The 55465-nt window shown below is 73.0% G+C and carries 56 protein-coding genes and 1 pseudogene (2 of these 57 only partly in view); 31 read left to right on the top strand and 26 right to left on the bottom strand.

What is annotated here, in order from left to right; translation table 11 throughout:
• The 5 genes from AB0H75_RS23130 to AB0H75_RS23110 all read right to left on the bottom strand — a co-directional run.
• Nucleotides 1-463, bottom strand: the 5' end (the start) of a protein-coding gene (locus tag AB0H75_RS23130; RefSeq protein WP_367799235.1) for a GNAT family N-acetyltransferase. It extends 671 nt beyond the left edge of the window; only the first 463 of its 1134 coding nucleotides appear in the window; its start codon is at nucleotides 461-463; the stop codon falls past the left edge of the window.
• Nucleotides 460-831: a hypothetical protein gene (locus AB0H75_RS23125; RefSeq protein ID WP_367799233.1), complete on the bottom strand. Its 372-nt coding sequence runs from the start codon at nucleotides 829-831 to the stop codon at nucleotides 460-462. The genes AB0H75_RS23130 and AB0H75_RS23125 overlap by 4 nt, the downstream gene beginning before the upstream one ends.
• A gap of 291 nt (nucleotides 832-1122) precedes the next feature.
• Entirely contained in the window at nucleotides 1123-2985 is a 1863-nt protein-coding gene (locus AB0H75_RS23120) for an RNA polymerase sigma factor (protein WP_367799231.1), read from the bottom strand.
• Nucleotides 2986-3118: 133 nt separating this feature from the next.
• The gene (locus AB0H75_RS23115; RefSeq protein WP_367799229.1) at nucleotides 3119-4894 is read right to left on the bottom strand and encodes a substrate-binding domain-containing protein; all 1776 of its coding nucleotides are present in this window, start codon (nucleotides 4892-4894) and stop codon (nucleotides 3119-3121) included.
• Between the two features lie 195 nt (nucleotides 4895-5089).
• The gene (locus AB0H75_RS23110) at nucleotides 5090-5692 is read right to left on the bottom strand and encodes a hypothetical protein (RefSeq protein ID WP_367799227.1); all 603 of its coding nucleotides are present in this window, start codon (nucleotides 5690-5692) and stop codon (nucleotides 5090-5092) included.
• A gap of 174 nt (nucleotides 5693-5866) precedes the next feature.
• On the opposite strand from AB0H75_RS23110, the gene AB0H75_RS23105 reads away from it, so the two are divergent.
• The 3 genes from AB0H75_RS23105 (at nucleotide 5867) to AB0H75_RS23095 (ending at nucleotide 8051) form a co-directional block, all read left to right on the top strand.
• The gene (locus AB0H75_RS23105; RefSeq protein WP_367799225.1) at nucleotides 5867-6640 is read left to right on the top strand and encodes a DUF4184 family protein; all 774 of its coding nucleotides are present in this window, start codon (nucleotides 5867-5869) and stop codon (nucleotides 6638-6640) included.
• 36 nt (nucleotides 6641-6676) lie between these two features.
• Entirely contained in the window at nucleotides 6677-7504 is an 828-nt protein-coding gene (locus AB0H75_RS23100; RefSeq protein WP_367799223.1) for a TrmH family RNA methyltransferase, read from the top strand.
• 283 nt (nucleotides 7505-7787) lie between these two features.
• Entirely contained in the window at nucleotides 7788-8051 is a 264-nt protein-coding gene (locus AB0H75_RS23095; protein ID WP_367799221.1) for a DUF4235 domain-containing protein, read from the top strand.
• Between the two features lie 70 nt (nucleotides 8052-8121).
• Here the strand turns inward: AB0H75_RS23095 and AB0H75_RS23090 are convergent, their stop codons facing one another.
• Both AB0H75_RS23090 and AB0H75_RS23085 read right to left on the bottom strand, forming a co-directional pair.
• Nucleotides 8122-8415, bottom strand: a complete 294-nt coding sequence (locus AB0H75_RS23090) for a hypothetical protein (RefSeq protein WP_367799219.1) — start codon at nucleotides 8413-8415, stop codon at nucleotides 8122-8124.
• A gap of 148 nt (nucleotides 8416-8563) precedes the next feature.
• Complete coding sequence (locus AB0H75_RS23085; RefSeq protein WP_367799217.1) at nucleotides 8564-9400, bottom strand: D-alanyl-D-alanine carboxypeptidase family protein; 837 nt, start codon at nucleotides 9398-9400, stop codon at nucleotides 8564-8566.
• 101 nt (nucleotides 9401-9501) lie between these two features.
• Between AB0H75_RS23085 and AB0H75_RS23080 the strand changes: the two genes are divergently transcribed.
• Entirely contained in the window at nucleotides 9502-9699 is a 198-nt protein-coding gene (locus AB0H75_RS23080) for a YegP family protein (RefSeq protein WP_367799215.1), read from the top strand.
• Here AB0H75_RS23080 and AB0H75_RS23075 read toward each other — a convergent pair.
• Complete coding sequence (locus AB0H75_RS23075) at nucleotides 9696-10241, bottom strand: DedA family protein (RefSeq protein WP_367799213.1); 546 nt, start codon at nucleotides 10239-10241, stop codon at nucleotides 9696-9698. The genes AB0H75_RS23080 and AB0H75_RS23075 overlap by 4 nt on opposite strands.
• Nucleotides 10242-10402: 161 nt before the next feature.
• Here AB0H75_RS23075 and AB0H75_RS23070 point away from each other — a divergent pair, with 161 nt between their 5' ends.
• The gene (locus tag AB0H75_RS23070; RefSeq protein ID WP_367799211.1) at nucleotides 10403-10939 is read left to right on the top strand and encodes a hypothetical protein; all 537 of its coding nucleotides are present in this window, start codon (nucleotides 10403-10405) and stop codon (nucleotides 10937-10939) included.
• On the opposite strand, the gene AB0H75_RS23065 is transcribed toward AB0H75_RS23070, so the two are convergent.
• The 3 genes from AB0H75_RS23065 to AB0H75_RS23055 form a co-directional block, all read right to left on the bottom strand.
• On the bottom strand, nucleotides 10908-14303 hold the full coding sequence (locus AB0H75_RS23065; RefSeq protein WP_367799209.1) for a BTAD domain-containing putative transcriptional regulator: 3396 nt from the start codon (nucleotides 14301-14303) through the stop codon (nucleotides 10908-10910). The genes AB0H75_RS23070 and AB0H75_RS23065 overlap by 32 nt on opposite strands.
• Nucleotides 14304-14366: 63 nt before the next feature.
• Nucleotides 14367-15428: a lysylphosphatidylglycerol synthase domain-containing protein gene (locus AB0H75_RS23060; protein WP_367799207.1), complete on the bottom strand. Its 1062-nt coding sequence runs from the start codon at nucleotides 15426-15428 to the stop codon at nucleotides 14367-14369.
• A gap of 50 nt (nucleotides 15429-15478) precedes the next feature.
• Nucleotides 15479-16297, bottom strand: a complete 819-nt coding sequence (locus AB0H75_RS23055; RefSeq protein ID WP_367799205.1) for a PIG-L deacetylase family protein — start codon at nucleotides 16295-16297, stop codon at nucleotides 15479-15481.
• A 23-nt stretch (nucleotides 16298-16320) separates the two neighbouring features.
• On the opposite strand from AB0H75_RS23055, the gene AB0H75_RS23050 reads away from it, so the two are divergent.
• Nucleotides 16321-17433 carry a glycosyltransferase gene (locus AB0H75_RS23050; RefSeq protein ID WP_367799203.1) on the top strand — a complete coding sequence of 371 codons (1113 nt, stop codon included), beginning with the start codon at nucleotides 16321-16323 and terminating at the stop codon, nucleotides 17431-17433.
• On the opposite strand, the gene AB0H75_RS23045 is transcribed toward AB0H75_RS23050, so the two are convergent.
• The 3 genes and pseudogenes from AB0H75_RS23045 to AB0H75_RS23035 form a co-directional block, all read right to left on the bottom strand.
• Entirely contained in the window at nucleotides 17412-18881 is a 1470-nt protein-coding gene (locus tag AB0H75_RS23045; RefSeq protein WP_367799201.1) for a DUF2079 domain-containing protein, read from the bottom strand. The two genes, AB0H75_RS23050 and AB0H75_RS23045, sit on opposite strands and share 22 nt — an antisense overlap.
• A 94-nt stretch (nucleotides 18882-18975) precedes the next feature.
• On the bottom strand, nucleotides 18976-19350 hold the full coding sequence (locus AB0H75_RS23040; RefSeq protein ID WP_367799199.1) for a hypothetical protein: 375 nt from the start codon (nucleotides 19348-19350) through the stop codon (nucleotides 18976-18978).
• Nucleotides 19351-19406: 56 nt separating this feature from the next.
• Nucleotides 19407-19628, bottom strand: a pseudogene (locus tag AB0H75_RS23035) (helix-turn-helix domain-containing protein); the annotation flags it as partial.
• 49 nt (nucleotides 19629-19677) lie between these two features.
• Between AB0H75_RS23035 and AB0H75_RS23030 the strand changes: the two are divergent.
• Nucleotides 19678-20781: an FAD-dependent oxidoreductase gene (locus AB0H75_RS23030; protein WP_367799197.1), complete on the top strand. Its 1104-nt coding sequence runs from the start codon at nucleotides 19678-19680 to the stop codon at nucleotides 20779-20781.
• Nucleotides 20782-20856: 75 nt separating this feature from the next.
• Entirely contained in the window at nucleotides 20857-21969 is a 1113-nt protein-coding gene (locus AB0H75_RS23025) for an aromatic ring-hydroxylating dioxygenase subunit alpha (protein WP_367799196.1), read from the top strand.
• On the opposite strand, the gene AB0H75_RS23020 is transcribed toward AB0H75_RS23025, so the two are convergent.
• Complete coding sequence (locus AB0H75_RS23020) at nucleotides 21939-22493, bottom strand: DUF1707 domain-containing protein (protein WP_367799195.1); 555 nt, start codon at nucleotides 22491-22493, stop codon at nucleotides 21939-21941. The genes AB0H75_RS23025 and AB0H75_RS23020 overlap by 31 nt on opposite strands.
• Before the next feature lie 182 nt (nucleotides 22494-22675).
• On the opposite strand from AB0H75_RS23020, the gene AB0H75_RS23015 reads away from it, so the two are divergent.
• Nucleotides 22676-23608 (top strand): anti-sigma factor RsbA family regulatory protein, encoded by a 933-nt coding sequence (locus AB0H75_RS23015; RefSeq protein ID WP_367799193.1) that lies wholly within the window; start codon nucleotides 22676-22678, stop codon nucleotides 23606-23608.
• Here the strand turns inward: AB0H75_RS23015 and AB0H75_RS23010 are convergent.
• A complete protein-coding gene (locus AB0H75_RS23010) occupies nucleotides 23605-24579 on the bottom strand; it encodes an aldo/keto reductase (protein WP_367799191.1) in 975 nt (324 codons plus the stop codon). The genes AB0H75_RS23015 and AB0H75_RS23010 overlap by 4 nt on opposite strands.
• A gap of 276 nt (nucleotides 24580-24855) precedes the next feature.
• Between AB0H75_RS23010 and AB0H75_RS23005 the strand changes: the two genes are divergently transcribed.
• From AB0H75_RS23005 to AB0H75_RS22970, 8 genes are all read left to right on the top strand, one after another.
• On the top strand, nucleotides 24856-25491 hold the full coding sequence (locus AB0H75_RS23005) for a DUF998 domain-containing protein (RefSeq protein WP_367799189.1): 636 nt from the start codon (nucleotides 24856-24858) through the stop codon (nucleotides 25489-25491).
• 28 nt (nucleotides 25492-25519) lie between these two features.
• A complete protein-coding gene (locus tag AB0H75_RS23000; protein ID WP_367799187.1) occupies nucleotides 25520-25978 on the top strand; it encodes a universal stress protein in 459 nt (152 codons plus the stop codon).
• Between the two features lie 206 nt (nucleotides 25979-26184).
• Entirely contained in the window at nucleotides 26185-27633 is a 1449-nt protein-coding gene (locus tag AB0H75_RS22995; RefSeq protein ID WP_367799186.1) for a methionine--tRNA ligase, read from the top strand.
• A gap of 52 nt (nucleotides 27634-27685) precedes the next feature.
• Nucleotides 27686-28663 carry a phosphotriesterase gene (locus tag AB0H75_RS22990; protein WP_367799184.1) on the top strand — a complete coding sequence of 326 codons (978 nt, stop codon included), beginning with the start codon at nucleotides 27686-27688 and terminating at the stop codon, nucleotides 28661-28663.
• 115 nt (nucleotides 28664-28778) lie between these two features.
• Nucleotides 28779-28961 (top strand): hypothetical protein, encoded by a 183-nt coding sequence (locus AB0H75_RS22985; RefSeq protein WP_367799182.1) that lies wholly within the window; start codon nucleotides 28779-28781, stop codon nucleotides 28959-28961.
• Between the two features lie 115 nt (nucleotides 28962-29076).
• Nucleotides 29077-29463, top strand: coding sequence for an STAS domain-containing protein (locus AB0H75_RS22980; protein ID WP_367799180.1), 387 nt, complete (start codon nucleotides 29077-29079; stop codon nucleotides 29461-29463).
• 39 nt (nucleotides 29464-29502) lie between these two features.
• Nucleotides 29503-30366: an RNA polymerase sigma factor RpoD/SigA gene (locus AB0H75_RS22975; protein WP_367799178.1), complete on the top strand. Its 864-nt coding sequence runs from the start codon at nucleotides 29503-29505 to the stop codon at nucleotides 30364-30366.
• Between the two features lie 167 nt (nucleotides 30367-30533).
• Entirely contained in the window at nucleotides 30534-30929 is a 396-nt protein-coding gene (locus AB0H75_RS22970) for a hypothetical protein (RefSeq protein ID WP_367799176.1), read from the top strand.
• 235 nt (nucleotides 30930-31164) lie between these two features.
• Here AB0H75_RS22970 and ilvD read toward each other — a convergent pair whose 3' ends face one another.
• A complete protein-coding gene (gene ilvD, locus AB0H75_RS22965; RefSeq protein ID WP_367799174.1) occupies nucleotides 31165-32814 on the bottom strand; it encodes a dihydroxy-acid dehydratase in 1650 nt (549 codons plus the stop codon).
• A gap of 53 nt (nucleotides 32815-32867) precedes the next feature.
• On the bottom strand, nucleotides 32868-34091 hold the full coding sequence (locus AB0H75_RS22960; protein ID WP_367799173.1) for a saccharopine dehydrogenase family protein: 1224 nt from the start codon (nucleotides 34089-34091) through the stop codon (nucleotides 32868-32870).
• Nucleotides 34092-34191: 100 nt separating this feature from the next.
• On the opposite strand from AB0H75_RS22960, the gene AB0H75_RS22955 reads away from it, so the two are divergent.
• The 5 genes from AB0H75_RS22955 (at nucleotide 34192) to AB0H75_RS22935 (ending at nucleotide 36944) form a co-directional block, all read left to right on the top strand.
• Nucleotides 34192-34890: a TetR/AcrR family transcriptional regulator gene (locus tag AB0H75_RS22955; RefSeq protein ID WP_367799171.1), complete on the top strand. Its 699-nt coding sequence runs from the start codon at nucleotides 34192-34194 to the stop codon at nucleotides 34888-34890.
• Nucleotides 34891-34899: 9 nt separating this feature from the next.
• Nucleotides 34900-35649 (top strand): DNA-formamidopyrimidine glycosylase family protein, encoded by a 750-nt coding sequence (locus tag AB0H75_RS22950; RefSeq protein ID WP_367799169.1) that lies wholly within the window; start codon nucleotides 34900-34902, stop codon nucleotides 35647-35649.
• Nucleotides 35597-36040 (top strand): hypothetical protein, encoded by a 444-nt coding sequence (locus tag AB0H75_RS22945; RefSeq protein WP_367799167.1) that lies wholly within the window; start codon nucleotides 35597-35599, stop codon nucleotides 36038-36040. Before AB0H75_RS22950 ends, AB0H75_RS22945 begins: the two co-directional genes overlap by 53 nt.
• Before the next feature lie 180 nt (nucleotides 36041-36220).
• Nucleotides 36221-36589 (top strand): hypothetical protein, encoded by a 369-nt coding sequence (locus AB0H75_RS22940; RefSeq protein WP_367799726.1) that lies wholly within the window; start codon nucleotides 36221-36223, stop codon nucleotides 36587-36589.
• Nucleotides 36570-36944: a VOC family protein gene (locus tag AB0H75_RS22935; protein WP_367799165.1), complete on the top strand. Its 375-nt coding sequence runs from the start codon at nucleotides 36570-36572 to the stop codon at nucleotides 36942-36944. Before AB0H75_RS22940 ends, AB0H75_RS22935 begins: the two co-directional genes overlap by 20 nt.
• A gap of 113 nt (nucleotides 36945-37057) precedes the next feature.
• Here the strand turns inward: AB0H75_RS22935 and AB0H75_RS22930 are convergent, their stop codons facing one another.
• From AB0H75_RS22930 to AB0H75_RS22910, 5 genes are all read right to left on the bottom strand, one after another.
• Complete coding sequence (locus AB0H75_RS22930) at nucleotides 37058-38152, bottom strand: hypothetical protein (RefSeq protein ID WP_367799163.1); 1095 nt, start codon at nucleotides 38150-38152, stop codon at nucleotides 37058-37060.
• A gap of 58 nt (nucleotides 38153-38210) precedes the next feature.
• Complete coding sequence (locus AB0H75_RS22925) at nucleotides 38211-38669, bottom strand: hypothetical protein (RefSeq protein ID WP_367799161.1); 459 nt, start codon at nucleotides 38667-38669, stop codon at nucleotides 38211-38213.
• Between the two features lie 228 nt (nucleotides 38670-38897).
• Complete coding sequence (locus AB0H75_RS22920) at nucleotides 38898-41444, bottom strand: Tex family protein (protein ID WP_367799159.1); 2547 nt, start codon at nucleotides 41442-41444, stop codon at nucleotides 38898-38900.
• A 27-nt stretch (nucleotides 41445-41471) separates the two neighbouring features.
• A complete protein-coding gene (locus AB0H75_RS22915; RefSeq protein ID WP_367799157.1) occupies nucleotides 41472-42635 on the bottom strand; it encodes an amidohydrolase in 1164 nt (387 codons plus the stop codon).
• 62 nt (nucleotides 42636-42697) lie between these two features.
• Nucleotides 42698-43132 carry an RpiB/LacA/LacB family sugar-phosphate isomerase gene (locus AB0H75_RS22910; RefSeq protein ID WP_367799155.1) on the bottom strand — a complete coding sequence of 145 codons (435 nt, stop codon included), beginning with the start codon at nucleotides 43130-43132 and terminating at the stop codon, nucleotides 42698-42700.
• Nucleotides 43133-43220: 88 nt separating this feature from the next.
• Here AB0H75_RS22910 and AB0H75_RS22905 point away from each other — a divergent pair, with 88 nt between their 5' ends.
• Genes AB0H75_RS22905 through AB0H75_RS22875 form a run of 7 tightly spaced genes read left to right on the top strand, consistent with a single transcriptional unit; the run spans nucleotide 43221 to nucleotide 51016 of the window.
• Nucleotides 43221-44303, top strand: coding sequence for a DUF917 domain-containing protein (locus tag AB0H75_RS22905; RefSeq protein WP_367799153.1), 1083 nt, complete (start codon nucleotides 43221-43223; stop codon nucleotides 44301-44303).
• The gene (locus tag AB0H75_RS22900) at nucleotides 44296-45840 is read left to right on the top strand and encodes a hydantoinase/oxoprolinase N-terminal domain-containing protein (protein ID WP_367799151.1); all 1545 of its coding nucleotides are present in this window, start codon (nucleotides 44296-44298) and stop codon (nucleotides 45838-45840) included. The genes AB0H75_RS22905 and AB0H75_RS22900 overlap by 8 nt, the downstream gene beginning before the upstream one ends.
• Before the next feature lie 22 nt (nucleotides 45841-45862).
• Nucleotides 45863-47482, top strand: coding sequence for an ABC transporter substrate-binding protein (locus tag AB0H75_RS22895; RefSeq protein WP_367799149.1), 1620 nt, complete (start codon nucleotides 45863-45865; stop codon nucleotides 47480-47482).
• Nucleotides 47483-47485: 3 nt separating this feature from the next.
• Nucleotides 47486-48502, top strand: coding sequence for an ABC transporter permease (locus AB0H75_RS22890; RefSeq protein ID WP_367799147.1), 1017 nt, complete (start codon nucleotides 47486-47488; stop codon nucleotides 48500-48502).
• Nucleotides 48499-49392: an ABC transporter permease gene (locus tag AB0H75_RS22885; protein ID WP_367799145.1), complete on the top strand. Its 894-nt coding sequence runs from the start codon at nucleotides 48499-48501 to the stop codon at nucleotides 49390-49392. Before AB0H75_RS22890 ends, AB0H75_RS22885 begins: the two co-directional genes overlap by 4 nt.
• Nucleotides 49393-49397: 5 nt before the next feature.
• Nucleotides 49398-50126, top strand: coding sequence for an ATP-binding cassette domain-containing protein (locus AB0H75_RS22880; protein ID WP_367799143.1), 729 nt, complete (start codon nucleotides 49398-49400; stop codon nucleotides 50124-50126).
• A complete protein-coding gene (locus AB0H75_RS22875; protein WP_367799141.1) occupies nucleotides 50123-51016 on the top strand; it encodes an ABC transporter ATP-binding protein in 894 nt (297 codons plus the stop codon). Before AB0H75_RS22880 ends, AB0H75_RS22875 begins: the two co-directional genes overlap by 4 nt.
• Here the strand turns inward: AB0H75_RS22875 and AB0H75_RS22870 are convergent.
• Nucleotides 50994-51350, bottom strand: coding sequence for a DUF742 domain-containing protein (locus tag AB0H75_RS22870; RefSeq protein WP_367799139.1), 357 nt, complete (start codon nucleotides 51348-51350; stop codon nucleotides 50994-50996). The genes AB0H75_RS22875 and AB0H75_RS22870 overlap by 23 nt on opposite strands.
• Nucleotides 51343-53205, bottom strand: coding sequence for a nitrate- and nitrite sensing domain-containing protein (locus tag AB0H75_RS22865; protein WP_367799137.1), 1863 nt, complete (start codon nucleotides 53203-53205; stop codon nucleotides 51343-51345). Before AB0H75_RS22865 ends, AB0H75_RS22870 begins: the two co-directional genes overlap by 8 nt.
• A 197-nt stretch (nucleotides 53206-53402) precedes the next feature.
• Here AB0H75_RS22865 and AB0H75_RS22860 point away from each other — a divergent pair, with 197 nt between their 5' ends.
• Nucleotides 53403-54962: an ABC transporter substrate-binding protein gene (locus AB0H75_RS22860; RefSeq protein ID WP_367799135.1), complete on the top strand. Its 1560-nt coding sequence runs from the start codon at nucleotides 53403-53405 to the stop codon at nucleotides 54960-54962.
• A 63-nt stretch (nucleotides 54963-55025) separates the two neighbouring features.
• Here the strand turns inward: AB0H75_RS22860 and AB0H75_RS22855 are convergent, their stop codons facing one another.
• Complete coding sequence (locus AB0H75_RS22855; protein WP_367799736.1) at nucleotides 55026-55199, bottom strand: hypothetical protein; 174 nt, start codon at nucleotides 55197-55199, stop codon at nucleotides 55026-55028.
• 20 nt (nucleotides 55200-55219) lie between these two features.
• Between AB0H75_RS22855 and AB0H75_RS22850 the strand changes: the two genes are divergently transcribed.
• Nucleotides 55220-55465 carry the start of a hypothetical protein gene (locus AB0H75_RS22850; protein WP_367799725.1) on the top strand. Its footprint extends 372 nt past the window's final position, so only the first 246 of its 618 coding nucleotides appear in the window; its start codon is at nucleotides 55220-55222; the stop codon falls past the right edge of the window.

Raw genomic sequence — 55465 nt, 5'->3', positions numbered from 1 at the left:
GGTTCTTGGGGGAGTTGGCCTTCACCTGCTCCAGCCAGGCGTCGAAGCCCGCGGTGAAGTCCATGACCGGGGCCGGGCGCACGTCCTGCTCGTACGGGGCGAACGTCGGCTGGCCGGCCACCAGGTGGTCGAAGTCGAAGACGCTGAGCTTGCAGGCCCGCAGCAGGGCCTTGGCGTCGAGCCGCAGGTCCGGGCCCGCGATCAGGCCGTGGCACGTGGTCAGGAAGCCGCCGAGCGGCTTGCCGATGCCGAAGCTGTGCCGCTCGTAGGGAAAGAAGCCGGCGATCCGGCCGCCGTCGGTGATGACCGCCACCCTCACGTAGTCGCGCAAGCGGTCCATCGCGACGGCGAACTCGACCGACAGGAACGGGTTGTCCAAGCTGGGGTCGGCCTTCTGGAGCTCGCGCCATCGGGCCCGCTCGGACTCGCCGAGCTCTCCCGGCCGGACTACCTGGATGTTCACCTTGCCCTGGCCCCCTGTTCGGTCTGCATGTTCTTCCCCCGGTACAAGACGCGGAGCACGTACATGAATCCACCCAGCACGGCGACGGTCGCCACGCCGGCCCTCGGGGACCACGCGCCGAAGAGCAACATGGCCTCGGCGAGCAGGACGTTCATGACGAGACTTGCCGCGGCTCCGACGGACAGCGCCGCCAGCGGGTCACGATCACGCAACAGTCCCACCACGGCCGCTCCCGGTACCACCAGCAGGAACAGGGAGATCAGGAAGGGCCGCAGCGGCGTCTGGATGTCGAGCAGGGCCACCACCGCTCCCGCGACACAGGCCAGCCCCACCACCCAGGCGAGGGCCCTGCGGTGTTGCTTGAGCATCTTCCTTCGTCTCTCTTCTGCACTCGACTGGCTACAGCGCGATTGATCGCCAGTTCATGGGACCAATCCGCGCCCGGACACGTCAATGCCGACGCTTGGCGACGCGCTCCGGTTTACCGGCAGGCCGAGATTTATTGTGTGACCTTCAACACACGGTCAAGCGTTCTCCTGCCCCGGCGCGGTCTCCAAGCACACCAGAATGCCCTACCTAGTGCCGGATTCACGAGCCGGGGGTCCGCTTTATCACCATATGTCGCTTAAATGTGAGTCTCCTGTGAGTTGGTGCCCGCTTTACTCCTCTTTCCCTCCCACCATCGCGGAAGTGGACATGCCGGTCGGGGAGGGCGGGGGCTCGGAGGGCGTGGGATCGGGATCGCGGTCGTCGCCGGGCGGGCCGGAGGGATCGGGCCGGTGGCCGTCCCAGGTCAGGGTGCAGCTCGCGGTGCCGCCGTTCGAGGTGAACGCCACCCGGCCGGTGCCCGCGCCGGTGAGATCGGTCACCGTCACCAGGATCCGCGCCGAGCGTCCGGCCTTGATCGATCCGCTCGCGGGGGAGACCTCCAGCCCCCGCGAGGCGGTCGCCACCCAGGACACGGCGGCGCCGCGGGCGCTGAGCGCGATCCTGGCCGCCTCCTCGACGTCCCCGGGGCAGGAGACGCCGAGCCGGGCGGCGGGGAGCGGGCGGCGCGAGGCGCGGGCCGGCGCCCGGGTGGGCCGGGCGGCAGGCCGGGTGGCGGGCCGGGCGGCCGGGGGCGTGGCCTCGGAGCGGTCACCGGACGTGGGCCGGGGGGAGGGCGAGGGGGTCCCCGGCGTCGCTGGGGGCGTCAGGCCGTGCCGGTCCGGCACCGGGCCGGAGGCCGGGCGGTCCTCGTCCGCGGGCGGCGCCGGTGAGGTGGGCGCGAGCCGCGGCGCCGTCGTGCCGGCCGCCCCGCGGCCGTCCACCCCGCCGTCCAGCACGCCCTTCGGTACGCCGCCGTTCAGCATGATCACCGTGCTCGTCGCCACCAGCACGCCCGCGCCGGCCAGCACCACCGGCGCGAGACGCCGCCCGCCGCGCCGCCCGCGCCGTCCGCCCGCCCTGCCCGCTTCGTCCGGCCCGCCCGCCCTGCCCGCTCCGCCTGCTCCGCCCGCCCTGCCCGCTTCGCCGGGCCCGCCCGCCCTGCCCGCTCCGCCTGCTCCGCCTGCCCTGCCCGCTTCGCCGGGCCCGCCCGCCCTGCCCGCGCCGCCTGCGCCGCCTGCTCCGCCTGCCCTGCCGGGCCCGTCGGGCCCGTGGCGGCGCGAGCGGCGGCCGCTCGCCGCCGGAAGGCCGGCCTTGCCCGCCGTCGGGAAGCCGGCCCGGTCGAAGCCGTCCCCGCGCTCCATGATCAGCGTGCGGGCCTGCTCGTGCTCGGGGCCGAGGCAGGTCTCGACCACCCGGCGGCGCAGGGAGAGCGGCGGGTACGCGACCGGCACCAGGTCGAGCAGCCGCCCGGCGTCCACCTGGAGGCGCCGCCGCTCGGTGCACACCTCGCAGCCGCCGATGTGCCCGGACAACCGCCGCCGCAGCAGCGGGGTGAGCGGCCCCTCCCAGGAGTCCACCATCGCCGACAGGTCCGGGCAGTGCGCCCGGCCGGTCCTGGCCAGCACCACGGCCGCGGCCGCCAGCTCCAGGCGCTCGCGGGCCCTGCCCAGCCGGGCCGCGGCCTGCCGCGAGGTCAGCGCCAGCACCGCGCCCACCTCGGACGCGGTGAGGCCGTGGCGCAGCGACAGCTCCAGCACCTCGCGGTCCACGCCCCCCAGGTCGCCCAGCGTCTCGTGCACCAGGTCGGCCAGCTCGGGGTCCGGCTCCCGGTCCCGGTCGGGCAGCGGCGGGTCCTGCGGCGGCGTGCCGCGGTGCGCCAGCCGGGCGCCGACCTGGGAGCGGGTCAGCGCGTACAGCCAGGGCCGCAGCCGGGCCGGCTCCTTCAGCCGCTCCACCCATCCGTGGGCGGTGACCAGGGCGTCGTGCACGGCGTCGGCGGCCGGCTCGGGCTCGCCCGCCAGGCGGCAGGCGTAGTCGTGGAGCCGCTCGCCGTAGGCGTCGAAGAGCCTGGCGGGGGCGCCGGTGTCCGCGTGCCGCAGGGCCTCCGCCAGGTCGTGGTCATCGGCGCGATCGATGCGCGGCCATCCGGGCACGGACTTCCTCCCCGAGGTAGACGGGCACGTGAGCCCCACGCGGAGAGGACGCGTCCCTGTTCGGGAGGGTTCGCCCGCCATGCCCATCAGGCATGGCGGGCGGCGGGATCACCTCGGGGGATCGGCCCGGGGATCAGCCGTCGCAGTTCGGCGTGCAGAGGCGGCGTTCCATGCCCTGGAGGAAGAAGTCCCGCACCTGAAGGACGTCCTTGGCGATGTACGCCTCCCCGCCCGTGGCCCTGGCCAGCGCGTCCATCTGCTGCTTGCCCTTCTCGGCCTCCGGCCCGAAGGCGATGAGCAGGATGCTGATCGGCCGCTTCGGGTTGTAGGTGCTCCTGAGGAACTGCAGCAGCCCGGCGTTGGACAGGCCGCCGTCGGGGTCGTCGTTGCCCGCGCCGTCCGTCAGGATCAGCAGCGTGTTGATCTTGTCTTCCTTGTACGTCCTGGTCAGCTGCGTGTAGGCGGCCTTGACCGTGTCGTTCAGCCCGGTGTCACCGGTGGCCTTGGCCTGGATCTGGGCGAACGTCCTGACCAGGATGTCCTTGCGCAGCGTGCCGTTGATCTGCTCGCTGACCGGCCCGACCGTGACCAGCTCCTTCCAGTCCCGGCCGCGCTCGTCGAGATGGGTGGAGAACGTCCACAACCCCATCTCGGAGTCAGGGGGGAAGAGGCCGAGCCCCTCGGTGGCGATCTTGTTGATGGCCTGCATGCGGGTCATGCCCGTGCCCGGCACCGGCAGCGCCATCGTGCCGGAGACGTCGAGCAGCGTGAGCAGCCGGGTGCCGAGGTTCAGCCGGGACCAGGTCTGCACCATCCGCGCCACGGCCGCCGCGTCGGGCGGGGTGAGGGCCTGCGGCGCGGCCGGCGTGAAGCCCTTCTCCTTCGACAGCGCGTCGCCGGCCTTGCCGTCGGTGCTGCGGAAGCCCGCGTCGCGCAGGACCTTCTTGGCCGGCTCGCCGGTCAGCTCCTTCTTGAAGCCGGCCGCCGCCTTGAGCGTCTGCGGGTCCTTGGTGAGGACCATGATCGGGTAGTCGAGGCTGAGCGTGCCCTCCTCGGGGTAGAGGGCGATGACCGGCGCCTCGGGCTTGCGCGTGTTGTGGGAGTAGACGGCCTGCTCCGAGGCCACGCCCACCGGCACCCGGCTGCCCGACTTCACGGTGAGGCTGGCCAGCAGCGCGGAGGAGTCGGAGGCGAGCTGCCCCGACAGCTCCTTCAGCGCGCCCACCAGCGCCTTGTCCTGCTTGGCCGCCTTGGCGGCGCCCGCCGCGGCCATGAGCGCGGCGAGTCCGGCCGAGCTCTTCTGCGGGTCGAGGGCGAGCACGCGGACCTTCCTGCCGGGGCCGTCCACGTTGGCCACGTTCGCCGCCTCGATCATGGCGGTCCAGCTCGGCTTGAGCGTGCCCTCCAGCTTCGCCGCCGACGTCCTGGCCGTCGCCAGCACCACGGGGGACAGCGCGACGGAGCCCTCCGGCTGGGGCAGCTCGGCGCCGCCGCTGCCGGTCGCGCGCACGCTCTCCAGCAGCAGGCTGGAGTCGGCCACCCAGAAGTCGGCGCTCGCCTTGCCCGCGGCCAGCGCGTTGGCGGTCCTGGTCGCCGGCTCCTTGGCCACCGTCACGTCCACGCACTTGCTGTCGATGGAGTGCATGGCCTTGTTGTAGTTACCGGCGATCTTGTTGAGCGCCGGCTGGATGTCGGGGGTGGCGACGACGCGCAGCGGGAGCTTGCCGCCCGAGCAGTCGTGGTCGCGGTTGAAGATGACGAACGCGGCCACACCGAGGAGCACGGCCAGCGCCACCGCGCCGGCCAGCGGGACGAGCACCCGGCCCCGGCTGGTGCGCGCCCTCCGGCGCGAGGGGGGTTCGCTGGCCCGGTATCCGCCGTCGAGCTCGTCTGTGCGGTGTCGCCCCACGATGTCCTCTTCGGTGTGTCGAGACCTTCCGGAGACCCTAGAGGGAGATGCTCCGCAATACTCGGGGAACGATACTCGGTGCGGTCATTGGTGCAAAACACCCCTTTTGGTGCGCTGATGACGCGCTGTGACCGGGCGGGGCCGATGTGGGGCCGGTGCGGGGCCGGTGCGGGGCCGATGTGGGCCGATGTGGGGTCAGTGGCAGCAGGCGTGGCCGTGCCAGGCCCGCGCGCCCTCGCGTGCCGCGACCGCCGCGAGCGCCACCGCCATCGCCGGATCCGCCCACCACCAGCCCAGCGTGTTGAGCCAGAGCCCGGCCAGCACCCCGGCCGCCATGGCGCCGCAGATGAGGTTCTGGGTGCCCTCGCCCGCCGTCGCGGCCGAGCCCAGCCGCCGGCCGAGCCGCCGCTTGGTCAGGCCCAGCAGCGGCATGCCGACCAGGCTGACCGCCGTCACCGCGACGCCGAGCGCGCTCGGCGCCGCCCGCTGCCCCTCGCCGAGGTCGTAGGCCACGTGCACCACCAGGTAGGGGGCCAGCAGCCAGCAGCTCACCGCGACCGCCCGCCGGGCCGTGCCCTCGGCGCGCGGCGACAGCGTACGCGAGCCGGTGAACCGCCACAGCACGATCAGGCTGGCCGCCGCCTCCACCAGCGCGGACAGCGCCCATCCGATGAGCGCCACCGAGTGCGCCGCCACCCCGGCCATCAGGCCGAGCGTGCTCTCGGCGCCCAGCCAGGCCAGCGTGACCAGGGCCAGGACGCGGGCCGCGCGGGCGTCGCCCAGCCATTCGGCCGACACCGAGGGACGCTCATGAATCCGCTGGTCAGGCACCACGAACCTCCGAACTTTCCGGCTGTCGGGCCGCCGGCCGCGATGAGTGATGTACCCGTCACCCTATGTGATTGCGGGACACCCCCGGCAAAGGATGGTCAAGATCGAGCCGATAATGAGGGCTCACCCCGGGGAGGATCCATGCCGTTCACGCCCGCGCACATCGCGGCGGTGGTGCCGCTGATCTCGGCGGCCCGGGTGCGCCGGCTCGCCGACCCGTGGGCCCTGGCCGCCGGCGCGATGGCGCCCGACCTGCCGATCTTCCTGCCGTTCCTGCCCGACTACGCCGACTGGCACTCCTGGATCGGCGTGCTCACCATCGATCCAGCCGCGGCCGTGCTGCTGGTGCTCCTGTTCCACCACCTCCTGCGCGACCCCCTGATCGCCCTGCTGCCGCCCGCGCTGGCGGGCCGGGCCGCGCTGCTGTCCCCCGGCCGGCTCCGGCTGCCGTCCGTATTGGCCGGGGCGGTGATCGGCGCGGCCACCCACGTGGTCTGGGACTCCTTCACCCACTCCACGGGGCCCGTCCGGTGGGGCGGCTGGTTGTCGGCCGAGGTCTTCGGGGTGCTGCCGCTGTTCCGGTTCCTGCAGTACACCTCCTCGGCGATCGGCCTGGCCGTCGTCGTGTGGTGGGCGTGGCGGGGCCTGGCCAGGATGGCGCCCGCGCCGGTGCCGGAGCGGCTGGCGATCTCCGCGCGGGCCCGCGCCGGCGTGCTGGCGGCCTGCGCGGCGGGCGTCGTCGCCGGGGCGCTGCTGTGGCCCCTGGTGGACGAGCCCAGCCCGGCGCTCGGCCTGCCCAGCGTGATCACCAAGACCGGCGCGGGCACGGTCGTCGGCCTGTGCCTGGTCCTGGCCTGCTACGCCACGCTCTGGCAGGTCAGGCGGCGCGGCCCGGCCGTGCCGGGCGGTGCGTGAGCGCCGGCAGTATCGAAGCGCTGGCAGTATCGAGAGGTGCTTGAGTACGTCACCGACGCCGACGACCCGCGCCTTTCCGACTACACCCGGCTGCGGGACGTCGAGCTGCGCAAGAGCCTGGAGGCCGAGCGCGGCCTCTTCCTCGCCGAGGGCGAGAAGGTCATCAGGCGCGCCATCGGCACCGGCCACCCCGTCCGCTCGGTCCTGACCACCCGCCGCTGGCTGCCCTCCCTCGCCGACGTCCTCGGCGACGCCCTCGTCTACGTCGTCAGCGACGAGATCATGTCCGGCATCGTCGGCTTCCAGGTGCACCGCGGCGCGCTGGCCTCGATGGAGCGCCTTCCGCTGCCGTCCGTGGCGGGCCTGCTGGCGGGCCTGCCGGCGGGCGGGGCGCGGCGGCTGCTGGTCCTGGAGGACCTGGTGGACCACGGCAACGTCGGCGCCATCTTCCGGTGCGCCGCCGCGCTGGGGGTGGACGGGATCGTCCTGTCCCCGCGCTGCGCCGACCCGCTGTACCGGCGGGCGGTGAAGGTGTCGATGGGAGCGGTGTTCTCGATCCCGTACGCGCGGATGGACGACTGGTTCACGGGGCTCGACCAGCTCCGCGCGGCGGGCTACCGCACGCTCGCGCTGACCCCCGACCAGGCCGTCACCCCTTTGGACGCCGTCAAGCTGACGGACCGGGTGGCGCTGCTGCTGGGCTCGGAGGGCGACGGTTTGTCGTCGCGATGGCTGGAGGAGGCCGACGAGCCGGTGTGCATCCGGATGAGCCCGGCCGCGATGGCCTCAGGGGTGGACTCCCTCAACGTGGTGGCCGCCGCGGCCATCGCCTGCCACGGCCTGATGCGGAACGGCGGCTCTTGACCTTGCCGCCGGCGTCAGGGCTGGACGATCGCGGCATGAGCCTCACCTCATCGCCGAGCAACCGCAGCAGGACCGTCGGCATCCGCCACCTGCCGCCGCCGGGCTCACCCTGGGGGACGTGCGCGTGTTCCTCCCCTGCCCGGACGGCGACGTCGCCGCCGCGCCGCCCTCCGACCAGCCCTGCGCTCAGGGAAGATCGGCCACCGGATCCGCCCGGTCGCCTGACCGGGGTTTAGACGGCTCACACGGGGCACGGGCAGACAGCGTCGTGAGGAGAGGTGAGATGCAACCCGTGGAGAAAGCCGTATCGCTGGGAATGGGCATGCTCAGCGGCTCACTGGCCGCCTCGCTGTTCAAGCGGGTGTGGAAGGCGGCGTCGGGGCAGGACGACGCGCCGGACGCCGGTGACCTGCAGCGCGGATGGGCGGAGGTGCTCATCGCCGCCACCATCCAGGGGGCGATCTTCGGCCTGGTGAAGGCCGCCGTGCACCGTGCCGGGGCGCAGACCTTCCGCCGCCGGGCGGTCGAGGAGCGCCTGAAGGGCTGAGCGCGGCTCCGTCCCCGCCGGCGGGCGGGGGCGGAGGAGCCCGGCCCGGAAGCCCGGTCCAGAAGCCCGGTCAGGGACGGTCGGGCAGCCAGTCGGGGTAACTGTCGATGTCGTACGTCACCGGCCGGCTGTCGACCGTCCCGGCCTGGTCGGACGCCCTGATCAGCTCCTCCAGCGCGGGCGCCTGCCCGTCGGTGGTGATCAGCGTGAGCTGCCAGGCGGGTGTCCCGGCGGAAGCGGTCGGGGAGGGCACTTCGTCGATGTCGATGGAGGTCGCCAGGGCCGCGCGCAGGATCTCGTGCGCCAGGGCGGCCGCTTTCTCATGGCCTTCGACCGTGGTGCGGACCTCGATGAATTCCGCCATGAAGCTTCCTTTTGCCGGGAGAGATATCCACCCTACCCACGACGGTAGGGGCGCAAAGCGGGTTCGTGACTTTAATCTTCGCAAGTTGCCGATGTCGGTGCCACCGGTGTGAGCTGGCGGCACGGGACGCGTGACGTCCGGCCGGCGCTCAGCCGCCCGCGATCTGCTCCCCGGCGTAGTCGAGCAGCTTCTCGGCGGTGGAGAAGCGGCGCTCCGGCCCGTCGTGGAGCAGCGCGCCCACCACCTGCCGGCCGTTGCGCTCGCCGGCGAACAGCAGGCAGTACTGCGCCTTCGAGGTGAAGCCGGTCTTGACGCCCAGCACGTCCTGGGTCCGCGACAGCAGTTTGTTGGAGTTGCGCCAGGTGTGCGCGCCGTGCACGGCGGTCTTGCCCACCTTGTACGCCCTGGTGCCGACGATCGTCCTGAACGTGCCGTTCTCCAGCGCCCGCTGGGCCAGCTTGACCTGGTCCGCGGCGGTGGAGTAGCCGCCGTCGGCGGGCGTGGGCATGCCGTCGGGGTTGGTGTAACGGGTGTCGGCCAGGCCGAGGGCGCGGGCGGTGCGGTTCATCTTGGCCACGAAGGCGGTCTTGCCGGGGCCGTAGCGGCGGGCCAGCGCGTTGGCCGCGTCGGCGCCCGAGGGCAGCATGAGCCCGTACAGCAGGTCCCTGACCGTGAGGCGCTCGTCCTTCTTCAGCCCGGCCGTCGTGGCGCCGTTCCTGGCGGCGTACTTCACGTCGGTGGCGGTGACCGTGACCGTGTCTCCCAGGCGGGCCTCGCGCAGGACGACGTACGCGGTCATGACCTTGACCAGGCTCGCCACCGGCATCCGCCGCGTCTGCCGCTTCTGGTAATGGATCGTTCCCGCCGAGTCCACCACGTACGCCGAGGTCGCCCGGACGCTGGGAGCGTCGGCCGCGGCGGCCGGAGTGGCGAAGCCCACAAGAAGGGCGAGCGTGACAGAGCCCATCAATCCCGCAATACGCATGCTCAACATGGTGTCAGGAGATCAAGGGTTCGTTTGCCCAAGAGCGCCATGAAACCCCATCTCATGGGGGTAAATGAATGGTGGATCGAAGGAGGAGCGGCGTGGCGGGCAGGTTCATCATCACCGAGGACGGGCGGGGCGGCTACCGGTTCGCGCTGGTGGCGGGCAACGGGCAGACGCTGGCGGTGGGCGAGGGCTTCCCCACCAAGGCCGCCTGCGTGAACGGCATCGAGACCGTGCGCAGGAGCGCCCCGGAGGCCGTCATCGACGACCGCAGCCACGGCGAGCGGGCGGGCTAGGCGGTCAGGGCTTCCTCGTCGCCGGCCGCGGCGCGCCGCTTCCTCCTGCGCCACGTGACGAACCCGGCGACCGCGGCCACGGCCAGCACCGCCACGACGGCGGCGGCGACGGGGGAGCGCGAGGCCAGCCGCAGCCAGCCCCACACGGCCGCGGCGCCGCCGAACCACCACAGCGGCGCCCAGGTCAGGCAGCCGAGCGCGCTGGCCACGACGTACCAGGGGTAGGAGACCCGCAGGGCGCCCGCGACCCAGGGCAGGGTGTGCCGCAGCCCCGGCACCCAGAAGCAGCCGTAGACGGCCAGCGCGCCCCACTTCTCGACGACCCGCTCGACCGCCTCGATGCGCGCCCGGCCCACCTTGCGGCCGACGCGCGACTCGTAGAGCTTCTCCCCGAGCCGGCGGCCGACCCAGTAGTAGATCTGGAACGCGCCGAACAGGGCGGCGATGAGGACGACGCCCACCAGCCAGTACGGCAGGTTCAGCCAGTAGGGCGTCTCGGGGGCGGGGACGGCGATCGACGCAGGTCTCATCTCCCGGCTCACCGTCCCCTCCATAACCGTTAGGCCAGCCTAACCTTATTTCACACGGCAGGTAAGTACCACACCGCTGCCCTGCAAGTCACCCGCAATGGGTGCAACCAGCGGATAAGCGGCGCTCAACCACCCCGCTCCACTCTAGGGGCGAGCAAGAAGGGGTGTTGACGATGTCGACGACGAGAAGCGCGGCCGTGCTGGCCGCCGGCACCGCGAACGCGGCCAAGCTCTTCGTGGCCGCTCTGGCGTTCACCAGCGCCTACGTCGGCCTGTCCGCCTACGGCAACGCCGGCTCGGCCACCGGGCCCGAGCACACCGTGACGCTCTCGGCCCGCGAGGTGCCCGTGGCCCGGCCCCTCACCGGCCCCGCCGCCGCGCACGCACCGGCCGTCGGCCAGGCCGGCGAGGTGTCCGTCGCCGCCCTGGCCGACGGCGCGGCCGGCTGCGCGAAGTCGTACGTCGCCCGCAGCCTGCTCGCCGAGCCCGCCCCCGGCCAGGGCGTGCTCTACCGCTGGCGGCTGTCGCGCTGGAGCCCCGCCACCGGGACCTGGCGCACCTACCTGTCGGAGCACGGCGGCTTCGCCGCCGCCCGGCGCGCGGTCGAGTGGCGGCCCCGGATCACCGGCAACCCGGGCTGGTACCGGGTCGAGGTGAGCGCCGATGGCGCCGGCACCGTCACGAGCCCCCGTTTCCAGGTGAGCTGCTGACCGAGCGCCGCGCCGCCTCGACCCAGCGCGGCACGCCGACCCGCTCGGCCACCTCCAGGGCCTTCTCGTAATGCTCGCGGGCCGCGTCGGGCTGGCCGAGGCGGACGGCCAGGTCGCCGAGCGTCAGCGCCACCGGCCACAGCGCCACCACGCCGGTGCCCGCGCCCGCCACCCGGTCGGCGAACGGCTTGAGCTTGTCGTAGCAGTCGACCATCCGCTCCCGGTCGTCCAGCAGCATGCCGGCCAGCGCCCGCCAGGTCATCGCCAGCTCGTACAGGAAGTCGGGGCGCACCGGCGGGCGGATGGCGGCCACGGCCTTGGCGTCGGCGACGTGCCCGGCCGAGGCCAGCGCCAGGGCGTAGGCGTCGAGTGTCCACTTCGCGCCCCGGCGGTGGTGGGCGTCGGCCAGCAGCTCGACCGACTCGGCCGCCCGGCCGTCCACCAGGTGCAGGCAGAACGTGGTGATCAGCGGCAGGTCCTGGCGGCCCTCCAGCATGCCCGCCCGGTGGGTCATCCTGGCCGCCTCGCGGTAGGTGCGCTCGGCGCCGGCGTAGTCGCCGGCGATCATCTGCCGCATGCCGCTGTACCAGACGACCACCGCGGCCGGGGCCGACAGGTCGTACTGCCTGGCCAGCTTGTCGGCGGCGGCGGCGTGCTCGTCGGCCGTCGTGAAGTCGCCGCGCGCCGCCGCGCACTCCAGCAGCACCAGGTGGGCCAGCGCCTGCGTGGCCATCTGGCCGGAGCGCTGCGCCACCTCCAGCAGCTCCCTGCCGATGCTCTCGCGCGCGTCCACGGCCGGGATGTCGTACGACTGCCGCAGCCGCCCGCTCAGCGCCGCCGCGATCAGCGCCGGGTCGCCGCTCTGCCGGGCCAGCTCCAGCGCCTGCAACGACGCCTCCCGCCCGCGCTCGGGCGAGGAGGAGCCCTCCAGCTCCAGCGCCAGCGTCGTCAGCAGGCTCGCCCGCAGCCGCTGCTCGCCGGCGGGCAGCTCGATGAGCGCCCGCTCGGTGACGTCCACGATCTCCCACGCGGTGCGGGTGAAGTCGCGGGCCATGCCCTTGTGTGGCACGGCCAGCGACGCCGCCACCTTCGCGGTGATCTCCAGGTCGCCCAGGGGCAGCGCCATGTCCATGGCCTGGCGGCGCAGCCCGCGCGCCGCCGTCATGTCGCCGCACACCGCCAGGGCCCTGATCTGGCGCAGCATGAGCCGCAGCCGCTCCTTGGCCCGCTCGGGCTGCTCGCCGCCCTCGTCGGAGCGGGAGCGGTCGAACGCGGCGATGGCCTGCTCCCACAGCGAGGCCGCCTCGCGGTGGGCGAAGCGCCGCTCGGCCTGCTCGGCGGCCAGGCCCGCGTAGTGGACCGCCTTGTCGGCCGCGTCGGCCAGGAAGTAGTGGTGGGCCAGCGCGGCCACGTCGGACGGCGTGCGCTGCTCGATGACCGCCGCCACGGCGGCGTGCAGGCGGGCGCGGCGCAGCCGGGAGGCGTCGGAGTAGATCGTGTCGCGCACCAGGTCGTGGTCGAAGCGCAGCAGCCCGGGACCCGGCTCGGTGACCAGCCCGGCCAGCAGCGCCGCCTCGACCGCCTCGATCACCGCGTCCTCGTCGCCCGCGACCGCGATCAGCACGTCGAGATCGACGTCGCGGCCGATCACCGCCGCCTGCAGCAGGATCTGCTGCGCGCCGGACGGCAACCGCGAGATGCGCCGCCGCAGCACGTCGCGGACGCCGCTCGGCACCTGGGACAACACCGTCGTGGCGCTGGCCGCGTCGGCGGCGCCCTCGGAGTCGAGCAGGCGCACGGTCTCGCGCACGAAGAACGGGTTGCCGCCGGTGCGCTCGACGATCGACTCGACCGCCTCCTCGTCGATCTCGCGTACGCACGTCGCCCTGACCAGCTCGGCCACGGCCTTGGGATCGAGCCCCGACAGGCTGACCCGCACCGGGCCCAGCCGGGCCAGCGAGGCCAGCACGTCGGACTGGGCGTCGTCCAGCTCGCCGTCCCGGCACGTCACCACCAGCAGCACCCGGCTGGTGGCCAGCAGGCTGGGCAGCGCGCGCAGCAGGGCCAGCGTCTGGTCGTCGGCCCAGTGGAGGTCTTCGAGCGTCAGCAGCACCGGGGCGCGCCTGGCCACCCCGGCCAGGTAGCCGCCGACCGCGCGGTGCAGGCGGAAGCCGCCGGAGACCTCGTCCTCGTCGGGGTCGGGCGCGGCGTCGTCCAGCAGCGGCGCGAGGAGCTGGGCGTACTCGCCCGCGCCGGTCACGCCGACCAGCGTGCGCAGGATCTCCACCCACGCCCAGCCGGGCGGGGTGGCGCTGGAGTCGGGGCAGGCGCCGGAGGCGGTGATCCAGCCGTCGCCGGCCAGCGTGCCCTCCAGGCGGCGCAGCAGCGTGGTCTTGCCCGCGCCCGCCACGCCGGAGACCACCGCGACCTGGAAGCGGCCGGTCCGCGAGGCCGCCGTGGTCAGCCGGGCCAGCTCGGCGTCGCGGCCGACGAACGGCTCGGGCTCCAGCGGCGGCGGCTCGACCGCGGCGGCCGGGCGGGGCGGCCAGGTGTCGCCGGCCGCCGGCGCCGTCCGGGCGGGCCGCGCCGGGAGCGCCAGGTCCAGCTCGGGCGACTGGGCCAGGATGTCGGACTCCAGCTTGCGCAGCGCGGGGCCGGGGTCGATGCCGAGCTCGTCGGCCAGGATGTTCCTGGCGCGGCGCAGCGCCGCCAGCGCGTCGCCCTGCCGGCCGCAGCGGTAGAGGCCGAGCGCCAGCAGCCGCCAGCCCTCCTCGCGCAGCGGGTGCTCGGTGGTCAGCGCCTCCAGGTCGGGCACGGTCTCGGCGTGCAGGCCGAGCCGCAGCCCGGTGTCGGCGTGCCGCTCGCGCGCCACCAGGCGCAGCTCGGTCAGCCGGTTGACCTCGGCCTCGGCCCACTGCTGGTCGGCGAAGTCGGAGTACGGCGTGCCGCGCCACAACCCCAGCGCCTTCTCCAGCCGGCCGCGCGCCGACTGCGGATCGCCCTCCTCCAGGTGCTCGCCCGCCGCCCGGACGAGCTGCTCGAAGCGCAGCGCGTCGACCTGGTCGGCCGCCACCCGCAGCGCGTAGCCGGAGGCCACGGTCACCAGCAGGCGGTTGGGGCCGCCACGCGGGCGGCCGGGCTCCAGCACCCTGCGCAGGCGGGAGATGTAGACCTGCAGGCCCGACTGCGCGCCCTTGGCCGCGTCGTCGTCCCACAAATCGTAAAGAAGTGTGTCAACAGGCACGACCTGACCCCTGGCCACGAGGAGTCGGGCGAGGACGGCCCGCTGCCGCAACCCGCCCAGGTCGAGCTCGTCGTCGTGTTCGTACGCCTCGACTGGCCCCAGAACTCGGAACGCCACCATTTCAGCCGCCACGCTATGCGGGCCTACGAATCACGCACAAGGTCTTTGATGGGTTTGGGATTGTCACTGGGGGGCCTTCGAGATCGCTGACGGGGACTCCGCGCCGGTGTCACGGCCGCCGCGCCTGCGCAGCAGCGCCCACGCGCCCAGGGCCAGGCCACCGAACGGGATCTCGATAGTGTAAGTCCAGAAGCCGAAAAGCAGTGCGGTCGCGGTGGCCGGCGCGGCCGGCACGTGGAAGGCGGCGGTGAGGAGGAAGACCACGCCGCTCTCCATGATCCCGGCCCCGCTGGGCGTGATGAGCGCGCTGGTGAGCACCCGCGACAGCGCGAAGACCGCGATCGACTGGGCCAGGCCGGGCCAGGCGCCGGTGGCCTGCATGCACGCGGCCATGATCGCCCACTGGAAGCCGAGGAAGAACACCATGCCGAGCGACAGCCCGAGCGAGCGGGTGCGGACGATCTCGGCGGTGTCGGCCCGCAGCTTGTGGAAGTGCTCGGAGGCGTGCCAGCGCAGCCGCAGCAGCCGGGTGAGGCCGTCGAGGGCGCGGCCGAGCAGGCCGGCGGCGCGGTCCCAGTAGAGGGCGGCGGCCACCACCGCGCACAGCGCCAGGATGGAGACGGCGCCGGTCCAGCCGGCGTTGGCCACCGTGGAGTTGGGCGCCTGCCCGGCGACGAGCAGCGCGATGATCCCCACCGCCGGCAGGATGAACCTGAACAGGGTGTTCCAGATGCCGCTGACCAGCGTCATCACCACGATCGCCCGGTTGGCGAAGCCCCAGCCCCTGGTCATCGCGAACGACAGCGCCACGCCCACCGCGCCGCCGAACGGCAGCAGGTTGCTCACCGCGCTGCCGGCGGCGTTGAGCGTCAGGCCCTGGAGGTTGGTCAGGCCGGGCAGCGAGTTGGTCAGCACGAACGTGTAGGCCAGCAGGCTCAGCAACCACAGCGCGGTCATCAGGGCGATCTGGCCGACGCCGAGCGCGCCGAACACCGCGCCGATCTCGCGCCAGGACACGGGCTTGCCCGTGAGCGCGTGCACGATCTGCGGCAGGTAGACCACCAGCAGCACGGCCAGCGCGAGCGAGAGCGCGGACAGGACGATCTGCAGCCACTTGTTCTTCATCGGGGTACAGTCTGCCGCCTCGCGGCCCGCTGTCTCGTCCCTCCGAGGTACTACTTGGGCCACCCGTCGAAAGGATGACGCAGCCGGGCGCCCGGCGGCAGGTCGCGGCGGACGTACCACTCGGTGCCGAAGACCAGGCGGTAGAGCGGGCGCGGGACCTTCAGCATGACGGCGAGCGTGCGGTCGCTGTCGCCGCCGCTGGCCTGGGAGACGTGGGCGGCCATCGCGGCCCGCTTCTGCCGGGTGTAGCCGCGGACGTTGACCCGGTGGGTGATGGCCTCGCCCGGCGAGTAGGCGCTCTCGAAGGTGCGCACGTCGAACTCGGGCGGGAACCGGTAGAACCGGCCGGCCAGCCTCAGCAGCCGCACCAGCGGGTCGCGGTTGACCGTCGCCTCCAGGACGATGCCGGTGCCGGCGATCTCGGCGGCCCGCCTGCCCACCCGGTGCACCTGCACGTGGTCGGGGTGCCCGTAGCCGCCGGCCGGGTCGTAGCCGACCAGCAGGTCGGCCCGCTCCTCCTGGAGGATCGCGGCGAGGGCCTTGGCCGCCTCCTCGACGTCGGCGTCCATGAACGCGTTGTCGGGCCGCTCCTCGGCGCTGCCGCCCTTGGGGCTGAGCCCGGAGTCGCCGTAGCCGAGGCACTCGACGCGGGCGCAGCCGAGCACGGCGGCCGACTTGTAGAGCTCTTTCATCCTGGTCTCGCCCAGCGCCTCGCCCGGCGAGATGTCGGCCAGGCCGCGCTCGCCCGCGGTGGCGGTGACGAGCACCACACGGTGCCCCTCGGCCGCGAGCATCGCCATGGTGCCCGCCGTCAGCAGGGCCTCGTCGTCTGGGTGGGCATGGAAGAACACAGCGGTACGTGGAGGCACACGCCCAGATTAGTCTGGGAGGGGTGCGGATCTTTCACGTGAGCGACTGTTACCTGCCGCGACTCGGGGGGATCGAGGTCCAGGTGGCCGATCTCGTCCGCGTGCAGCGCGCCGCCGGGCACGAGGTGGCGGTCGCCACGGCGACCAAGGGCGAGCCGCTGGAGGGCGTGCGCAGGATCGTCGCGCGGATGCCGTTCGACCTGCCGGTCCATCCCCGCGGCGTGGCGCATCTCACCCGGTGGATCGCCGCCGGGCGGCCCGACGTGGTGCACGTGCACACCGGGGCGGTCTCGCCGTTCGCGTGGATGGGCGTGCGGGCGGCGGTGCGGGCAGGGGCGCCGTGCGTGGTGACCGTCCACAGCATGTGGGACCCCCTCACCCGGGCGCTCTACCGGCTGCTGCGGGCGGCGTACGGGTGGCAGCGGTGGGGGCTGGTGGCCACCACGGTCAGCAACGCCGCCGCCGCGCCGATCCGCGCGGTGGCCGGGCCGCGGGTGCCGGTGCGGGTGGTCTCCAACGGCCTCGACCTGTCCGGGTGGGCGCCGCCGCCGGGCGCGGCCGACCGGCCCGAGGAGGTGCACGTCGTGGCGGTGGGCCGGCTGGCGCCGCGCAAGCAGCCCGTACGGCTGCTGAAGCTCCTCCAGGCGGCCAGGGCGCGGGTGCCCGCCTCGATCCCCATGCGCGCCACGATCGTCGGCGACGGGCCCGCCAGGGGGCAGATGGAGCGGTTCGTGGCCAGGCACGGCATGGGTGCGTGGGTGTCGCTGCCCGGCCGCTACAGCCGCGAGCAGATCGCCAAGGTCCTGGAGTCGGCCGACGTCTTCGTGGCGCCCGCGCCGCGCGAGTCGTTCGGCATCGCGGCGCTGGAGGCGCGGGCGGCGGGCGTGCCGGTCGTGGCCAGGGCGCAGAGCGGGGTGGCCGACTTCGTCGCCGACGGCGTCGAGGGGCTGCTCGGGCACAGCCTCGGCGACCTGGCGCGGGCGGTGGCCCGGCTGTGCGCCGACGCGGAGCTGCGCGCGTCCATCGCCGCCCACAACCGGGCGACGCCGCCCGCCGCCGGGTCCTGGCCGATCGTGCTGGAGGGGTTCGAGTCGGCGTACGAGCGGGCCCGCGATCAGCGGCGCAGCACCACGTAGCCGTCGCGCTCGAAGACCTTCACGTAGCCCTGCCCCATCAGCTCGCCGACCTTGGCGACCTGCTGCTCGAACGAGCCGAAGGGGAACTCCCAGCGGGCGGTGTCGGCGACCACCCAGGGCGCGTTGTACGAGGCGGGCCCGAACAGCAGGACCGTGGTGCGCGCGGTGAGCGCCGGGCCGACCGAGTTGGGGGCCTCGACGACCACGCCGTCGGGCACCTTGGCGACCGCCTCGGCCGCGGCCGCCGCCTTGGGCTCCTTGTAGAAGGACGGGTGGTAGAGCTGGTCGAGGGCGAACCTCGGCACCAGCGTCAGCGCCACCACGCAGGCCGCCGCCGGCCACAGCAGCTTGAGCGTGGCGTCGTCGGAGCGTTCGAGCCGGCGCAGCAGCCGGGCCAGCCCGTCCACGCCCGCGCAGAAGAGGATCACCACGGTGAACGCGCTGTACTGGAAGTCGGCCTGCCACCACTGCGAGCGGTCCGACAACATGCGCTCCAGCACGTGCGGCAGCGCCGCCAGCGACAGCGGCGAGAGCAGGCAGAGCAGCAGCGTCGGCCAGGCCAGCAGGAACAGCGTGTCGACCTTGGCCTCCTCGCTGAACGGCAGCAGCAGGGCGGCCAGCGGGTCGCGCGCGATGCCGGCGAGCGCGCCCGGGATGTCCGGGCCGAGGTGGTTGTAGGCCCAGAAGTCCTGGGCGCTGCCGCCGAAGACCGAGGTCACCAGCCCGCGGATGAGCAGCACGGCCCCGATGCCGAACGTCGCGCACAGCACCCCGCGCCACCGCTCGCCCATGACGAACAGGCACAGCCCGACCCCGGCCACCATCAGCCCCATGTCCTCCTTGACCAGGAGGAGCCCGAGCATCGCCAGGAACGCGGGCAGCGCCCGCCCCGCGTGGTAACGCTCGATCATGATCGCGGTCAGCAGGGGGACGAACATGACCTCGTGCGCGTCGAACGCGACGGCCTGCGCGACCGGCCACGACAGCGCGTACGCCGCCGCCACCAGGTAGGCGGGCACCACGCCCAGCACCCGCCGGGTGTAGTTCCACAGGAACGGGATCGCCGCGGCGAACAGCACGGCCTGCGCCACGATCAGCGTCCCGGGCCCGTCGTGGATCCAGTAGAGCGGCGCCAGCAGCGCGTAGATCGGCGAGAAGTGGTCGGCGAGCTGGACGTAGTCCATGCCGCGCCCGTGGAACATGCCGAGGACGGGGATGTACGGCGCCCGGAACGCGGCGTAGTTGCGCACCGCCTGGTCCACGATCACCAGGTCGAAGGAGGTGGCACGGAACGAGGACAGCTTCACCAGCCCCAGCACCGCGTAGGCCGTCGCCGCGAGCAGCGTCATCGCGCCCACGCGCGGCCGGTGGCCGGTGAGCGGGGCACGCCAGGCCCTTGAGGCGGGGGGAGCGGGGCCGTTGGCCGCCACGTCGGTCTCAGCCGTCACGGGCGACAAGACTAGAACGAATCCGCGCGAATGTGGCACGGCCGCCGCACCGACCTGCCCCCCGCAGGCGGTACGGCGGCCGCGCGACCGCCGGTCAGGTGCAGGCGGCGGTGATCTTGCTGGAGAAGCCGTTCATCTTGCCGGTGAACTCCGTGACGTCCGTCAGGTCGCCCTTCTCCAGGGACTGGAACCCGGCGGCGAGCTCGTTCAGCGCGGCGGCGACGTCGCCGTCGTACTTGCCGGCGAGCTCCTTGGTCTTGTCGGCGGCCGTCTTCGAGGCGGTGCCGATGGCCTTGGCGTCGGTGGCGTTGCCGGTGACCTCGGTGCTCCAGTCAGTCATGATCTTGGTGGCGTCGTTGGCCGCGGTGTTGCAGTCGACGGCCTGGCCCAGCGCGCCGCAGGCGGTGGTGAGGACGGCAAGGGAGAACGTCGCGGCCACGACGGCCAGGCGACGGCGAGGGGGAGTCATTTCCGGTGCCCTTCGTTGATGAGCGAACGCAGGTGATTGAGCGAACAGAAGGGACATTATGGATCACAGCTTGATCTCCGCTTGCACGCCGCTAACACCGCGCCTGTCAGGCCGGCGTAAAGCGGCAGCTCGCCCGCGCTCGACGGCGCGCTCGTGGCCGGCCTCCCCAGGATCATGTCGCGTTTGGTGGGGTAGCGGCGGAACACGCTCGCTCTCCCCACGCCTGCGGCCTCGGCGACGTCGTCCGTGGTGAAGTCGAAGCCGCGGGCGAGCACCGGCCGGGCCGCGGCCTTCCGATACTCGGAGTCTCACAGAACGGAGGCGCTCGTGAGGGTAATAGTGGTGGGCGCGGGCGTCGCGGGTCTCGCGCTCGCGCGCGGCCTGCTCGCCGCCGGCCACGAGGCCGAGGTGTACGAGGAGTCCCCCGAGCCCCGCGCCGCGGGCGGCTCGGTGACGCTCTGGCCGGGCAGCACCGCCATCCTCGCCGGGCTCGAAGTGGATCCCACCCGGCTCGGGCGGCGGCTGGAGACCATGGAGTCCTGGAGCTCCGGCGGCCGCAGGCTGGTCACCGTGGACCTGACGGCCGCCGAGCGCAGGTACGGCCACCCCACCGTGCACGTGGCCCGCGGCGAGCTGGTCGAGCTGCTGGCCGAGGGCGTCCCGGTGACCTACGGCGCCCGCGTCGAGCACGTGGACCCCGACCGGGCCGAGGCGCGCCTGGCCGGTGGCGGCACCGTGCGCGGCGACGTGCTGGTGGGCGCGGACGGGCGGCGCTCGGTGGTCCGCCGGACGTTGTGGGGCGGCGACCCGGCCAGGCTGACCCGCTGGGTCACCTGGCAGGGCTTCACCACCGCGCCCACCCCGCTGACCGAGGGGTCGGCGGCGGTGCTGATGGCGGGGCTGAGGGGCCTGTGCGGGCTCGCCCCGGCGGGCGGCGGGCGGCTGCTGTGGTGGTTCGACGTGCGCTCGGCGCCCGGCGAGCCGTTCTGGGCCGGCGACCCGCGCCTGGCCGACCGGCTGCGCGAGCGCTTCGGCGGCTGGGCCGACCCGGTGCCGACGGTCCTGGAGAGCCTGGACGAGCCCGACTTCTTCCCGCACCCCCGGCACCCGATCCCCTCGGTGTGGGGCAGGGGCCCCACCACGCTGGCCGGCGACGCCGCCCACAGCATGCCGCCCACCATGGCCCAGGGCGCCAACCAGGCGCTGGAGGACGCCTGGCTGCTCGCCCGCTCCCTCGGCGACCTGCGGGGCTACGAGCGCGCCCGCGCGAGGGTCGCGCGCCGCTCGGCCCGGCTGGCCGGGACGGAGATCACCGACATGCACCGCCCGGCCGCCGGGCTGGTGCCGGACCGGCTGGCCACCTGGCTCAACACCGCCTGGCTGCGCCGGGCCAGCACGTACCTCCTGGCGGAGCCGGCACGTGCCTCTTGACAGTCTCGTGACGACCGTCTGACGATGTCGCATATAGAGCAACTCGGTGCGTGATACGCAACAAGGCGGTGTCGGTTGACCACCACGTCGAGCCTGATCCCCACGCTCCCCGGCCGCTTCTACGCCGACCCCGACGTCTTCGCCGACGAGCAGGAGAAGATCTTCGAAAGCCTCTGGTTCTGCGCGGTCCGCGGCGAGGACCTGCCGGGGCCGGGCGCGTTCCGCACCGTCCAGGTGGGCCGGGAGAGCGTGATCGTGGTCCGCGGCCACGACCGCCGGCTGCGGGCCTTCCTCAACGTCTGCCGGCACCGCGGCGCGCGGCTGTGCGCCGAGCCGGCCGGCGAGGTCAGGCGGACGATCCGGTGCGCCTACCACGCCTGGTCCTACGACCTCGACGGCCGCCTGGCCGCCGCCCCCAACCTGGCCAAGATGCCCGACATCGACCGCGTCGCCTACGGGCTGATCCCCGTCCACCTGCGCGAATGGCTCGGCTACGCCTGGGTGTGCCTGGCCGCCGAGCCGCCCTCGTTCGAGCAGGACGTCGTCCACGCCGCCACCGAACGGCTCGGCGACCCCGCCGCCATCGAGCACTACCACGCCGACCGGCTCGCCCTGGGCCGCCGCGTCGTCTACGACGTCAAGGCCAACTGGAAGCTCATCGTCGAGAACTTCATGGAGTGCTACCACTGCGCGACCATCCACCCCGAGCTGGTCGCCGTGCTCCCGGAGTTCGCCGGCGGCTACGCGGCCCAGTACTACGTCGGCCACGGCGCCGCGTTCGCCGAGCGGGCCGAGGGCTTCACCGTGGACGGCGGTCCCGGCTTCGGCCGGCTGCCCGACGTCTCGCGCGAGCAGGACCGCCGCTACTACGCGATCACCGTCAAGCCGCAGGTGTTCGTCAACCTGGTGCCCGACCACGTGATCCTGCACCGGATGTTCCCGCTCGCCGTGGACCGCACGGTCGTGGAGTGCGACTGGCTCTACCACCCCGACGTCGTCGCCTCCGGGGCGGACCTGTCGCGCTCGGTCGAGCTGTTCCACCGGGTCAACGAGCAGGACTTCGACGCCTGCGAGCGGACCCAGCCCGGCATGTCGTCACGGGCCTACCGGGAGGGCGGGGTGCTGGTGCCCAGCGAGCACCACATCGCCCGCTTCCATCAGTGGGTGAACCTGCGCCTGCGCGGGTAGCGCACGCTCAGCCCGCCGTACTTGGCGCTGCCGGTGATCACCACGTGGAGGGCTCCGGCCTGCGGGCGGCCCGGGACGTCACCGGTCGAGACGCGGCCCCAGTCGCTGCGGAAGCCGTCCACGTTCGCCGTCGCGCCCACCGGCAGGGTGATCTTGGCCGAGCCGTAGTCCAGGACCAGCTCGACCTCCACCACCGGATGCGCGATGACGGCCCCGGTGAAGTCGAGGTCCACGCCGCCGTACTTGGAGGAGACGCGCAGCCGGCGCGGCACCGCCCAGTCGCCCGAGCGCTTGACCTGGTCGCTCTTGGTCTCCAGCTCGACCAGGTCGTCCGGTGGTGGCTGCGTGGCGGGCAGGTCGGAGATCAGGTCCAGCAGGTCGCCGTAGGTCCTGGCGGTCAGGGCCAGCCCGAGCCGCTCGTCCAGCTCCGGCGGGGTGAGCCGGCCCTCGGCGAAGGCGTGCTGGAGCTGCGCGGTCGCCCGCTCGCGATCCTCGTCGCTGACCCGCAGGTGCAAATCCGACATGTCTTGAGCATAGGTTCGGGACGCTCAGAACGGGAGCCGTCGTCCGGAAGGGGTCCTCAGGTCGAGGGGGTCCGGTCGGCGGACCGGGCGGGGGCGGAGGATCACCTGGACTCTCTTCACACCTTATGTGGTACCCAAACTGATTGCCATGAACGCCTCAACCTTGGGTACCGTGAGAGGCGATGACGCTGGCAGACCCCTTCTCGCACCCGGCGCTCCTCTATGGGAGCGAGCCGGAGTACGCCGCTGCGACGGCGGCCTTCGTACGGGAGGGCCTGGCGGCCGGTGAGCCGGTGGCGATCGCCGTCCCGGCCCGCAACCTCGCCCTCATCGAGGCCGAGCTCGGCGCGGACGCCGCGGCCGTGCGCCTCCTCGACATGGGCGCGGTCGGCCGCAACCCCGGCCGCATCATCCCCGGCGTCCTGCTCGACTTCGCCGACCGGCATCCCGGCGAGCGCGTGCGCATCATCGGGGAGCCGATCTGGGCGGGCCGGTCCGCGACCGAGTATCCCGCGTGCGCGCAGCACGAGGCGCTGATCAACTTCGCCTTCGCCGGGCGGCAGGCGACGATCCTGTGCCCCTACGACGTCGGCGCGCTGGCTCCCGAGGTCGTCAAGGAGGCCGCGCGCACCCACCCCGTGCTGTGCGACGCCGCGGGCGAGTGGCCGAGCGGCGACTACGCGCCCGGCCGGGTGATCGAGGAGCACAACCAGCCGTTCGAGGAGCCCGGCGAGTTCGCCTCCCTGCGCTTCGACGACACCAACCTGGCCGCCACCCGGCACCTGGCCGCCGAGCAGGCCGCCCTGCTGGGCTTCGCGTCCAGCAGGATCGACGACATCCGGCTGGCCGTGGCCGAGCTGGGCGCCAACAGCCTCGACCACGGCGGCGGCGCCGGGACGATCAGGATCTGGGCCGCCGCCGGGCGGCTGGTGTGCGAGGTGAGCGACCGGGGCCACATCCGCGACCCGCTGGCCGGGCGCATCCCGGTGGACCCGCGCCGGCCGGGCTCGCGCGGCCTGCTGATCGTCAACCTGCTCGCCGACCTCGTCCGCGTCCACACCCGGCCCGGCGCCACCACCGTGCGGGCCTACTTCGACCTGCCCGCGGGCCCCTAGCGCTCCACCTCGGCCATGCTCGGGTAGCGCTGGCCGGCCACGGCGTCCGCGGGCACGGCCGCGGCCAGCTCGGCGAGCTGCCCGGCGGTCAGCGTGATGTCGGCGGCCGCGGCGTTCTCCTCCAGGTACTTCAGCCGCTTGGTGCCCGGGATGGGCACGACGTCCTCGCCCTGGGCGAGCACCCACGCCAGCGCGAGCTGCGCCACCGTGACGCCGGCCGCCTCGGCGATCCGCCCGACCTCGGCCACCAGCCGGGCGTTGCGCTCGGCGTTCTCGCCGCTCATGCGCGGGAAGGTGCGCCGGAAGTCGTCCGGGGCCAGCTCGTCGGTGGCCGGCAGCGCGCCGGTCAGCAGGCCGCGGCTGATCGGCGAGTACGCCACCAGCGCCGTGCCCAGCTCGCGGGCCGCGGGCAGGATCTCCGCCTCCAGGCCCCGGGTGAACAGGGAGTACTCGCTCTGCAGGGCCGCGATGGGATGCACGGCGGCCGCCGCGCGCAGCGTCGCCGCGCTCACCTCCGACAGGCCGAGGTGGCGGACCTTGCCCTGCTCGACCAGCTCGGCCATCGCCCCGACCGACTCCTCGACCGGCACCTGCGGGTTGCGGCGGTGCATGTAGTAGAGGTCGATGTGGTCCACGCCGAGGCGGCGCAGTGAGGCGTCGCAGGCGGCCCTGATGTACTCGGGGCTGTTCTCGACCGTGCGGGTGCCGCCCTCGCGCCTGATGCCGAACTTGGTGGCCAGCACGACCTCGTCCCTGCGGCCCTTGATGGCGCGGCCGACCAGCTCCTCGTTGTGGCCGCTGCCGTACATGTCGGCCGTGTCGAGGAAGGTGATGCCGAGGTCGAGCGCGCGGTGGATGACCGCGATGGACTCCTTCTCGTCGGCCGGGCCGTAGAACTCCGACATGCCCATGCAGCCAAGGCCGAGCGCGGAGACCCGCGGGCCGCCGGTGCCGAGAGTGCGCTTGTTCATGCCATCCCCCTGAGGATGTCGATCTCGTGGTGCCTGCGGATCCAGGGTCGCCCTTGGAGCGCGCTCCAGGTCAAATCGCGGGCCCGGAGCCCCCGGACGGCCACTGAGGGACAACCCTGCCCACCCTGAGGGGGTCAACCCTACCCAGGGGCACGTCCGCGCAGGTCAGGGCCCATGATGCGGAGGTATCGCGACTTAGGTACTAGGGGGCGCTTCAGGGCCGTTTCGGGCCGATCTCGGATACTCCGCGAAGCCGCGTTCCACGAGCTTGGAGGCATGAAGGGATTGCTCGTCAACGGGTTCGCGGCCATCGGCGCGGGAACCGGCGCCATGCTCACCTTGCACGCGGAGGCGGGCCTCGACCCGCTGCACACCGTGATCAGTGAGTACGCCTTCCAGCAGTCCGGCTGGCTGCTGCCGGCGTCGCTGACCCTGTTCGCCGTGGGCGCGGGGCTCATCGCGGAGGCGATGCGCCGGGCCGGGGGCAACCGCTGGGTCGTGGGGCTGCTGGTGGCGTGGGGCGTGAGCATGTTCCTGATCGGCGCCTTCCCGACCGACCGCCCCGGGGTGCCGCTGTCGATGTCGGGTGGCATCCACCGCTACGCCGCCTTCGCCGCCTTCCTCATGATGCCCGTGGCCGGCCTGCTGCTGTCCAAGGCCCGCATCCGGTACGCCCGCGCGATGCGGGTCCTGTGCCTCGTGGCCCTCGGGGCGCTGGTGCTGGTCGTGATCCCGTACGTGGTGCGCATGTTCGGCATCCCGCTCACCAACGACGACATCCCCGCCGGGCTCATCCAGCGGACCGTCGTGGTGACCGAGCTGGGCGTGCTGGCGCTGGCCGGGATGTCGATGCTGCGGGCCGCGGCCCTGCGCGCGCCCGCCGCCGTGCGGCCGGTGATCCGCCAGGCGTGAAAGGCGCCGGCCGGGAAAGAAGGCAGGCATGACGATCCTGATTGCGTACGACGGCTCCGACGACGCCAAGGCGGCCATCGCCTTCGCGGGGCGCGTGTTCAAGGGTGAGCGGGCGGTCGTGCTGACGGTGTGGGAGCGGCTGGCGATGAGCTCGGCCCGGGCCTCGGCCGGGCTCATGATGACCATCGACGGCGACGCCGCCGGGGACGAGGCGATCGGGCAGGCCATGAACGAGCTGGCCCGGCGGGGCGCCGACCTGGCCAGGGAGGCCGGGCTGGAGGCCACGCCGCGGTGCGAGTCCGACGCGGTGGCGGTGTGGGCGACCATCGTGGACGTCGCCGAGGAGCTGGACGCCACGCTCATCGTGACCGGGACGCGGGGGCTGGGCGGGGTGCGCTCGCTGCTGCTGGGCAGCACCTCCGACCGGGTCCTGCACCACGCGCAGCGCCCGGTCCTGGTCGTCCCGAGCCCCAAGCCCGCCTCCTGACCCGCCCGCCTCCTGACCCGCCCGCCTCCTGATCGGCCCGCCGGGATTATCGGCTGGCTCGCGCGGCGGCGCGGTGGCTAGCATGGGACGCATGACGATCGCGCCGGTGATGATGGCCCCGTAGGGGGTTTCACCGGCGACGTCCACGTTGAGGCCCTGCGAACCGGGGCCTCTCGTCGTGTCCGGGGCCCCACGGGAGGCACCCGATGTATCTCACGACCACCATCCCCTACGTCAACGCCCGCCCCCACCTGGGCCACGCCCTGGAGCTGGTCCAGGCCGACGTGCTGGCCCGCCACCACCGGCGGCGCGGCGAGCCGGTGCGCTTCCAGACCGGCACCGACGACAACTCGCTGAAGAACGTGCTGGCCGCCGAGGCCGAGGGCGTGCCGGTGCGCGAGCTGGTGGACCGCAACGCCGCCGCGTTCGAGGGGCTGCGCGGCCCACTGGCGCTGTCGTTCGACGCGTTCATCCGTACCAGCACCCATCCCGGGCACCGCGCCGGGGTGGAGCGCATCTGGCGGGCCGTCGGCCACGACCTCTACCGCCGGCACTACGAAGGGCTCTACTGCGTGGGCTGCGAGCAGTTCTACCCCGAGGGGCCCTGTCCCGATGGCCACCGCGAGCCGTTGCAGGCCGTCTCGGAGGAGAACTGGTTCTTCCGGCTCTCCCGCTACCAGGACGCGCTCGGCGAGCTGGTCCGGAGCGGGCGGCTGCGGATCGAGCCGGCCGCGCGGCGCAACGAGGTGCTGGCCTTCGTCGAGGCGGGCCTGGCCGACATCAGCGTCTCGCGCTCGGCCGCCCGCGCCCGCGGCTGGGGCATCCCGGTCCCCGGCGACCCCGGCCAGGTCGTCTACGTCTGGTGGGACGCGCTGGCCAACTACGTCACAGCGCTGGCGGACGGCGAGCCGGCGGGCGGGGGCTACGAGCGCTGGTGGGTGCGCGAGCCGCGCAGGACCCACCTCATGGGCAAGGGCGTGATCAGGTTCCACGCGGTGTACTGGCCGGCGATGCTGCTGTCGGCCGGGCTGCCGCTGCCCACGGAGCTGTTCGTGCACGACTACCTCACGGTGGACGGCCGCAAGATCAGCAAGTCGGCGGACGGGGCGGTGGACCCGGTGGCGCTCGTGGCGGCGTACGGGACGGACGCCGTGCGCTGGTGGCTGCTGCGCGAGGTGCCGCGCGTGGGCGACGCCGACTTCACCGAGGCGCGCCTGGCCGCCCGCCACGACGAGGACCTGGCCAACGGCCTCGGCAACCTGGTCAGCCGGGTGGTGACGATGGTGAGCCGGTTCCTGGACGGCCGCGTTCCCGAGGAGCCGGGGGAGCCGCTGGCCGAGGTGTCCGGCGCGGTCCACGAGGCGCTGGAGGACTTCGACTTCCGCCGTGCCGCCGGGGCCGTCTGGACGATCGTCGAGGAGGCCAACCGGTACGCCGAGCGCGAGCGGCCCTGGCGGCAGCCGGCCGCCGCCCGGGAGCGGTCGCTGGGCACGCTGGTCCGCGCCTGCCGCGACCTCGCCGCCGAGCTGGAGCCGTTCCTGCCGGGGGCGGCGGCCCGGGTGGCGGCCGCGGTCGGCGGCGACCGGCTGGGCCCGCCGGAGCCGCTCTATCGGAGGCTGTCCGGGGCCACGGGCCGGCGGTCGTTGACGGTGTGACCGGCGGACGTTTAAGTTGGCGAAACCGACCAGCCGGTATGGAGGCGACGCCATGCCCACCGTGCAGACCGTCCGCGGCCCCGTGGACGTCGACGACCTCGGCCAGACCCTCATGCACGAGCACGTCTTCGTCGTGGCCACCGAATACCTGGACAACTACGGCAGGGGCGCCTGGTGGGACGAGGAGCAGCGGGTCGCCGACGCGATCGCCAAGCTCAACGCGCTGACCGCCAAGGGCGTGCGGACGATCGTGGACCCGACCGTGTGGGGCCTCGGCCGTTACATCCCGCGCATCCAGCGCATCGCCGAGCAGGTGCCCGGCCTGCACATCATCGTCGCGACCGGCATCTACGCCTTCGAGGAGCTGCCGCACCAGTTCGAGCACCGCGGACCCCATCTGTCGCCGCACCTGCCGGACCCGATGATCGACGACTTCGTCCGCGACCTGACCGTGGGCATCGCCGACACCGGCGTCAAGGCGGCCTTCCTCAAGTGCGTGGTCGAGGAGAAGGGGCTGACGCCCGGCGTGGAGCGCATCTGCCGGGCGGTCGCCCGGACGCACGCGCGCACGGGCGCCCCGATCACCGTCCACACCAATGCCGCCGCCCGCAGCGGCCTGATCGCGCTCGACCTGTTCGCCAAGGAGGGCGTGGACCTGACGAAGGTGGTCGTCGGCCACGCCGGCGACAGCAACGACCTCGACTACCTCATGCGGCTGGCCGACACCGGCGCGACGCTCGGCATGGATCGCTTCGGCCTGGACCTGTACAACCCGACGGCGCAGCGCGTGGCCACCATCGCGGCGCTGTGCCAGCGCGGGTACGCCGACCGCATGGTCCTCAGCCACGACACCGCCTGCTTCATGGACTACTTCGGCGGCGCCTGGGAGGAGACCCGCAGCGCGGTCGCGCCGAACTGGCGCTACGACCACATCCACGACGACGTCCTGGCCGCCCTGCTGGACTCGGGCGTGACCGACGACCACATCGAACAGATGCTGGTGTTCAACCCGAAGCGCTACTTCTCGTAAGCGTCTTTTCGCAGGTAGGGCCTCTCGACCGGACCGATCCGGCTACGCTGCCGGCAGCGGACCTGACTGCGGATGTCAGCCGGGTCCTTCCCCCCCACGGTAAGGGAGACCCCAGATGGAGCAGGGCCGGCAGCTCACCGAGCGGATCAACAGCGTGGCCAACGGCCTCAAGGAGCTGCGCGGTGAGTTCGGCTCCTTCAAGGAGGAGATGCGCGGCTTCAAGGAGGAGATGCGCGGGACACAGACGCAGATGCTGGAGATCCTCGTGGACATCCAGCGGAGGCTGCCCGCCGCCTGATCCGTTCTCCGTCGGGCCCCTTCTCCTCGCGGGAAGGGGCTTTTCGGTGTCCGGTTGTTGACATTCCTCGTAAAGTGGGTGGATCGGAAGCGCGACGCGGAGTAGGTGGAGCTGGGTGACTTCGGAGCAGGCCTTGTCGATAAGCCTCGGGCTCCAGGGACCCTGCGTCATCGCGAGGCTGACAGGAGACTTCGACTTCGGCTCGGCGGCCGAGGTGCGTGACCGCGTGACCAAGGCGCTCGACCTCACCCAGCCCCCGATGCTCGTCATCGACATGCAGGCGGTGGACGTCTGCGACTCCTCGGGACTGTCCGTGCTGGTCTACCTGCACAAGGCGGTCACCGCCTCCGGCGGGCGGCTGCTGCTGTCGGGGCTCAACGGCCGGTGCAAGCACCTGTTCGCGATCACCGCGCTGGACAAGTTCTTCGCCATCCGCAGCACGGCGGAGCTGGCCATCGCCGAACTGAACGAGGAAGGGAATCCGCCGCCGTTTACCGGGTAGTGCCTCGACATGTCGGCCGAAGAGCCCGATCTGCTTGGTATGTACCTGGAACAGATCGGAAAGACCCCCCTGCTCTCCGCCGCGGACGAAGTCACCCTCGCCCGGCGGATCGAGGCGGGCTTGTACGCGAGCCATCTGATCGAGCGCGGCGCCGGCACGCCCGAGCTCGAACTGGTGGCGCTGGACGGACAGCGCGCCAAGGACCTGCTCATCAGGTCCAACCTGCGGCTGGTGGTGGCGACCGCGCGGCGCTACTCCTTCCGCGGGCTGCCCCTGCTCGACGTCATCCAGGAAGGCAATCTCGGGCTGATCCGGGCGGTGGAGAAGTTCGACTACCGCAAGGGCTACAAGTTCTCCACGTACGGGATGTGGTGGATCCGCCAGGCCATCGAGCGCGGCATCCACGACAAGAGCCGTACCGTGCGGCTGCCGGTCCACGTGGCCGAGGAGCTGTCGCGGCTGATCAGGGTGGAGCGCCGGCTCGCCACGGAGCTGGGCAGGGAGCCGACCGACGCCGAGCTGGCCGAGGCGGCCGAGCGCAGCCTGGCCCAGGTGGCCTCGTTGCGGGCGCTCGGCCAGGACATGGTCAGCCTGGACATCCCGGTCGGCGAGAACGGCGAGGGGCGCATCGGCGACATGATCGCCGACGATGACGGTCTCCAGGTGCAGGAGTGGGCCGAGCGCCGGGCCATGGTGGACGAGCTGCACCAGGTGGTGACGACGCTGCCGCCGCGCGAGCAGTTCGTCATCAGGCTGCGTTACGGGCTGAGCGGGCACGAGGCGCAGACGTACACGGAGATCGGCGCGCAGATGGGGCTGACCAGGGAGCGCATCCGGCAGTTGGAGAAGCAGGCGCTGAAGCGGCTGCGGCAGGGCGGGCCGCTCCTGGCGTGGGCGTCGTAGGGGGCAGGCGCGGCGGCATCGGACGGATAAAGCCGATATAAGCGGATAACCGTTTCGTATCGGATCATGGATGGTGAATGAGGACCTGTCCGAGATCAGGTAGTAGTCGGACAGGCACGAGTCGCTGCCGATAGGGGGAAGCGACGCTCACTCACCAGGGGGGAACCATGCTCAAGCGCCTTGCCGCCACGGCCTTAGCGGCCGCCGCCGCCACCACTCTCGTCGCGGCGCCCGCCGCCGCCTCGACGTCCTCGGCGCAGCTCATCAGGACCAAGAGCTACTGGGGGCACTGCGAGGACACCTGCAAGGTCAAGGTCCGCATCAAGAACATCTCGCGCAAGACGCTCTTCAACGTCAAGCTCAACGTCACGTTGAAGATCAACGGCAGGAAGGTCGGCTCCTGCTACGACTCCGTCGGCAGCATCGGCGCCTACCGGGTCCGCTACGCCGCCTGCACCGTGCGCACGGCCAGGCTGTCGAACGCGTGGGACGACTTCCAGGACTACGGCGGCCGGTACTACAAGTACGCCAGCACGTACGTGTCGTACAGGTACTACCGCTGAGCGGGAACGGGGGCCGGCGCCCGGCCGGCCCCCGCCCCGGGGCTCACGCGGTGACGAGGAGCGCGATCCCGATGAGCACGACGACCGGGACGAGCCACATCACGGCCTCGACGGCGAACTCCTTGTACATCGCGTAAGTCTCCTGTTCATGAGGGGACGCCCCCGGAAGGGAGGGCCCCGTAAGGGACGGCCTCGTAGGGGATGGCCGAAACGTCAATGCGCAGCATAGCCGTCGTCAAGCGGTGACCGCGCCGTCGGAGGCCGATCCGACGGTCCTGACGTACTTGGCCAGCACGCCCCGCTCGACCGCCCGCTCCGGCCGCCGCCACGCGGCCCGGCGCGCGGCCAGCTCCTCCTCCGGCACCAGCAGGTCCAGCGTCCCGGCGGCGCTGTCGATCACCACGGTGTCGCCGTCCCGGACCAGCGCGATCGGCCCGCCGTGGTGGGCCTCCGGCGTCACGTGCCCGATGACCAGCCCGTGCGAGACCCCGCTGAAGCGCCCGTCGGTGACCAGCGCCACGGACGCGCCCAGCCCGCGCCCGACCAGCGGCCCGGTGATCGAGAGCATCTCGCGCATGCCGGGGCCGCCCGCCGGGCCCTCGTAGCGGACCACGATGACGTCGCCCGCCACGATCCGGCCCGCCTGGATGGCGGCGTAGCAGTCGTTCTCGGAGTCGAAGACCCTGGCCCGGCCCTCGAACCTGAAGTCGTCCTTGCCGCCCAGCTTCAGCACGCAGCCGTCGGGCGCGAGCGAGCCGCGCAGGATCGCCAGCGCGCCGCGCGGCTTGAACGGCTGCGCCACGTCCGCCACGACCTGCTGCCCCGGGGTCTCCGCGGCCTGCGCGGCCACGTCGGCGAGCGTGCGGCCGTCCACCAGCGTGACGTCCTCGCGCAGCAGCCCGGCCTCCAGCAGCCGGCGCGCCACCAGCGAGGTGCCGCCCGCCCGCCACAGGTCGAGCGCCGTGTACGGGCCGCCGCTCGGCTTGAGCCCGGTGATGATCGGCACCCGCCGGCAGATCTCGCCGATCTCGTCGATCACCAGCGGCAGCCCGGCCTCGCGGGCGATGGCCAGCAGGTGCAGCACGGCGTTGGTGGAGCCGCCCATGGCCGCCACCGAGACGATCGCGTTGTGCAGGGCGTCCGCGGTGAGCACCCGGGACGGCCGGGCGTCGCGGGCCAGCGCCTGCATGGCGATCTCGCCCACCCGCCGGGCCGCGGCGTTCTTCTCCTCGGCCACGGCCGGGATGTCGCCGATCCCGAACGGCGCGAGGCCCAGGAAGTCCGCGACGCCGCCCATGGTGTTGGCGGTGTACTGGGCGGCGCAGGTGCCGGCGCCCGGACAGGCGTGCCGGGCCAGGTCGTCCAGGTCGGCCTGGTCCAGGCGGCCGACCTCGCGCTCGCCCAGCGCCTCCCACATGTCCTGGATGGTCACGTCCCGCCCGCGCCAGCGGCCCGGCATCATGGTGCCGCTGTAGAGCACCACGGACGGCACGTCCAGCCGGGCCAGCGCCATGATCGCGGCGGGCACGGTCTTGTCGCAGCCCACGATCGCGACCAGGGCGTCGAAGCCGTGCGCGCGCCCCATCAGCTCGATCGAGTCGGCGATGACCTCCCGGCTGACCAGGGACGCGCGCATGCCCGGCGTGTGCATGGTGAGGTTGTCGGAGACCGCGATGGTGTTGAACTCCATCGGCGTGCCGCCCGCCGCCCGCACCCCCTCGGCCACGTGCGCGGCCAGCTCGCGGTGGGTGAGGTTGCACGGCATGGTGCCGGTCCAGGTGGAGGCGATGCCCACCACGGGGCGGCGCATCTCCTCCTCCGACATGCCCATGGCGTACAGGTGGGATCGGGCGGGGGCGCGGTCGGGGTCGTCGGCGATGCTCACAGGGGGTTCCTCCGATGTACGGTTGTCGCCCCTTTATGATCCAGGACGCGCTCTCACTGCTCCCGCATGCCCCACGGTGAGCCGTACTCGACCAGCAGGTCCAGGAACGGGCGCGGCTCGAACGCCTCGGGCCCCAGCACGCCCGCGCCCTTCCACACGCCGTCGGCCAGCAGCTCCAGGGCGACCACCGGGTTGACGGCGGTCTGCCAGACGACGGCCTGGGAGCCGTACTCGCGCATCGACCACTGGTTGTCCACCACGTGGTACAGGTACACCTCGCGCGCCCGGCCGTCCTTGACGCCCTTCACCCAGGTTCCCGCGCAGGTCTTGCCGCGCATGCGCTCGCCCAGCGCGGCCGGGTCGGGCAGCACGGCGGCCACCACGTCGCGCGGGGCCACCTGGACGGTGCCGCCGCCCGCGCCGCGGACCGGGACCGGCTTCGTGCTGTCCACGCCGAGCGCGTGCAGGGTCTTGAGGGTGCCGATGAACTCCTCGCCGAGGCCGTACTTGAAGGTGACCCGGCCGGCGTCCACCCAGCGGGGGACCAGCAGGACCTCCTCGTGCTCGACGTTCACGCACTCGACCGGGCCGATGCCCTCGGGGAAGTCGAAGACCTCCGGCTCGCTGAACGGCTCGGTGGTGTACCAGCCGCGGTCCTTCTCGTAGATGACCGGCGGGTTGAGGCACTCCTCGATGGTGGTCCAGATGGAGAACGACGGGGCGAAGCCGTAGCCGTCCACGGTGAGGTTGGCGCCGTCGCGGATGCCGATCTCGTCGATCTCGTCGAACAACTCGTCGGCGGCGTAGCGGGCGAAGACGTCGGCCAGGCCGGGCTCCACGCCCATGCCGACCAGCGCCAGCCGGCCGGAGGCGGCCCACTGCGGGGCGCGGGCGAACTGCTCGTCGCCGAGCTTGACCCCCACCTCCTGGTACGGCCGCTCCGGATGCGGGCGGGACATCGACATCGCCATGTCCAGGTAGTCGGCCCCGGCCGCCAGCGCCGCGTCGAACAGCGGCAGCACGAAGCGCGGGTCGGTGGCGTTGAGCAGGACGTCGCAGCGGTGCTCGCGCAGCAGCGCGGTGACGGCGGCGCGGTCGGCGGCGTCCACCCTGACGGGGGTGAACCGGCCCGCCCGCTCGTCCAGCGCGGCGACGGCCGCCTTGGCGCGGGGGAGGTCGTAGTCGGCGACGACCATGTGATCGAAGAACGCGCGGCGGGCGGCGATCCGCGTGATGGCGGTTCCCACCCCGCCGGCTCCTACAAGAAGGATACGCATGACGAAAAATCCCCTTTAGACACTTTTGGGGGGCTGTGACGTTAATCCAACTCCACTAGGCTCATCAACGTCAATGCCGTTGGCATAAGGAGGGTGCGCGATGCCCAAGCGGGTGGTCCCGGAGACGGCACGCAGGCGGCGCCGGCCGACCAAGCAGGGGCAGGTCCTGACCCACGAGCTCATCGTCGAGACGGCGCTGCGCATGCTGCGCGAGCACGGCGCCGCCGGCCTCACCGCCCGCCGCCTCGGCCTGGCCCTGGGCGCCGACGCCAGCACCGTCTACCGGTACTTCCGCGGCATGGACGACCTGGTCCTGGCCATCGCCGACGAGCTGTTCGGGCAGGCGATGGAGGGCTGGGCGCCGACCGGCGACTGGCGGGCCGACCTGCGCGAGCTGGGGCTGCGCATCCACCACGCGTACCTGACGCACCCGCAGGCCGCCGTGCTGACCGCCAGCCGCGTCACCGGCCGCCCCAACGAGGTCGCCACCGACGAGATCATCCTCGGCGTCCTGCGCGGCGCCGGCTTCGCCGACGCCGACGCGGTCCGCATCTACCACGCCTTCATCGACCAGAGCCTGGCCTTCTCGATCCTGGACGCCGCCACCCTCGCCCTGCCCCCGGCCGCCAGGGAGGCCGACGAGGAGGTCTGGCGCGACACCTACGCCCGCCTGCCCGCCGCCACCCACCCCAACATCGCCGCCACCGCCCCGCTCCTGGTGGCCCGCATGAACGACAGCGCCTACCCGACCGCACTCGACATGCTCCTGTCCAGCGCGTCCGCCCAGCTCACGGGGTAGGGGACGGGTATGCCCGAAGGACATCTCATTCATCGTCACGCCGACGAGCAGCAGGCGGCGCTGGGCGGGCGCGTGGTCCGGGCGGCCGGCCCGCAGGGGCGCTTCGACGCGCGGCCCTACGACGGGCGCGTCCTGACCGGCGTGGAGGCCCTGGGCAAGCACCTGCTGTACCACTTCGAGGACGCGCCGGCGATCCACGTGCACCTGGGCATGCGGGGGATCTTCCTGCGCTACGACCCGGAGGCCCGGCCGCGCCCCGGGACGCGGCTGCGGCTGGCCGCCGGCGGGGCGGCCTTCGACCTCATCGCGCCCATCCAGTGCGAGCCGTACGGGCCGGAGGAGGAGGCCGCGCTGCGGGCCTCGCTCGGGCCCGACCCGCTGCGGGCGGACGCCTCCAGGGACGAGGCCGTGCGGCGGCTGACCGCCTTCCACGGGCCGGTCGGCGCGGCGGTCCTCGACCAGAAGGTGTGGGCGGGCATCGGCAACGCCTGGCGGGCGGAGCTGCTGTTCCTCGTCGGCCTGCATCCCGGCCTCCGCGACCCCGGCACCGAGCGGGCCGGGCGGCTGTGGGACGCGGCGGCGGCGTACCTCGCCCTGGGACGCGACGCCGGGCAGGTCGTCAGCGACCCGGACCACCCGGACGAGCGCTGGGTCTACAAGCGCGAGCACTGCCGCCGCTGTGGCACACCCATCCTGACCTGGCAGCTTGCCTCAAGGACCGCGTACGCGTGTCCTGTGGACCAACCGGGGGAGGGATGAGCACGCGGACGCACCGGCTGCTCGACATCCGGCGCATCCACCTCGGACCGGAGGCGGCCGAGCTGCCGCGCGGGTCGAGCGGTTCCGCGGCCTGCCCAACGCCAAGGCCGGCTTCGCCACCGAGTACGTCAACCGCGACCTGCTCGGCCGGAGGCGATCAGCGACGGTCATCTTCCTCGCCCACAGCGAACGGCTGCACGAGGTCCACCTGGGCCGGCACCCGAAGGCGGAGGAGGTGCTGTGGCGGCCGGAGTTGCAGCAGCCCAAACGCTTGCAGACCGGCGACTGGAACGTCCGCTACCGGGCCGGCCAGAAGGGCGGCTACGTCTCCGCGCTCACCGAGCTCGTCACGGCCGAGCTGCCGTACTGCCGCATCCGGTACGCCTTCTGACCGGTACGCCTGCTGACCGGTCCAGGACGTGGTTCGCCGGAAATGTTGGCTGATGCTCGCACATAGGCATAGGTATCCGAGCAAATAAGCCGATGAGGAGATCCACCATGGGAACCGCCCGTGGATGACGAACGGCTGGCCAAGTTCGAGGCCGCCTACAACCGGGCCTACGGCCCGATCATGGCCTACGCCGCCCGGCGCTGCGAGGTGCCGCAGGACGCCGCCGACGTGGTGGCGGAGACCTTCACCGTCGCCTGGCGCCGGGTGGACGAGCTGCCGGAGGGCGCCGAGGCCACCCTCTGGTTGTACGGCGTGGCACGCAAGAGCTCGGCGCGGAGCCGGGCCGTGGCCTCGTCCAGTTCCTGCGGATCCGCCTCGGGATCGACGACACTCAGCCGCAGCCGCGTCGAACCACTGTCCACGAGCCACCCCCCGCGAGCCGAACGTGCCCGCCGTGGGTTATTCGCGAGGAGAGTCATCCGTGTTTCGCGCCGAGCACCGTGTCCGGCTGAATGGGTAAGGGTGTGGCATGGCGTGCAGAATCAGTGAATTGGTAATGGATTGTCGGGATCCCGAGCGGCTGGCGGCGTTCTGGTGCGAAGTGCTCGGCTACCAGGTGATCGGCCGCGAGGACGGGGACGTGGAGATCGGGCCGGAGGCGGGCTTCGGCGGCCTCCAGCCGACCATCATCCTCAGCCGTACCGACGAGCCGAAGACGGGCAAGCTCCGGCTGCACATCGACGTCAACCCGACCGACCGCGACCAGGACGAGGAGCTGAAACGGCTGCTCGCCGCGGGCGCGCGGCCCGCGGACGTGGGGCAGACGGGAGAGGAGAGCTGGCACGTCCTGACCGACCCCGAGGGCAACGAGTTCTGCCTGCTGCGCCGGCGACTGGACGACTGACGACGGCCATCGCGGATTCCGGCCGGCGCGGATTCCGGCGGGCGCGAGGTTCCGGCGGGCACGGATCCCGTCCGGCGCGGATCCCGGCCGGCGCGGATCCCGGCCGGCGGCGGTCAGCGCAGGCGGCCCAGTGCCAAGCGCTTGCCGAGGCCGGCCAGGGAGTCGTCGGCCATGAGGGCCGGCAGGCGCGGGGCGTCCTCGTCGATCCGGCGCAGTACCGCCGGCTGGTCGCCGCTGAAGCGCGTCCAGGCGCGCAGCACCTCCGGCATGGCGGCCACCGCCTCCTCCGACAGGATCGCCTCGCGCGGCAGCCACGAGGTGAGCAGCTGCGAGACCCGGGCCGGGCTCCACCACAGCGGCCGGTCCCCGACGAACTCCTTCAGCTTCTCGAACGCCTCCCGCGCCCCCGGCAGGTCCGGCAGGTCCGTGAACCGCTCGGCCGCGTCGTCACCGGGACCGCGGACGAGACCGGGCACGCTCCACGCCCGCGCCACGGCCAGCGGGCGGACCCCGGGCAGCGTGTCGGCCACCGCCGCCCCGAGAAGGCGCTCACCCAGCTCGAACGCGTCCAGCACCCGGCCCGCGACCACTCCCGGCTCGGCGGCGGCCAGCCCCAGGTCGTCGAGGAACTTCAGCTCCTCCACCAGGGCGTCCACGGCGAGGCCGCCGTGCGGCTGGTCGATGCCGACGACCAGAAGGTGCGGCTCCTTGCCGTTCTCGTAGCGGAAGCCGAGGGCCGCGAGGACCTGCTCGCCGTACGGGTCGGCCTTGCCGTACCAGGCGTCCTCGCACACCACCCGGCCCATGCGCGCGGCCCACCCGGGCAGGGAGTCCAGCACCCCGTCGGCACCCCGCCGATACACCGCCGCCACCCGCCCGGCCGCCTCCGCGCCCGGCTCGTGCGTCCCCACGCCCGGCTCGTGCGTCCCCGCTCCCGGGTCGTGCGTCCCCGCTCCCGGCTCGGCCGTCTCCGCGGCCGGGACGGCCGTTCCCGCGACGGGCTCGGGGTGGACGGCCGCCAGTGCCGCGAGCGTCAGCCGGGCCTCCGCACCGCCGTCCTCGGCCAGCTCCCGCAGGAACGGCTCCACCTGCTCCGGCTCCAGGGAGGCGGCCAGCCGGGCCGCCCAGAGCTCGGTCCGGAGGGGGGAGTGCCATCTGAGCAGGTCGCGAGCCTGGGCGACCGCCGTGCTGAACGCTGAAGTGCTCACCCTCCGACCGTAACGCCCCGGCCCACGACCCGGGCACCGGGCCGCCCCGCTCGGACGCTCACCTCTCGTCGTCGCCCATCGGCCAGAACCGGATCTTCAGCAGGCTGAAGCTGACCAGCTCCACCGGGAACTCCTCGTGGCCGAGCGCCTTGCGGTGGACGCCGACGTTCCAGGTGGCGCCGGGGCGGCCGAGCTCGAACTCCGGGCCGTGACGCGTGCCCCCGCCGTGGCCGCTCACGGCGAACACCCGTCCCGACCCGATGCGGACACGGCCGGTCCAGGTCCGGTCGTAGGAGCCGGGTGGCGGGGGCGGGGGCGGGCCGTCCCAGAGCTCGAACTTGAGCCGGCACCTCTCGCTCGGCTCCTCGATCTGGATGCCGTTGTCACCGGCGCCGACCCAGCCGCTCGGGTCCGTGGGGATCTCAGGGAGGTGCCACGTCTCCTCGACGTCCGAGATGCCGTAGAGGTGCCTGTCGATCTCGTGCGGGTGCAGGAGCTCGGCGATGAGACCGGCCAACGGGGCTCCTCGTCCCGGACGGCCGCCCCTCGGAGGGAGGCGGCCGCCCGGCTCGGTGGTCGTTCAGCGGTTGCCGTTCGGCTCGGTGGTCGTTCAGCGGTTGCCGCCCGGCTCGGTGGTCGTTCGGCGGTGGCCGTTCGGCGGGCTGGCCGTTCAGCGGTGGTCGTTCAGCGGTGGTCGTTCAGCGGTGGTCGTTCGGCTGGGTGGCCGTTCTTGGTGGTGGTCGTGCTAGCGGATGCCGCCGTCGGTGAGGCCGGCCTTGCGGAGGGCCTCGGCCATGGCGCCCGTCGGTGCCGGGCTGCCCTGACGCCGCTGGCCGCCGCCGCGCTGGCCGTCACCGCGGCCCCGCCCGCCGTTGCCACCGCCGCCGTTGCCGTTGCCGCGCTGGCCGTCGCCGCGCCCGCCCTGGCCCCGGCCGCCCTCGCCCTGACCCCGGCCCTGGCCGCGCGCGCCGTCGCCGCCACGTGCCCCGTCGCCGCGTGCCCCGTCGCCACGCGCGCCGTCACCGCGCGCCCCCTCACCGCGACCGCCTTGGCCCCGGCCGCGCCCGCCGCCGTCGCGCCCGCCGCCGCCGTCGCGCCCGCCGTTCGAGCGGCGGGCGCCGTCGCCCGGCGCGCCGCCCTGGCCGGCGGCGAGGTCGTCCTCCAGGCGCAGCGTCAGGGAGATGCGCTTGCGCGGGATGTCGACGTCCAGCACCTTGACCCGGACGATGTCGCCCGGCTTGACCACGTCGCGCGGGTCCTTGACGAACGTGCGCGACATGGCCGACACGTGCACCAGGCCGTCCTGGTGGACGCCGACGTCGACGAAGGCGCCGAAGGCGGCGACGTTCGTGACCACGCCCTCCAGGATCATCCCGGCGGACAGGTCGGAGATCTTCTCGACGCCCTCCTTGAAGGTGGCGGTCTTGAAGGCGGGACGCGGGTCGCGGCCCGGCTTCTCCAGCTCGCGCAGGATGTCGGTGACCGTCGGCAGGCCGAAGGTGTCGTCGGTGAAGTCGCCGGGACGCAGCGAGCGCAGCGCCGCCGTGTTGCCGATCAGCGACTTGAGGTCGGTCTTGACGGTGCTGAGGATGCGGCGCACCACCGGGTAGGACTCGGGGTGCACGCTCGACACGTCGAGCGGGTCGTCGCCGCCGCGGATGCGCAGGAAGCCCGCGCACTGCTCGAACGCCTTGGGCCCGAGCCGCGGCACCTCCTTCAGCGCCGTGCGCGTACGGAAGGGGCCGTTGGCGTCGCGGTGCCTGACGATGCTCTCGGCCAGCGTGGCGCCGATGCCGGACACGCGGGTGAGCAGCGGCGCCGAGGCGGTGTTGACGTCCACGCCGACCGCGTTGACGCAGTCTTCGACCACCGCGTCCAGCGAGCGCGACAGCTTGGTCTCGGCGAGGTCGTGCTGGTATTGGCCGACGCCGATCGACTTGGGGTCGATCTTGACCAGCTCGGCCAGCGGATCCTGCAGCCGGCGGGCGATGGAGACGGCGCCGCGCAGCGACACGTCGAGGTCGGGCAGCTCCTGCGAGGCGTAGGCCGAGGCGGAGTAGACCGACGCGCCCGCCTCCGACACCACGATCTTCGTCAGCCCCGGCATGAGCTTGCACAGCTCGCCGGCCAGCTTGTCGGTCTCGCGGGAGGCGGTGCCGTTGCCGATGGCGATCAGCTCGACCCCGTGCCGCTGCGCGAGCGCGCCGAGCACGGCCAGCGACTGGTCCCACTGCCGCTTGGGCTCGTGGGGGTAGATGGTGGCGGTGTCGACGACCTTGCCGGTGGCGTCGACCACGGCGACCTTCACGCCGGTGCGCAGGCCGGGGTCGAGCCCCATCGTCGTACGGGTGCCGGCGGGCGCGGCCAGCAGCAGGTCGCGCAGGTTGGCGGCGAACACCCGCACCGCTTCGTCCTCGGCCGCCTGCCACAGCCGCATGCGCAGGTCGATGCCCAGGTGGACGAGGATGCGGGTGCGCCAGGCCCAGCGCACGGTCTCGGTCAGCCACTTGTCGGCCGGGCGGCCCTGGTCGGAGATGCCGAACCGGGAGGCGATGCGCAGCTCGTAGTCGGGGCTGTCGTCGGGCTCCAGCGTGACGCTGAGGATCTCCTCCTTCTCGCCCCTGAACATCGCCAGGACGCGGTGGGAAGGCAGCTTGGTGAACGGCTCGCCGAACTCGAAGTAGTCGGAGAACTTGGCCCCCGCCTCCTCCTTGCCCTCGCGCACCTTCGACGTCAGCCGCCCGCGCTGCCAGAGCTGCTCGCGCAGGCCGCCGATGAGGTCGGCGTCCTCGGCGAAGCGCTCGATGAGGATGGCGCGCGCGCCCTCCAGCGCCGCGCCCGCGTCGGCGACGCCCTCGGTGACGAAGCCCGCGGCCGTGGCGGCCGGGTCGAGCGTGGGGTCGGCGAGGAGCTGGTCGGCCAGCGGCTCCAGCCCCAGCTCGCGGGCGATCTGCGCCTTGGTGCGCCGCTTGGGCTTGTAGGGCAGGTAGATGTCCTCGAGCCGGGCCTTGGTCTCGGCCGCCATGATCTGCTCGCGCAGCGCGTCGTCGAGCTTGCCCTGGGACTCGATGGACTCCAGGATCGCGGTGCGGCGCTCCTCCAGCTCGCGCAGGTAGCGCAGCCGCTCCTCCAGCGTGCGCAGCTGCGCGTCGTCGAGCGCGCCGGTGGCCTCCTTGCGGTATCGCGCGATGAACGGCACGGTGGCGCCGCCGTCGAGCAGCTCGACCGCCGCCTGCACCTGCCCGTCGCGTACGCCGAGCTCCGTGGCGATCCGCTGGTGAATAGAGAGCACTTGCCTGCCTTTCGATGGTCCCGCCGGTCAATTGTGCAGGACTACGCCGTCTTTCATGACCAGAGTGCGCGCAGGGTGAACGACCACCGCCTCCGCCGGGCCGCCGCACGGCAGCACGACGAGGTCGGCCCGGTCGCCGGGAGCCAGGCCGTAGCCGTCGAGCCCGAGCAGCCTGGCCCCGCCGTAGGTGGCCGCGTGCAGCGCCAGCTCGATGTCGTCGTCCCTGCGGAAGGTGCTGCGGTAGGCCACGTGCATGGCCCGCTCCAGCATGTCGCCGCTGCCGTACGGCCCCCACAGGTCGCGGATGCCGTCGTGCCCGCAGGCGAGCGTGACCCCCGCCGCGCGCAGCCGCTTGACCGGCGGCACAGGGAAGCTGTAGACCGCCGCCGTGACCAGCGCGACGCCGGCCTCCGCCAGCCCCTCCACCAGGCGGCCCTGGTGGGCCTCGTCGAGCTGGCCCAGCGCGTACGCGTGGCTCACCGCCACCCGCCCGCCCAGCCCCAGCGCCCGGGTGCGCTCGATGATCAGCTCCAGCTCCCAGCCGCCCAGCGTGCCGCCGTCGTGCAGGTGGATGTCGACCCTGGCGCCGTAACGCTCGGCCAGGCCGAAGATCACGTCGAGGGAGCGCACCGGATCGCGGTCGATGCCCGCCGGATCGAGCCCGCCCACCGCCTCCACGCCGCTCTTCAGCGCCTCCTCCAGCAGCTCGGCCGTGCCGGGGTTGGTCAGCAGGCCGTGCTGCGGGAAGGCGACCTGGGACACCTCGACCGGCACGCGGGCGGCGGCCTCGCGCACGGCCTCGACGCCGCGCAGGCCCACCCGCGGATCGATGTCGGTGTGGGTGCGCACGTGCGTGGTGCCGGCCGCGCTCATGCGCCCCAGCAGCGCGGCGATGCGCCCGGGGTCGGGCACGCCCAGCTCGGCCCGGCGGCCGAGGTCGTTGCCGATGCGGCCGGCCAGGGTGTCGTCGGCGGAGTGGGGCACCCAGGGGCCGCCGTACAGGGTCTTGTCGAGGTGGCAGTGCGCCTCGACCAGGCCGGGCAGCACGAGCTGCCCGGTGACGTCGGCCACCTGGGCGCCGGGCGCCGCCAGGCCCGGCCCGACCTGCTGGATCAGGCCGTCGCTGACGAGGATGTCGGCGGGGGAGCCGAGCCCCCACGGGAGCCCGCCGCGGAGCAGCACGTCGGTCATGCCAGCACCCTAGACGCCGGGACCGACGATTTCCCTGCCCCCCGGGGTCACACGCCCGCCCGTCAGATCTCTTCCAGATGGGCGATGTTGGCCGCGTCGGCGGGGTCGGCGCTGGGCCGGCCGGCGAACCAGGCGTCCAGGATCTCGTCGAGCACCACGTCGGAGGTGAGCCGCAGGCTCAGGGCCAGCACGTTGGCGTCGTTCCACTTGCGGGCGCCGCCGGCGGTGTAGGCGTCGACGCAGAGGGCGGCGCGCACGCCGGGCACCTTGTTGGCGGCGATCGAGGCGCCGGTGCCGGTCCAGCAACACACGACCGCCTGGTCGGCGCGGCCCTCGGCGACGTCTCTGGCGGCCAGCTCGCAGGCCCACGCCCAGTCGTCGCGCTCGCCGTCGTCGAGCGCGCCGTGCGCGACGACCTCGTGGCCGCGCCTGCGCAGCTCCGCCACCACCCGCTCGGCCACGCCGTCCTTGCTGTCGGCGGCCACTGAGATCCGCATGGCCCCACCCTAACCGGCGGCACGCATGCCCGCCCGGCGCGTGCCGGACTGGCGGAATGAGCGCCTATGTGGTTGGTTGTGTCGCCAAATGAGCATTGATGTAAGCGACATCCCGGCCCTCGCCCGTGGCTGCGCCGTCCTGGGCACCGGCGGCGGGGGCGACGTCCGCACCGGGTCCCTGGCCGCGGTCCGGGCCATCCGCGCGTACGGCCCCGTCCCGCTGGTCGGCCTGGCCGACCTCCCCGACGACGCGCTGGTGGTGCCGCTGTCCGGCATCGGCGCGCCGACCGTCAGCCACGAGATGATCCACGGCGAGGACGAGCCCAGGCGCGTCGCCGAGGAGGTCGAGCGCCTCTTCGGCCGCCCGCCGGCCGCGGTCATGTCCTCCGAGATCGGCGGCTCCAACGGCGTCGCCCCGGTGGCCTGGGCCGCCCGGCTCGGCCTGCCGCTGCTCGACGCCGACGGCATGGGCCGCGCCTTCCCCGAGGTCCAGATGGTCTCCATGTACGTGGCGGGCCTGCCGGCCGACCTGGTGATCATGTCCGACGTGCAGGGCAACGTGGTCACCATCCGCCCGGTGGACGGCCTGTGGTCCGAGCGCCTGGCCAGGGCGGTGTGCGTGGCGGCCGGCTCGTCCGCGCTGATGGCCGACTACGTGCTCCCGGCCGCCGCCGCCCGGGGCGCGGTCATCGAGGGCACGGTCACGTACGCGCTGGAGGTCGGCCGCGCCACCGAGGGCGCCCCCGACCCGCTGCGCGCCCTCCAGGACCGGCTCGGCGCCGCCCGCCTGGTCACCGGCAAGCTGACCGACGTGGAGCGGCGCACCACGGGCGGCTTCGTCCGCGGCACGGCCACGGTCGAGGGCACCGGCGCCGACCGGGGCCGCACGCTCACGCTGGAGCTGCAGAACGAGAACCTGGTCGCCGTCGAGCACGGCCGCCCGCTCGCGTTGGTGCCCGACCTGATCACGGTCGTGGACACCGAGACGGCCGCGGCGATCCAGACCGAGGCCCTGCGCTACGGCCAGCGCGTGACGGTGCTGGCCTGGCCGTGCGACCCCCTCTGGCGCACCCCCAAGGGCCTGGAGACCGCCGGCCCGCGGGCCTTCGGGTACGACCTGGACTACGTCCCCGTCGAGGAGCTGGCCGAGGAGCTGACGGCGCATGGCTGACGCTGACCTGCGGATCGGGATCGACGTCGGCGGCACCAACACCGACGCCGTGGTGCTCGACCCGGCCGGCCGGGTGATCGCCAAGGCCAAGCGCCCGACCACCCCCGACGTCACGGAGGGGCTGCGGGCCGCCCTCGACGCGGTGCTGGCCGAGCTGGAGGAGCCGGGGGAGCGCGTCGCCCGCGTCATGCTGGGCACCACGCACGCCACCAACGCCGTCCTGGAGCGGCGCGGCCTCGGCCGCGTGGCCGTGCTGCGGCTCGGCGCGCCCGCCACGACCAGCGTCCCCCCGCTCACCGGCTGGCCGGACGACCTGCGCAAGGCCGTCTCGGCGGGCGAGGCCGTCCTGCCCGGCGGCCACTACGTGGACGGCCGCGAGCTGGCCCCGCCCGCCCTGGACGCGGTGCGCCGCTTCCTCGACGGCGCCGGGGCGGAGGCGGTGGCGGTCACCGGCGTCTTCAGCCCGGCAAGCGGCGAGCACGAGCGGCTGGTGGGCGAGCTGATCAGGGACGAGTACGGCCTGCCGGTCTCGCTCAGCCACGAGATCGGCTCGCTGGGCCTGCTGGAGCGCGAGAACGCGACCGTGCTCAACGCCGCGCTGTACGGGGTCGCCGCCCACGTGACCGGAGCGCTGACCGCCGCCCTGGCCGAGCGCGGCCTCGGCGCCCGCCCGTACCTGGCGCAGAACGACGGCACGCTGATGACGCTGGAGCACGCCGCCCGCCTGCCGGTCGCCACGATCGGCTCGGGGCCGGCGAACTCGCTGCGCGGCGCGGCGTACCTGTCGGGCGCGGCCGACGCGATCGTCGTGGACGTCGGCGGCACCTCCACGGACCTCGGCGTGCTGTCGGGCGGGTTCCCCCGCGAGTCGGCCGCGGCGGTCGAGATCGGCGGCGTGCTCACCAACTTCCGCATGCCGGACATCCTGGCCATCGCGCTCGGCGGCGGCACGGTGGTGCGCGAGCGGGGCCTCGGCCCCGACTCGGTCGGCTACCGCATCACCGAGGAGGCCCTGGTCTTCGGCGGCGGCACGGCGACGATGACCGACGCCGCCGTGGCCGCCGGCCGCACCCCGCCGCACGCGCCCGGCTGGCGGGTTGACACCTCGGAAACAATCGCCGACATCCTGCAAAGGGCGGTGGCGGCCGCGGACGGGATGATCGCCGACGCCGTGGACAGGATGGCGCTCGGCCGGGCCGGCCGGCCGCTGGTCGCGGTGGGGGGCGGGGCGTTCGTGCTGCCGGCCCGGGTGCCCGGCGCGGGCGAGGTGGTCCGCCCGGAGCACGCCGAGGTGGCCAACGCCGTCGGCGCCGCGATCGCGCTGGCGAGCGGCAGAGTCGATACGATCTTGCCTGCGGGAGATAGCCGGTCGAAGGCCATCGAAAGGGCCAAGGAGGAGGCGGCGGCACGGGCCGTGGCGGCAGGGGCCGACCCGTCCCTCGTGGAGATCGTCGATCTCCTGGAGGTGCCGCTGAGCTACCTCTCCGAGCCCGCCGTACGGGTACACGTCAAAGCCGCCGGACCCCTCGCCCGGTGACAGACCGAAAGGATCCCCCACCATGCGCTGGCACAAGCGTCTGCTCGTCGCCGGGGCCGCCGCTCTCCTGGGGCTGACCGCGTCCGCCTGCGCGGGCGGCCAGGTGCGCGGCGCCGGCGGCACGCCCGCCCCCCGGGAGGGCGCCACCGGCCAGGGCACCACCGGCCAGAGCGCGAAGAGCAACGACAGCACGTTCGTGTACGTGCCGAACCTCGACGTCGTCACCGACTGGGACCCGGCCACCTCCTACTCCAACGAGATCGTCGCCCTGTCCAACATCTACGAGGGCCTGACCAGGTACAACTCCGAGACCCGCAAGGCCGAGCCGCGCCTGGCGCTCAAGTGGAGCTCGGCGGCGGGCGGCAAGGAGTGGACCTTCGAGCTGCGCCCCGGCGTGCGGTTCCACTCCGGCGCCCCGCTCACGGCCGAGGCCGCCAAGAAGGCCATCGAGCGCACGATCGACAAGAAGGGCGGCGCGGCCTACATCTGGAGCGCCGTGGACACCATCGACGCCGTGGGCGACACGACGCTGAAGTTCACCCTCAAGTACCCGGCCCCGCTCGACCTCGTCGCCTCCTCCGCCTACGCCGCCTACATCTACGACGTGGACGCCGTGGACCCCGACGGCAAGAAGGACGGCGGCACCGGCCCGTACACGATCGACTCCTGGCAGAAGGGCAAGGAGACCGAGCTGACGCTGAAGGCGTTCGACGGCTACTGGGGCGGCTGGAAGCCCGAGCAGTACAAGAAGGTCGCCTTCCGCGTCACCCCGGAGATCACCACGGCCTGGCAGCTCCTGCAGAAGGGCGAGGTCAGCTTCGTCCAGCGCCTCAACCCGCAGCTCTTCCAGCAGGCCGGCGCGACGGAGAACGTGCGTACCTCGCAGTCGCCGTCGTTCCAGAACCTGCTCGTGCTGTTCAACACCGCCTCCGGCCCGGCCAGGGACGAGCGGGTGCGCCGGGCGCTGCAGGCGGCCATCGACTACGACGGCCTGGTGGCCGCGCTCAAGGGCTCGGGGCAGAAGGCCAGCGGCCTGGTGCCGGAGGGCCTGCTCGGCCACGTCCCCGGCATGCAGCCCAAGCAGGACCTGGCCAGGGCCCAGCAGCTCCTGGAGGAGGCCGGCTACGGGCCCGACAACCCCGAGCTCAAGCTCACCCTCACCTACGCGCAGGGCGACGAGGACCAGAAGCTGCTGGTCACGCTGCTCAGCTCGGCCCTGCGCAAGCTCAACGTCACGCTCCAGGCCCGGCCCATGACCTGGAACGCGCAGTGGGACCTGGGCAAGAAGAAGGGCCAGGACATCTTCGTCATGTACTGGTACCCGGACTACCCGGACGCCTACTCGTGGTTCCTCAACGTCTTCAGGAGCACCAAGGAGCCGCAGCTCAACCTGTCGTACCTGAAGGACGACCAGATCGACGCGGCCATCGACTCGCTGCCCGAGCTGACGGCCACCAACCAGGTCAAGGCGGACGAGACCTACCAGGACCTGCAGAAGAAGATCATCGAGGAGCGGGCGGCGGTGGCGGTGCCGTACGTGCAGACCTACCAGCGGGCCTTCGCGGCCGACGTCCAGGGCTACGTGGACAACCCGGCCTACCCCAACGTGGTCTTCTTCCACGACCTGAAGCGCGCAGCCTGATTCATGGCACGCCATCTGGCCCGCCGGCTCGGCCAGGCACTCCTGGTCGTGGCCGGCGTGGTCGTGCTCACCTTCGCCGTCATGCGGCTGGTGCCGGGCGACCCCGCGGTCGCCTACGCCGGGCCGAAGGCCACGCCCGGGCAGCTCGCCGCGGCCCGCGAGCGGTTCGGCCTGGACGACCCGCTGCCGGTGCAGCTCGTGACGTACGTGCGCGGCCTGCTCGCCGGCGACTGGGGCACCAGCCTGCGTACCCGGCAGCCGGTCCGCGACGACCTCTACCTCGCCTTCCCCGCCTCGCTGGAGCTGGTGGGGACGGCGCTGGTGCTGGCGATCCTGGTCGGGGTGCCGGCCGGCGTGCTGGCCGCCCGGCACCGGCGGCGGCTGCCGGACCTCGGGGTGCGCCTCACCAGCATGCTCGCGGTCTCCGTGCCGGTCTTCTGGCTGGCCCTGATCCTGCAGCTCGTCCTCGCCGGCAACCTGGGCTGGCTGCCGATCGCCGGCGAGTACGACTCCTCGCTCGACACCACGAGCCCGCTCACCTTGTGGACGAACATCACGATCGTGGACGCCCTCATCACCGGCAACTGGCCCATCTTCACCAGCACCCTCCGGCACCTGGTGCTGCCCGCCCTCGTCGTGGCCGCCTACCCCGCCGGGGTGGTCGCGCAGATGACCCGGGCGGCCCTCATCGAGGAGGCCGGCCAGGACCACGCCCGGATGGAGCGGGCGCTCGGCTTCGGCGAGACGGCCGTGCTGACCAGGTTCGCGCTGCGGCCGTCGCTGGCGCCGGTGTTGTCGGTCGTCGCGCTGGTGTTCGCGTACTCGATCGTCAACGGCTTCCTGGTCGAGGCCGTCTTCAACTGGCCGGGCCTGGGCCGCTACGCCGCCGAGTCGATCAAGGCGCGCGACACCCCCGCCATCGCGGGCGTGACGCTCCTGGTCGCGCTGGTGTACACGCTGGCCAACCTGGTCGTGGACCTGCTCCAGGGCGTCGTGGACCCCCGGGTGAGGGCCCGATGACGACCGGAGGGACCACCGGAGGGGCCACCGGGGGGACGAGCGAGGGGACCGCTGAGATCCCGCCGCGGCGCACGCTGCCCCGCGTCCCCGACCGCTTCGCGGCCTTCGGCGCGGTGCTCATCGTGCTCGTCGTGCTGGCCGCGATCCTCGCGCCCTGGCTGGCGCCCTACCCGCCCGACCCGCGCCCGCTGGAGACGCTGCTGCCGCCGAGCGGCGCGCACTGGTTCGGCACCGACAACGTCGGCCGCGACGTGCTCAGCCAGCTCCTCCACGGCGCCCGCACCTCGCTGTTCATCGCCGTCGCCGTGCTCGCGGTCGCGGCCACCGTCGGGGTGGCGCTCGGCGTGGTCGCCGGGTACGCGGGCGGCCCGCTCCGTGACGTGATCATGCGGGCCACGGACGTGTTCCTGGCCTTCCCCGCGCTGCTGCTCTCGCTGGCCCTGGCGGTCGTGCTGTCGCCCGGCGTGGGCACGGTCGTGCTGGCCATCGCGGTCACCTGGTGGCCCTGGTACACCCGGCTGGCCGCCTCGGTGGCCGCCTCGATCTCCACCCGGAGCTACGTGGACGCCGCCCGCTGCCTCGGCGTGCCCGCGCCGCTGATCGTCCTGCGGCACGTGCTGCCGAACTCGCTCACCCCGGTCCTGGTGCAGCTCTCGCTGGACGCGGGCGGGGTGATCCTGACCTCGGCGGCGCTGTCGTACCTGGGGCTGGGCGCGCAGGAGCCGACGGCCGAGTGGGGGCTGATGGTGCAGCAGGGGCAGACGTACTTCACCACCAACTGGTGGGTGGTGACCTTCCCCGGGCTGGCGATCCTGGTGACGGCGTTCGCGTTCAACGTGCTCGGCGAGGGGCTGCGCAACGCGCTCGACCCGCGGAGGGCCGTGAGGTGATCGAGGTGCGCGACCTCAGGGTGAGCTACGGCGGGCGGGCCGTCGCCCACGTGCCCGAGCTGGACGTGGGCGCGGGCGAGTGCGTGGCGGTCGTGGGGGAGAGCGGGTCGGGCAAGTCCACGACGCTGCTCGCGCTGCTCGGCCTGCTCCCGGACGCCGAGGTGAGCGGGCACGTCCGGGTCTGCGGCGTGGACGTCCTGAACGCCCCGCCGCGCCGGCTGCGCGAGCTGCGCGGCTCCAGGGCGGCGCTGGTCATCCAGTCGCCGCAGGCGGCCCTCGCCCCCGCGACCCGGCTCGGCGTCCTCATGCGCCGCGCGCTGCGGCTGCACGGCAGGGCGGCGACGGACGCGGTCATGGCCGGGGCCATGCGGGCCGTGCTGCTCGATCCCGGGCTGCTGCGCCGCTACCCGCACGAGATCTCCGGCGGGCAGGCCCAGCGCTTCGCGATCGCGCTGGCCCTCGCGCTGGGCGCGGAGGTCGTCCTGGCCGACGAGCCCACCAGCGCCCTCGACGTGACCGTGCAGGCCGAGGTGGTCGCCGTGCTGCGCCGGCTGCGCGAGGAGCGCGGTCTGGCGCTCCTGCTCGTCTCGCACGACCTGGCGCTGGTGTCCACGATCGCCGACCGCGTGCTGGTGATGAAGGACGGCGCGGTGGTCGAGTCGGGCCCGGCGGCGGCGGTGCTGGCCGAGCCGGCCCATCCGTACACGCGCGAGCTGCTGGAGGCCCTTCCATGACCCTGCTGCGGGCCGAGCGGGTGACGCTCGGGTACGGCAAGCACCCGGTGGTGCACGAGGTGAGCCTGGACATCGTGGCCGGCGGGGTCGGGCTGATCGGGGAGAGCGGGTCGGGCAAGACGACGCTGGCGCGGGCGTTCCTGGGCCTCCTCACCCCCATGTCCGGAAACATCTGGTACGGCGATCAAACGCTGAAAAAAGCGGACATGCGGAAGTTCCGGAAGGACGTCCAGCCCGTCTTCCAGGCCGAGGCCCTCGACCCCCGCATGCGGATCGGCGCCTCCGTCGCCGAGGCCCTGCCGCGCCGCGACCGCGCCCGCGTGGGGGAGCTGCTCGAACAGGTCGGCCTGGACCCGTCCCTGGCCGCCCGCCGCCCCCACCAGCTCTCCGGCGGCCAGCGGCAGCGCGTGGTGATCGCCCGCGCCCTGGCCGTCGGCCCCCGCCTGCTCGTCCTCGACGAGCCCACCAGCGCCCTGGACGTCACGGTCCAGGCCAGGATCCTCGACCTGCTCGCCGGGCTGGACACCGAGCGCCTGCTCATCACCCACAACCTGGCCGTGGTGGAGCGGCTGTGCCGGACCTCGCACGTGTTGTTCGCCGGGCGGATCGTGGAGTCGGGGCCCACGGCCGGCCTGCTGGCTAGGCCGGCGCACCCGTACACCAGGGCCCTGCGCGACGCGGTGCCCCGGCTCGGCGGCCCGCCACCGGTCGCGAGCGGCCGCACGGAGGCGGTGCCGGCGGCGACCGGCTGCCCGTACCGGCTGCGCTGCCCGCTGGCCGTCCCGGCGTGCGAGCGGCCGCCCGCGCTGCGGGACCTGGACGGCCGCCGGGTGGCCTGTCACCGCGCCGAGGACGTCCTCGGGCAGGTCACAGCGCCTTCAGGCCGCTGATCACCTCCAGCAGGACCTTCGCGTCCGGCGCGGGGGGCGGGTGCTCGACCTGCACGAGCTGCTGCGCGTGCAGGTCGCCCACCAGCACGCGGACCACGCCGATGGGCAGGTTGAGCTCGGCGGCCACGTCCACGAGCCGCGTCGGCTTGGTGCACTTCTGCAGGATGATCAGGTGCTCGGGGCCGAGGCCCACGGGCGGGGCGAGACCGCCGGCGGTGATGATCACCGCGATGAGGTCGATCGCCTCGCTCGCGGGCACCGTACGGCCCCTGGTCAGCAGGTAGGCAGGGACGATCGGACCGGCGTCCTCGTCCAGCCAGCGCTCGTCAGTCACCGCGCACCACCCGCATGGGACGCTTGGGCTCCTCCAGCGGAGCGGGAGGCTCGGGCTCGGCCACGTGATCTTCCGGGATCAACACGATCGCGGTGGTCCCTCCATATGGTGAACCGCGCAACGTCACGCGGATGTCGTGCCTGGCGGCCAGGCGGGAGACGACGAACAGGCCCAGCCGGTCGCTGTCGGCCAGGTCGAACTCCGGCGGGCTGGCCAGCCGCTCGTTGTACTCGGCCAGCTCCTCGGGGCTCATCCCGAACCCGCGGTCCTCGACCTCGAAGACGAAGCCGCGGGCCGCCGCCTCCCCGCGCACGATGACCGGCGTCCTGTCGGGGGAGTAGACGGTCGCGTTCTCGATGAGCTCGGCGATCAGGTGGATCACGTCGCCGACCACGGGCCCGGCCAGCCGCAGGGCCGGCATCGGCTCGACGGTGACCCGCTGGTAGTCCTCCACCTCGGCCGCCGCGCCGCGCGCCACGTCCAGCAGCGGCACCGGCCTGCTCCAGCCGCGGCCCGGGGTGGCGCCGGACAGGATGATCAGGCCCTCCGCGTGGCGGCGCATGCGGGTGGTCAGGTGGTCGAGCTTGAACAGGTCCTCCAGGGCCTCCGGCTCGGTCGCCCGGTGCTGCATGTCCTGGAGCTGGATGCGCTGGCGGTGCAGCAGGGTCTGGCTGCGCCTGGCCAGGTTGCGGAAGACGTGCCCGACGCCCTCGCTGAGCTGCGCCTGGCCGACCGCGGCCTCCACGGCGGTCTGCTGGACGCTGGAGAACGCCTGCCCCACGTCGTCGATCTCGGTCGTGGTGCTGGGCACCGACAGCTCCGGCAGCTCGACCTTCTCGCCCCTGCGCAGCTTCTCCACCACCCGCGGCAGCCGCTCCTGGGCCACCTCCAGCGCGACCAGCCGCAGCGCGCCCAGCTCTTTCGACAGCCGGTTGCCCATGCGCAGCGAGAACGCGATCGACACGACCACCAGCGCCAGGCACAGGCCCGCCAGCATGAACGCCCGCCTGAGCACCTCGTCGGCGACCGGCTCGGCACGCGCGTTCAGCGACGCGCTGGCCCGCATGAGCGAGTCCTGGAACGACTTGGCCAGCGCCTCGGTCGTGCCGAGCCAGCTCTTCGGGGTGCGGCCGGCGATGATCTGGTCCTCCATCAGCCGCATGCGCTGGTAGGTGGGGGAGGAGATGATGGAGACGTTGACGTCGCGCAGTGACCGGTCGAGCTCGCCCAGCGACTGGTCCACGAGGAAGCGCCGGTTGCCCACGATCTGGGTGAACAACCTGCGCTCGGCCTCCGTCACCGGCCCGAGCGCGATGGCCTGCTCCCTGGTCAGCAGCTCCTTGGCGAAGCCGAGGTCGATGATCACGCGGGACTGCTCGTAGATCGGGATGTCGTCGATGAGCGCGACGCGCCGGTGCAGGCCGAAGATCGTGTCGATGATCGAGTTGTACGCCTCCACGGTGTGCAGACGGTCGGACAGGCTCGTGTCGATCTCACCCCTGATCGCGTCGAGCCTGTCGAGCTGCGTGTACACCGCGTCCACCTGTGTGCGGATCTCTTCCGATCGGTTCCTGGTCGTGTTGGAGAGCTGCTTGAACGTGTCCCTTGCGGCGTCGGTGCGCGTCCGCTGCGCGGCCACGGCCGAGGTGCCGGCCGTGTGGCGCAGGAGTTTGGCCGAGACGAGACGCTCCCGCTGGATCTCGCTGATCAGTTTGTACGCGGGATGGCGGAGGTTCGTCCAGAGTGTCTTGTATGCGCGCAGCTCCAAACTCTCGGTCGCGGTGACGGCGGTGATGACTCCCCACAACACCACCATGGAGGCCAGTGGCACCAGCAGTAGTCCGATGATCTTCATACGGATCGTCCGGCTACGACCCATGGCACCTCACTCCGGTCCTGGTCCCCTGGCGGCAACCCTGGACGGGACAGGCCCTGAGAATAGCAATCCGATCACTAAAATGCCCAATTTTTCGGGACTTCTGGACGTGTGTCACCGGTCTCCATGATCTTGGAGTAGGTTTCCCGAGTACATCGCTGAAAGAGGGAGATGCGTTGCGCCGTCGTCTCGCAGCGGCCGCCGCGCTGGCGCTCCTCGCGGCCTGCTCGCCACCCCCCGAGCCGGCCCGCGCCCCCGCGGGCGAGGCGGCGTTCGTCCAGGTGAGACACCTGGAAATGGTCACGGAATGGGACCCGGGCAGGTCCTACTCCAACGAGATCGTCGCCTTCCAGAACATCTACGAGACGCTCACGCTCTGGAACCCCGTCACCAAGAAGTCCAGCCCGCGCCTGGCCACCTCCTGGCGGGCCTCGGCCGACGGCCGCACCTGGACCTTCAACCTGCGCTCCGGCGTGACCTTCCACACCGGCCGCCCGCTCGACGCCGAGGCGGTCAAAGCCTCCATCGAGCGCACGATGAGCACCAAGGCCGGCGCGTCCTACATCTGGGACGCCGTCTCCTCCATCCGGGCCGACGGGCCGGTCACGGTGACGTTCACGCTCAAGTACCCGGTGCCGCTGGACCTGGTGGCCTCGGCCGGGTACGCGGCCTACATCTACGACACCAAGGCCGCCCCCGACCTCACCTCCTGGTTCCGGCAGGGCAAGGACGCCGGCACCGGGCCGTACACGGTCGCCCGGTGGCAGAAGGGCAAGGAGGACGAGCTCACGCTCAAGGCGTACGACAAGTACTGGGGCGGGTGGGACAAACCCCACTACAACACCGTCAAGTACCGCGTCGTGCCCGACGCCGACCGCGCCTGGCAGCTCCTGCTGCGCGGCGAGGCCGACTTCGTCGAGCGGCTCAACCCGCGCCTGTTCGCCAGGGCGTCGGCCACGCCCGGCGTGCGTACCTCCGAGCGGCCGTCGTTCCGTACCGCGATGGTGCTGTTCAACACCGCGAGCGGGCCGATGAAGGACGTGCGGGTACGGCGCGCCGTGCAGAAGGCCATCGACTACAAAGGGCTGGTCGAGGACCTCAAGGGCGCCGGCGCGCCGGCCAGTGGGATCATCCCCGAAGGGCTGATGGGCCACGTCCCGGGCCGGGTGCCCCGCCAGGACCTCGCCGCCACCGGGCGGCTGCTGGGCCGCGCGGGCTACGGGCCGGGCGGGCGGCCGCTGCGGCTGCGGCTGACGTACGGGGAGGGCGACACCGACTGGCGGCTGCTCGCCACCCGCCTGGAGGCCGCGCTGAAGCCGCTCAACGTCACCGTCGAGGCCCGCGCCATGCCCTGGACCGAGCAGTGGGAGCTGGGCAGGAAACGCGGCCAGGACATCTTCGTCATGTACTGGTGGCCCGACTACGCCGACGGCTACTCCTACTTCGGCAACGTCTTCCGCAGCGGCGAGCCGCCCGTGTTCAACCTCAGCTACCTCAAGGACCAGGAGCTGGACGAACTGCTCGACAGCGTGCCCGAGCTGACCGTCGCCGACAAGCCGGCGGCGCAGCGGGCGTACGAGCAGGCCACGCGGCGCGTGCTGGACCAGCGGGCGGCCGCGGCGCTGCCCTGGGTGACCAACTATCAGCGGGCCTACCTGGGCAGCGTCCAGGGATACGTGGACAACCCGGCCTACTCCGACGTCGTCTTCGTCTACGACCTGCGCCCCTCGGCCTGACCCGGCGCCACGGCGGTGTTTACGACCTGCGTTCCTCGGCCTGACCCGGCGCCACGGCGGCGCTTACGGCCGGGGCTCCTCGGTCTGATCCAGCGCCCGCTCCTTGAGCCGGGCCCTGATCTCCTCGGGCGTGTAGGCGCGCCGCCGCCGCTCGGCCCGCGCGATCACCACCCCGGTCGCCGCCACACCCATCACCCCGGCCAACCCGAGCATCTTCCACCACCGCCGCTTGCTCATGTGCCTAGGCTAGCGATGTGCTGACTCTCGACGAGGCCGTCAAAGTGACGCGCACCGGCGACCTGTGGATCTTCCGCGGCCGGTCCGTGCCCGACCGCGCCATCCAGACGATGACCAACAGCCCCGTCAACCACGTGGGCATGGCCATCGTGATCGACGACCTGCCGCCCATGATGTGGCACGCCGAGCTCGGCAGGTCGCTGCCCGACCTGTGGGCCGGCACGCACCACCGCGGCGTGCAGCTGCACGACCTGCGCGAGGCGGTC

Source organism: Nonomuraea sp. NPDC050783 (assembly GCF_040802095.1).
GTDB lineage: Bacteria > Actinomycetota > Actinomycetes > Streptosporangiales > Streptosporangiaceae > Nonomuraea.
The sequence above is the reverse complement of the archived record's forward strand: the minus strand, read 5'-3'. Positions and strand labels throughout refer to the sequence as shown.

Coding starts and splice junctions, on each gene's coding strand:
- AB0H75_RS23125 (WP_367799233.1), bottom strand. CDS start 831: ATGCTCAAGCAACACCGCAGGGCCCTCGCCTGGGTGGTGGGGCTGGCC.
- AB0H75_RS23105 (WP_367799225.1), top strand. CDS start 5,867: ATGCCGTTCACGCCCGCGCACATCGCGGCGGTGGTGCCGCTGATCTCG.
- AB0H75_RS23095 (WP_367799221.1), top strand. CDS start 7,788: ATGCAACCCGTGGAGAAAGCCGTATCGCTGGGAATGGGCATGCTCAGC.
- AB0H75_RS23090 (WP_367799219.1), bottom strand. CDS start 8,415: ATGGCGGAATTCATCGAGGTCCGCACCACGGTCGAAGGCCATGAGAAA.
- AB0H75_RS23085 (WP_367799217.1), bottom strand. CDS start 9,400: ATGCGTATTGCGGGATTGATGGGCTCTGTCACGCTCGCCCTTCTTGTG.
- AB0H75_RS23070 (WP_367799211.1), top strand. CDS start 10,403: ATGTCGACGACGAGAAGCGCGGCCGTGCTGGCCGCCGGCACCGCGAAC.
- AB0H75_RS23065 (WP_367799209.1), bottom strand. CDS start 14,303: ATGGTGGCGTTCCGAGTTCTGGGGCCAGTCGAGGCGTACGAACACGAC.
- AB0H75_RS23060 (WP_367799207.1), bottom strand. CDS start 15,428: ATGAAGAACAAGTGGCTGCAGATCGTCCTGTCCGCGCTCTCGCTCGCG.
- AB0H75_RS23040 (WP_367799199.1), bottom strand. CDS start 19,350: ATGACTCCCCCTCGCCGTCGCCTGGCCGTCGTGGCCGCGACGTTCTCC.
- AB0H75_RS23020 (WP_367799195.1), bottom strand. CDS start 22,493: ATGTCGGATTTGCACCTGCGGGTCAGCGACGAGGATCGCGAGCGGGCG.
- AB0H75_RS23015 (WP_367799193.1), top strand. CDS start 22,676: ATGACGCTGGCAGACCCCTTCTCGCACCCGGCGCTCCTCTATGGGAGC.
- AB0H75_RS23010 (WP_367799191.1), bottom strand. CDS start 24,579: ATGAACAAGCGCACTCTCGGCACCGGCGGCCCGCGGGTCTCCGCGCTC.
- AB0H75_RS23005 (WP_367799189.1), top strand. CDS start 24,856: ATGAAGGGATTGCTCGTCAACGGGTTCGCGGCCATCGGCGCGGGAACC.
- AB0H75_RS23000 (WP_367799187.1), top strand. CDS start 25,520: ATGACGATCCTGATTGCGTACGACGGCTCCGACGACGCCAAGGCGGCC.
- AB0H75_RS22995 (WP_367799186.1), top strand. CDS start 26,185: ATGTATCTCACGACCACCATCCCCTACGTCAACGCCCGCCCCCACCTG.
- AB0H75_RS22990 (WP_367799184.1), top strand. CDS start 27,686: ATGCCCACCGTGCAGACCGTCCGCGGCCCCGTGGACGTCGACGACCTC.
- AB0H75_RS22985 (WP_367799182.1), top strand. CDS start 28,779: ATGGAGCAGGGCCGGCAGCTCACCGAGCGGATCAACAGCGTGGCCAAC.
- AB0H75_RS22975 (WP_367799178.1), top strand. CDS start 29,503: ATGTACCTGGAACAGATCGGAAAGACCCCCCTGCTCTCCGCCGCGGAC.
- AB0H75_RS22970 (WP_367799176.1), top strand. CDS start 30,534: ATGCTCAAGCGCCTTGCCGCCACGGCCTTAGCGGCCGCCGCCGCCACC.
- AB0H75_RS22960 (WP_367799173.1), bottom strand. CDS start 34,091: ATGCGTATCCTTCTTGTAGGAGCCGGCGGGGTGGGAACCGCCATCACG.
- AB0H75_RS22955 (WP_367799171.1), top strand. CDS start 34,192: ATGCCCAAGCGGGTGGTCCCGGAGACGGCACGCAGGCGGCGCCGGCCG.
- AB0H75_RS22950 (WP_367799169.1), top strand. CDS start 34,900: ATGCCCGAAGGACATCTCATTCATCGTCACGCCGACGAGCAGCAGGCG.
- AB0H75_RS22940 (WP_367799726.1), top strand. CDS start 36,221: ATGGCCTACGCCGCCCGGCGCTGCGAGGTGCCGCAGGACGCCGCCGAC.
- AB0H75_RS22935 (WP_367799165.1), top strand. CDS start 36,570: ATGGCGTGCAGAATCAGTGAATTGGTAATGGATTGTCGGGATCCCGAG.
- AB0H75_RS22915 (WP_367799157.1), bottom strand. CDS start 42,635: ATGACCGACGTGCTGCTCCGCGGCGGGCTCCCGTGGGGGCTCGGCTCC.
- AB0H75_RS22910 (WP_367799155.1), bottom strand. CDS start 43,132: ATGCGGATCTCAGTGGCCGCCGACAGCAAGGACGGCGTGGCCGAGCGG.
- AB0H75_RS22905 (WP_367799153.1), top strand. CDS start 43,221: ATGAGCATTGATGTAAGCGACATCCCGGCCCTCGCCCGTGGCTGCGCC.
- AB0H75_RS22900 (WP_367799151.1), top strand. CDS start 44,296: ATGGCTGACGCTGACCTGCGGATCGGGATCGACGTCGGCGGCACCAAC.
- AB0H75_RS22895 (WP_367799149.1), top strand. CDS start 45,863: ATGCGCTGGCACAAGCGTCTGCTCGTCGCCGGGGCCGCCGCTCTCCTG.
- AB0H75_RS22890 (WP_367799147.1), top strand. CDS start 47,486: ATGGCACGCCATCTGGCCCGCCGGCTCGGCCAGGCACTCCTGGTCGTG.
- AB0H75_RS22885 (WP_367799145.1), top strand. CDS start 48,499: ATGACGACCGGAGGGACCACCGGAGGGGCCACCGGGGGGACGAGCGAG.
- AB0H75_RS22875 (WP_367799141.1), top strand. CDS start 50,123: ATGACCCTGCTGCGGGCCGAGCGGGTGACGCTCGGGTACGGCAAGCAC.
- AB0H75_RS22865 (WP_367799137.1), bottom strand. CDS start 53,205: ATGAAGATCATCGGACTACTGCTGGTGCCACTGGCCTCCATGGTGGTG.
- AB0H75_RS22855 (WP_367799736.1), bottom strand. CDS start 55,199: ATGAGCAAGCGGCGGTGGTGGAAGATGCTCGGGTTGGCCGGGGTGATG.